At 70.5% G+C, this 41,782-nt stretch carries 37 protein-coding genes (1 of these 37 running past the window's edge); 11 read left to right on the top strand and 26 right to left on the bottom strand.

The window, feature by feature from the left end:
• Positions 1-310: 310 nt before the first annotated feature.
• Positions 311-1,354: a hypothetical protein gene (locus E1288_RS10080; RefSeq protein ID WP_132483583.1), complete on the top strand. Its 1,044-nt coding sequence runs from the start codon at positions 311-313 to the stop codon at positions 1,352-1,354.
• Positions 1,355-1,579: 225 nt separating this feature from the next.
• Here the strand turns inward: E1288_RS10080 and E1288_RS10075 are convergent, their stop codons facing one another.
• Positions 1,580-2,656 carry an Rv2578c family radical SAM protein gene (locus E1288_RS10075; protein WP_132483581.1) on the bottom strand — a complete coding sequence of 359 codons (1,077 nt, stop codon included), beginning with the start codon at positions 2,654-2,656 and terminating at the stop codon, positions 1,580-1,582.
• A gap of 135 nt (positions 2,657-2,791) precedes the next feature.
• On the opposite strand from E1288_RS10075, the gene E1288_RS10070 reads away from it, so the two are divergent.
• Positions 2,792-4,255 carry a YibE/F family protein gene (locus E1288_RS10070; RefSeq protein ID WP_235883457.1) on the top strand — a complete coding sequence of 488 codons (1,464 nt, stop codon included), beginning with the start codon at positions 2,792-2,794 and terminating at the stop codon, positions 4,253-4,255.
• 366 nt (positions 4,256-4,621) lie between these two features.
• Here E1288_RS10070 and E1288_RS10065 read toward each other — a convergent pair whose 3' ends face one another.
• The 3 genes from E1288_RS10065 to E1288_RS10055 are packed head-to-tail and all read right to left on the bottom strand — an operon-like array spanning position 4,622 to position 7,226.
• On the bottom strand, positions 4,622-5,257 hold the full coding sequence (locus E1288_RS10065; RefSeq protein ID WP_132483579.1) for a hypothetical protein: 636 nt from the start codon (positions 5,255-5,257) through the stop codon (positions 4,622-4,624).
• On the bottom strand, positions 5,254-6,522 hold the full coding sequence (gene hisS, locus E1288_RS10060; protein WP_132483577.1) for a histidine--tRNA ligase: 1,269 nt from the start codon (positions 6,520-6,522) through the stop codon (positions 5,254-5,256). The genes E1288_RS10065 and hisS overlap by 4 nt, the downstream gene beginning before the upstream one ends.
• 20 nt (positions 6,523-6,542) lie before the next feature.
• Positions 6,543-7,226: an MBL fold metallo-hydrolase gene (locus E1288_RS10055; protein ID WP_132483575.1), complete on the bottom strand. Its 684-nt coding sequence runs from the start codon at positions 7,224-7,226 to the stop codon at positions 6,543-6,545.
• A 184-nt stretch (positions 7,227-7,410) separates the two neighbouring features.
• On the opposite strand from E1288_RS10055, the gene E1288_RS10050 reads away from it, so the two are divergent.
• Positions 7,411-8,247 (top strand): peptidylprolyl isomerase, encoded by an 837-nt coding sequence (locus E1288_RS10050; protein WP_132483573.1) that lies wholly within the window; start codon positions 7,411-7,413, stop codon positions 8,245-8,247.
• A gap of 162 nt (positions 8,248-8,409) precedes the next feature.
• Here the strand turns inward: E1288_RS10050 and E1288_RS10045 are convergent, their stop codons facing one another.
• From E1288_RS10045 to E1288_RS09985, 13 genes are all read right to left on the bottom strand, one after another.
• Positions 8,410-10,725, bottom strand: a complete 2,316-nt coding sequence (locus E1288_RS10045; protein WP_132483571.1) for a RelA/SpoT family protein — start codon at positions 10,723-10,725, stop codon at positions 8,410-8,412.
• A gap of 222 nt (positions 10,726-10,947) precedes the next feature.
• Positions 10,948-11,505 carry an adenine phosphoribosyltransferase gene (locus E1288_RS10040; RefSeq protein WP_132483613.1) on the bottom strand — a complete coding sequence of 186 codons (558 nt, stop codon included), beginning with the start codon at positions 11,503-11,505 and terminating at the stop codon, positions 10,948-10,950.
• 5 nt (positions 11,506-11,510) lie between these two features.
• Positions 11,511-12,674 (bottom strand): protein translocase subunit SecF, encoded by a 1,164-nt coding sequence (gene secF / locus E1288_RS10035; protein WP_132483569.1) that lies wholly within the window; start codon positions 12,672-12,674, stop codon positions 11,511-11,513.
• Positions 12,671-14,227, bottom strand: coding sequence for a protein translocase subunit SecD (gene secD / locus E1288_RS10030; RefSeq protein ID WP_132483567.1), 1,557 nt, complete (start codon positions 14,225-14,227; stop codon positions 12,671-12,673). Before secD ends, secF begins: the two co-directional genes overlap by 4 nt.
• 375 nt (positions 14,228-14,602) lie before the next feature.
• Positions 14,603-15,004, bottom strand: coding sequence for a preprotein translocase subunit YajC (yajC, locus tag E1288_RS10025; RefSeq protein WP_132483565.1), 402 nt, complete (start codon positions 15,002-15,004; stop codon positions 14,603-14,605).
• Positions 15,005-15,331: 327 nt separating this feature from the next.
• A complete protein-coding gene (gene ruvB, locus E1288_RS10020) occupies positions 15,332-16,402 on the bottom strand; it encodes a Holliday junction branch migration DNA helicase RuvB (RefSeq protein ID WP_132483563.1) in 1,071 nt (356 codons plus the stop codon).
• Positions 16,403-16,412: 10 nt separating this feature from the next.
• The gene (gene ruvA, locus E1288_RS10015; protein WP_132483561.1) at positions 16,413-17,012 is read right to left on the bottom strand and encodes a Holliday junction branch migration protein RuvA; all 600 of its coding nucleotides are present in this window, start codon (positions 17,010-17,012) and stop codon (positions 16,413-16,415) included.
• A 128-nt stretch (positions 17,013-17,140) separates the two neighbouring features.
• Complete coding sequence (gene ruvC / locus E1288_RS10010) at positions 17,141-17,713, bottom strand: crossover junction endodeoxyribonuclease RuvC (RefSeq protein WP_132483559.1); 573 nt, start codon at positions 17,711-17,713, stop codon at positions 17,141-17,143.
• A gap of 122 nt (positions 17,714-17,835) precedes the next feature.
• The gene (locus E1288_RS10005; protein WP_235883461.1) at positions 17,836-18,303 is read right to left on the bottom strand and encodes a DUF4262 domain-containing protein; all 468 of its coding nucleotides are present in this window, start codon (positions 18,301-18,303) and stop codon (positions 17,836-17,838) included.
• Between the two features lie 418 nt (positions 18,304-18,721).
• Entirely contained in the window at positions 18,722-19,474 is a 753-nt protein-coding gene (locus tag E1288_RS10000) for a YebC/PmpR family DNA-binding transcriptional regulator (RefSeq protein WP_132483557.1), read from the bottom strand.
• Positions 19,475-19,489: 15 nt separating this feature from the next.
• Positions 19,490-20,182: a pyridoxal 5'-phosphate synthase glutaminase subunit PdxT gene (gene pdxT, locus E1288_RS09995; protein WP_132483555.1), complete on the bottom strand. Its 693-nt coding sequence runs from the start codon at positions 20,180-20,182 to the stop codon at positions 19,490-19,492.
• 118 nt (positions 20,183-20,300) lie between these two features.
• On the bottom strand, positions 20,301-20,612 hold the full coding sequence (locus tag E1288_RS09990; protein ID WP_132483553.1) for an AzlD domain-containing protein: 312 nt from the start codon (positions 20,610-20,612) through the stop codon (positions 20,301-20,303).
• Positions 20,609-21,316 carry an AzlC family ABC transporter permease gene (locus tag E1288_RS09985; RefSeq protein ID WP_165968055.1) on the bottom strand — a complete coding sequence of 236 codons (708 nt, stop codon included), beginning with the start codon at positions 21,314-21,316 and terminating at the stop codon, positions 20,609-20,611. Before E1288_RS09985 ends, E1288_RS09990 begins: the two co-directional genes overlap by 4 nt.
• Before the next feature lie 69 nt (positions 21,317-21,385).
• Between E1288_RS09985 and E1288_RS09980 the strand changes: the two genes are divergently transcribed.
• Positions 21,386-21,958 (top strand): helix-turn-helix domain-containing protein, encoded by a 573-nt coding sequence (locus E1288_RS09980; RefSeq protein WP_132483551.1) that lies wholly within the window; start codon positions 21,386-21,388, stop codon positions 21,956-21,958.
• Positions 21,959-22,003: 45 nt separating this feature from the next.
• Here E1288_RS09980 and pdxS read toward each other — a convergent pair whose 3' ends face one another.
• Entirely contained in the window at positions 22,004-22,921 is a 918-nt protein-coding gene (pdxS, locus tag E1288_RS09975; protein ID WP_132483549.1) for a pyridoxal 5'-phosphate synthase lyase subunit PdxS, read from the bottom strand.
• 210 nt (positions 22,922-23,131) lie between these two features.
• Here pdxS and E1288_RS09970 point away from each other — a divergent pair, with 210 nt between their 5' ends.
• The gene (locus E1288_RS09970; protein ID WP_132483547.1) at positions 23,132-25,246 is read left to right on the top strand and encodes an elongation factor G-like protein EF-G2; all 2,115 of its coding nucleotides are present in this window, start codon (positions 23,132-23,134) and stop codon (positions 25,244-25,246) included.
• An 86-nt stretch (positions 25,247-25,332) separates the two neighbouring features.
• Here the strand turns inward: E1288_RS09970 and pgsA are convergent, their stop codons facing one another.
• A complete protein-coding gene (gene pgsA / locus E1288_RS09965) occupies positions 25,333-25,938 on the bottom strand; it encodes a phosphatidylinositol phosphate synthase (RefSeq protein ID WP_132483545.1) in 606 nt (201 codons plus the stop codon).
• 183 nt (positions 25,939-26,121) lie between these two features.
• Between pgsA and E1288_RS09960 the strand changes: the two genes are divergently transcribed.
• On the top strand, positions 26,122-26,649 hold the full coding sequence (locus E1288_RS09960; protein ID WP_132483538.1) for a YceI family protein: 528 nt from the start codon (positions 26,122-26,124) through the stop codon (positions 26,647-26,649).
• 143 nt (positions 26,650-26,792) lie between these two features.
• Here E1288_RS09960 and E1288_RS09955 read toward each other — a convergent pair whose 3' ends face one another.
• The 4 genes from E1288_RS09955 to E1288_RS09940 form a co-directional block, all read right to left on the bottom strand.
• Positions 26,793-27,368, bottom strand: coding sequence for an HIT family protein (locus tag E1288_RS09955; RefSeq protein WP_132483536.1), 576 nt, complete (start codon positions 27,366-27,368; stop codon positions 26,793-26,795).
• The gene (gene thrS / locus E1288_RS09950; protein ID WP_132483607.1) at positions 27,365-29,380 is read right to left on the bottom strand and encodes a threonine--tRNA ligase; all 2,016 of its coding nucleotides are present in this window, start codon (positions 29,378-29,380) and stop codon (positions 27,365-27,367) included. The genes E1288_RS09955 and thrS overlap by 4 nt, the downstream gene beginning before the upstream one ends.
• Positions 29,381-29,646: 266 nt before the next feature.
• Positions 29,647-31,761 (bottom strand): putative bifunctional diguanylate cyclase/phosphodiesterase, encoded by a 2,115-nt coding sequence (locus E1288_RS09945; protein WP_132483534.1) that lies wholly within the window; start codon positions 31,759-31,761, stop codon positions 29,647-29,649.
• Positions 31,762-31,766: 5 nt separating this feature from the next.
• Entirely contained in the window at positions 31,767-32,573 is an 807-nt protein-coding gene (locus E1288_RS09940) for an SAM-dependent methyltransferase (protein ID WP_132483532.1), read from the bottom strand.
• 343 nt (positions 32,574-32,916) lie between these two features.
• Between E1288_RS09940 and E1288_RS09935 the strand changes: the two genes are divergently transcribed.
• A complete protein-coding gene (locus tag E1288_RS09935) occupies positions 32,917-34,266 on the top strand; it encodes an FAD-dependent oxidoreductase (RefSeq protein ID WP_132483530.1) in 1,350 nt (449 codons plus the stop codon).
• A gap of 153 nt (positions 34,267-34,419) precedes the next feature.
• Complete coding sequence (locus E1288_RS09930) at positions 34,420-35,880, top strand: aldehyde dehydrogenase (NADP(+)) (RefSeq protein WP_132483528.1); 1,461 nt, start codon at positions 34,420-34,422, stop codon at positions 35,878-35,880.
• Positions 35,881-35,960: 80 nt separating this feature from the next.
• Here E1288_RS09930 and E1288_RS09925 read toward each other — a convergent pair whose 3' ends face one another.
• On the bottom strand, positions 35,961-36,275 hold the full coding sequence (locus E1288_RS09925; protein ID WP_132483526.1) for a hypothetical protein: 315 nt from the start codon (positions 36,273-36,275) through the stop codon (positions 35,961-35,963).
• A 144-nt stretch (positions 36,276-36,419) separates the two neighbouring features.
• On the opposite strand from E1288_RS09925, the gene E1288_RS09920 reads away from it, so the two are divergent.
• The gene (locus tag E1288_RS09920; protein WP_207954277.1) at positions 36,420-37,298 is read left to right on the top strand and encodes a helix-turn-helix domain-containing protein; all 879 of its coding nucleotides are present in this window, start codon (positions 36,420-36,422) and stop codon (positions 37,296-37,298) included.
• A complete protein-coding gene (locus tag E1288_RS09915; protein ID WP_328592447.1) occupies positions 37,295-37,579 on the top strand; it encodes a DUF397 domain-containing protein in 285 nt (94 codons plus the stop codon). Before E1288_RS09920 ends, E1288_RS09915 begins: the two co-directional genes overlap by 4 nt.
• A gap of 95 nt (positions 37,580-37,674) precedes the next feature.
• On the opposite strand, the gene E1288_RS09910 is transcribed toward E1288_RS09915, so the two are convergent.
• Entirely contained in the window at positions 37,675-38,499 is an 825-nt protein-coding gene (locus E1288_RS09910) for a putative RNA methyltransferase (protein WP_132483524.1), read from the bottom strand.
• Between the two features lie 64 nt (positions 38,500-38,563).
• On the opposite strand from E1288_RS09910, the gene E1288_RS09905 reads away from it, so the two are divergent.
• Positions 38,564-39,976, top strand: coding sequence for a lipase maturation factor family protein (locus E1288_RS09905; RefSeq protein WP_132483522.1), 1,413 nt, complete (start codon positions 38,564-38,566; stop codon positions 39,974-39,976).
• Here E1288_RS09905 and E1288_RS09900 read toward each other — a convergent pair whose 3' ends face one another.
• Positions 39,977-41,782: the 3' end of a tetratricopeptide repeat protein gene (locus tag E1288_RS09900; RefSeq protein ID WP_132483520.1), read on the bottom strand. 2,082 nt of this gene lie beyond the right edge of the window; 1,806 of the gene's 3,888 nt are visible here — the last part of the coding sequence; its start codon lies off the right edge, out of view; the stop codon is at positions 39,977-39,979.

Here is a 41,782-nt window from a genome sequence, read left to right as displayed (position 1 = left end):
GGTGCGGTCACGCTCCGCGGCGGCGGCCGCCCGCGCACGCCCCTTGGCTCGCCCGTTCGCCGGAGCAACACCAAATGGTCGATACCAATTTTGCCACAGCTGGTCCACAATTCAACTGATTCGAGGCACGACCGACGATCGCGCAGCGGCATTGCCAGGCGTCCACGAAGCGATGAAGGAGTTGTTTCCCGCCTTAAGCACACCCTAGTTCCTCCTTTAGTCGTAGACGCCTACCGGAACTCGGTCGTTGCGCAACGTAGACCCCACTGATTAGCGTAAGTTCGGAATTCGGCGGACACGAGGAGTAACGATGACCGGCCCGAAAACCGAGGCTCGCCCGGCCACCCACCCGGCCGTCCGCGGCACGCAGCAAGGAGCGAACGCTTTGTCTGCCGAACTCTCCGAACTGCTCCGAACCGGTCCGTTCGAGGCCGCCCTGCGCACCGCGATCCGGGCCAGCCGGCTGAGCCTGGAACGCATCCAGCACCGGCTGCGCGCCCGCGGCACCCCGGTCAGCATCACCGCGCTGAGTTACTGGCAGTCCGGCCGCCGGCGCCCCGAGCGTCCCGACTCGCTGCTCGCCCTGCAGCAGCTGGAGCAGGTGCTCGGCGTGCCGGAGAGCTCGCTGTCGGCCCTGCTCGGCCCGCCGCGCCCGCGCGGCCGCACCCGGCAGGCCCCCGCCGAGGCGCCGCCGCTGAGCGCGCTCTGGTCGGAGAACGAGTCCGCGGCCGAGCTCCTCACCAAGATCGACACCAGCCACGACAGCAAGCTCGCCCGGCTGAGCCACCACGACGTCGTGCACGTCGACCAGCGCGGCGAGCTGCGCAAGATCCGCACCCGCAAGCTGGTCCGGGCGGAGACCAACGGCGTCGACCGCTGGGTGATCATGTTCGACGGCGCCTCCTCCGGCGAAACGCCCCCGATCATCCGGCCGATCCGGTCCTGCCGGTTAGGTCAGGTCCTCACCGACCACGCCCGCGATCTGGTGGTGGCGGAGCTGCTGTTCGACCGGGCCTTGGCGCGCGGCGAGACGCTGCTGCTGGAGTACGAGATCATCGACCCGCCGACCGGCCCGAACGAGGCCGAGCACAGCTTCTGCCGGCTGTTCCGGCTGCCCGTGCGCCAGTACGTGGTGGAGCTGCAGTTCGATCCGGCGCACCCGCCGACCCGGTGCGAGAGCTACGTCGGCGACTCCACCACGCAGGAGGTGGAGCCCCCGAAGCCGTTGACCGTCGACCGGTTCGGCCGCACGCACGCGGTGGCGCTGGACTTCGGCATGGGCGTCTTCGGCGTTCGATGGCAGCCCGAGGAGCAGCTGGGCTCCAGCACCTCTTCGCGCACCACGACACGTTGACCCGATCCGGGGAAGCGCCGATCGCAGTCCAGCACGGTAGGTAACCATGAATCGGTGGCGCGCCGAGGCGCGAGCGAATTATCAACATCATCGGCGCTTTTACAACCCCGAAACGAACGGCGAAGTTTCCGGACTAGTCAGAAATCGTTTTCCTTAACATTGTCCTATCCCAATCGAAAATGATGTGCATTTCCCAGAACCACTCCCGATCGTCGCCGACCGGGCTCACAACAGGCTGAGCTGACGCACTCCCTCCTCCTCGGCGGCGGACCGGGCGGCACCGGCCCCGACGTCGCGGAACGCCGGCTGCCGCGACGAGCCGATGCCGTGGCGGCGCTTCGCATCGGCCACCAGGGCGAGGACCTCGCGCTGGTAGGACTGCGGCAGGTACGAACCCTCCCGGTAGAGCCGGGCGTAGCTCGGCACCAGCTTCGGGTGCTCACGCTGCAGCCAGGCCCGGAACCACTCGCGCGCCCCCGGCCGCAGGTGCAGCAGCAACGGCGTCACATTCGCAGCACCCGCCTCGGCCAGGGCCCGCACCGTCGCGTCGATCTGCTCCGGCGCGTCGCTGAGCCCCGGCAGGATCGGCGCCATCAGCACCGAGCAGCCAATCCCCGTGTCGGCGAACCGGCGCACCACATCCAGCCGCCGCTGCGGCGACGGGGCGCCCGGCTCGACGGCCCGCCAGAGCCGTTCGTCGACCGAGCCCACCGAGACCGCCACCGACACCGGCGCCACCTCGGCGGCCTGCACGATCAGGTCGACGTCCCGCAGGATCAGCGTCCCCTTGGTGAGGATCGAGAACGGGTTGGCCCGATCGCGCAGCTCGGCGATGATCTCCCGCATCAGCCGGTAGCGCCCCTCGGCGCGCTGGTACGGGTCGGTGTTGGTGCCCATCGCGATCGGCTCGCCCGCCCAGCGAGAGCCGGCCAACTCCTTGCGCAGCAAGGTTCCGGCGTTGACCTTGACGACGATCTTGCTGTCGAAGTCGTGCCCCGCGTCCAGGTCCAAGTACGTGTGAGTGCGCCTCGCGAAGCAGTACCGGCACGCGTGGCCGCAGCCCCGGTACGGGTTGACGGTCCACCGGAACGGCACCTGGGACTCCCCCGGCACCCGGTTGATGATCGATTTCGCGTGGATCTCGATCGCGTACGCCTCGGCCGTGCCCGCCTCGATCGGCACCGGCTCCGGCAACCGCAGCCCCGCGCGCCCGCCGGACCGCGGCGGCGGCTCCGGCAGCTCGAGCGGGAGCTCCGGCGCACCCCCGACCGGTGGCTTGACCCGTTGCTGTTCCCATCGCATGTTTCAATTCGAACATAGTTTCGACACCATGTCGAGCGCCGTTTCCGCATGTCCGCCAATCGAGTGGCGGGGGTGCTCAAGGCCCGGCCAAACGCCCCGCTTCGGGCCGCGACGAGCGGTCCGCATAATTGCCCGGTGACCGACCGCCGCCCCACCGGAGAGCCTCCCGAGCCCGGAGGCGGCCATCGTGCTCGCCACCGCCGCGCCGCCGACCAGGCCCAACCGCCCGTCCAACCGGCTGCGGACCCGCCGCAGGGCGGTCGCCGCACGAACCCCGACCCTCGGCGGGACGACGGCCCCGCCACCGGGCACGGTCACGGCCATGGGCACGGCCACGGCCCCGCCGAACCGGCGTCCAGGCAGGTCAAGCGGGTGCTCGCGATCGCCTTGGCGCCCTTCGCGCTGGCCGCCGTCGTCGGCTTCCTGCTGCTCTACCCGTTCGACCACCAGCAGCGCACCGGCGCCGACCTCGGCTTCGGCCAGTACCCGGTCAACGCCGTCATCGTCTCGGCCGCCGCAGGCTCGTGCACCCAAGGCTCGCCCGACGAGAGCGGCTGCGTGGTGCTCGGAGTCCAGATGCAGGACGGGCCGCGCCCCGACCGGACGATCGAGCAGACGGTGCCGACGGACCCCGGCACGCCGCGATTCGCCGTCGGCGACCACGTGGTGCTCAGCTACGCCGGGGCCAACCCCGACGACCCGACGTCGTACCAGGTCGTCGACTTCCAGCGCGGCATGCCGCTGCTGGTCCTGGCCCTCGTGTTCGCGGCCGCGGTGATCGTGCTCGGCCGCTGGCAGGGCGTCGCAGCGCTGGTCGCGCTCGGGCTGAGCTTCGTCGTGCTGATCGGCTTCGTGCTGCCCGCCATCCTCGCCGGCGAGGACCCGCTGCTGGTGGCGGTCGTCGGGGCCGGGCTGATCATGTTCGTGGTGCTCTACCTGACGCACGGCTTTTCCGCGCGGACCTCGACCGCGGTGCTCGGCACCCTGCTGAGCCTCGCCCTGATCGGCCTGCTCAGCGTGGTCTTCTCGGCTGCCACCAGCCTGACCGGGCTGGACGAGGACACGGCGAGCCTGATGGGAGTGCTCGGCACGCCGATCGATGCGCGCGGCCTGCTGCTGGCCGGGATCGTCATCGGCGCGCTCGGCGTGCTCGACGACGTGACCGTCACCCAGACCAGCGCGGTGTGGGAGCTGCGCAAGGCCAACCCGTCGTTGTCCTGGCGGCAGCTCTACAAGGCGGGCCAGCGGATCGGCCGCGATCACGTGTCGTCGGCGGTGAACACGCTGGTCCTGGCCTATGCGGGCGCGGCGCTGCCGCTGCTGCTGGCGTACACGCTCTCCGGCCGGACCTTCGGCGAGGTGGTGAGTTCGCAGGCGGTGGCGCAGGAGGTCGTGCGCACGCTGGTCGGCAGCATCGGCCTGGTCGCCGCGGTGCCGATCACCACGGCGATCGCCGCCGCGGTGGCGATCCGGGAGCCCGCGAAGAGCTCCGGCCGCAGCGGGGGCTCGGTCGCGGACCGCGTGGGGCGAGCGGCCGCCACCAGCGCGGAAACCCCGACGGTGCGCCGACGGCCGCCGCACCTCAGGCCCGGCCGCTGATCCGCCCGCCCTCGGCCCCGGTGGCCCGCAATTTCAATGGAAATCGAAGGTCCAATTTCCATTGAGCGTTTTTCATCCTGGTCGGCCCGCAGCCGCGGGTCGCAAAGCTGCACGTCGATGGGGTGCCGCATGCGCCGCAGGCGCATAACCCACCTACGACACCTGCACCGCCGCGGGTTCACTGTGCCCGTGCCCCTGGGGCACTCCTGGGCGGGACGGCCCTGACGCCGTGTATTGGACATACATAAATCAGGGCACCCACAGACCAGGGAGCCTCTGAGGTTCCGCCACCCGCACCGCCACGCAAAACGAGGTTGGAAAAACCTCCTTGAAATTGCGGACTTGAGCAGTCGGTGAGGCGCGCTCCTACCCCAGTGCGGCGACGAACCTCGCGACCGCGTCGGGATGCAGCCGCTGCGCCATCCGGCCCACCGGCGCGACCGATGCCAGCCGGTACAGCGGGCGGTCCGGGGCCGCGTCGCCGCGCGCCTCGGCCCGCAGCTGGGCCACGATCAGCTGTGACAGCACCAGCGCCCGGGTGTCGGCCGAGCCGGCCAGCGTGTCCGCCAGCCTGCGCAGCGCGTAGATCCCGAGCTCCCGGCCGCCGGTGCCCGCGTAGAGCGCCAGCGACACGCTGATCGCCTTGCCCTTGGGCGGGCCGCCGACCAGCAGGTTGACCGTCCGCGCGCCGCGCAGGTCGGTGACGAACAGGTCGAACCGATCCGCGTTCTTCACCTCGACCACGCGGGTGCCCATCGCGCGGGCCACCAGCTCGCCGCCGCGCAGCTCGATGGTCTTGCGGGACTCCGCGAAAGCCAGCAGCAGCAACGGGATTCCCACGATCGCCGCAGTGATCGCGAAGCCCGTGGGCCCCGCGAACAGGCTCACGATGCCACCCATCGCGGCGGCGACGATCAGCGCGGCGATCGCGACGTTGCGAGCCCGCGCCCGGACCGTCTTGCGGTCCAGCAGATCTAGCGGAACCGCCTCTGCTTCGGTCATCTCGGCTCCGCGACCGCGTCCCGGACCTCGGCCTCCAGCGAATCCAGCGACACCGCGCGCTGTTCGCCGCTGGCCAGCTCCTTCAGCTGCGCGGTGCCGGCTTCGAGGTCCCGCTCGCCGAGGACCAGCGCGAACCGCGCGCCCGAGCGGTCGGCGGCCTTCATCGCGCCCTTGAGGCCCTTGCCGCCGTAGGCCACGTCGACGCGGACCCCGGCCGCCCGCAGCCCGCCCGCGGCCGCCACCAGGCGGCGCTTGGCCGTCTCGCCCATCGGCACGCAGTACACGTCGCAGCGCGCCTGGTCGCCGACCTGCAGCCCCTCGGCCTGGCAGGCCAGCAGGGTCCGGTCGACGCCGAGCCCGAAGCCGACGCCGGAGTACTCCTGGCCGCCGAGTTCGGCCATCAGGCCGTCGTAGCGGCCGCCGCCGCCGATGCCGGACTGCGCGCCGAGTCCGTCGTGGACGAACTCGAAGGTGGTCTTGGTGTAGTAGTCGAGGCCGCGCACCAGGCGGGGGTTCTCCACGAACGCCACGCCGAGGTCGAGCAGGTGCGCCTTGACCTGCTCGTAGTGCTCCTTCGACTCCGCCGAGAGGTGGTCGACCATCAGCGGCGCGTCGGCGACGAGTTCCCGCACCTCCGGCCGCTTGTCGTCGAGCACCCGCAGCGGGTTGAGCTCGGCACGGCGCCGGGTCTCCTCGTCCAGCGGCAGCCCGCGCAGGAACTCCTGCAGCTTCGCCCGGTAGGCGGGGCGGCAGGTGTTGTCGCCGAGCGAGGTGATCTCGATGCGGTGCCCGCTGAGCCCCAGCCGCCGGTAGCCCTCGTCGGCGATCGCGATGACCTCGGCGTCCAGCGCCGGGTCGTCGACCCCGATCGCCTCCACGCCGACCTGCTGCAGCTGCCGGTACCGCCCGGCCTGCGGCCGCTCGTAGCGGAAGAACGCGCCGCTGTAGTAGAGCTTCACCGGCAGCTGGCCGCGGTCCAGGCCGTTCTCGATGACCGAGCGCATCACGCCCGCCGTGCCCTCCGGGCGCAGCGTCACGGACCGGCCGCCGCGGTCGGCGAAGGTGTACATCTCCTTGCTTACGACGTCGGTGGACTCCCCGACGCCGCGGGCGAACAGCGTGGTGTCCTCGAACACCGGCAGCTCGATGTAGCCGTAGCCGGCGCGGCGCGCGGCGTCGGACAGGGTGTCGCGGACCGCCAGGAAGCCCGCCGACTCCGGCGGGTAGTACTCGGGGATGCCCTTGGGTGCGGTGAACGTGCTCATGAGTGGTGGTTCAGTCCTCGTCAGGAAATGGCGTCGGAAGCCGGCAGGCCCTGCAGGAACGGGTTGCCCGCGCGCTCGCGCCCGATGGTGGTGGTCGGTCCGTGGCCCGGCAGCACGACGATCTCGTCGTCCAGCGGCAGCACCTTGGTGCTCAGCGACTCGAGCATCCGGCCGTGGTCGCCGCCGGGCAGATCGGTGCGCCCGATGGCGCCGGCGAAGAGGGTGTCGCCGGACAGCAGCAGCCGCCCACCCTCGTCGGTCCCGACGCCGAACAGCACCGATCCGCCGGTATGGCCCGGGGTGTGCGTGACGTCGAAGCGCAGTTCGGCGAGCTCCAGCACGTCGCCGTCGGCGAGGTCGCGGACGTCGGCGGGCGCGTCCATCACCGGGCCGTCGCCGAAGAGCTGCCGCCCTGCCGGGCCGAGCGCGGCGCCCGGGTCGGCGAGCATGAAGCGGTCGGCCGGGTGGACGTAGGCGGGCACGTCATGCGCGGCGCAGACCTCACCGGCGGAGAAGACGTGGTCGAAGTGCCCGTGGGTGAGCAGCACGGCGGCGGGCGCGAGGCGGTGCTTGCGCAGCTGTTCGTCCAGCGGCGCCACTGCGTCCTGGCCGGGATCCACGACGACGCAGGGCTCGCCTTCCCCGCGCGCGAGCACGTAGCAGTTCGCCTGCAGCGGTCCTACCGGGAACCCGAGGACAAGCACGAAGCGCGACCTTTCGTTGCGGCGACACCCGATGGGGCGGGTCGGTCCCCCAAGGTTATCGTCCCGCCCACGTGCGCCTTCGCGCGCGGCAGGCACGATGCGCAGGCTCTCAGGAACGGTCCGCGACCGACCCCATAAACTCCCCGGAACAACATCAGGTTCACCGAATCCGGGGAGGGAGCAGGTGCCCAGCAACGAGCAACGTCGCCAGGCGGCCAAGCGGAAGCTCGAACGCCAACTGCAGCGCCGGGCGGAGCAGGCCAAGCGACGCCGGATGATCACCATCGGCGCGACGATCGTCGTGGTCATCGCGGTCGTGGTGGGCGTCTTCTACTTCACCCGCACCGGCGACGACACCGCCCAGCAGCAGCCGCCGCAGGCGCAGCCGGAGGTCCAGATCCCCACCGAGCTCGCGCCGCCGCCGGCCCGGCCGACGCCGCTGGCGGATCCGGTGTCCTGCCAGTACCCGCCGGACAGCAAGGGACCGAGCAAGCAGGTGCAGCCGCCGGCCAACGGCGAGGTGTCCTCCAAGGGCACCGTGCAGGCCACCATCAACACCAGCCAGGGTGCGATCCCGCTGACGCTCGACCGCGCGCTGGCGCCGTGCACCGTGAACAGCTTCGTCAGCCTGTCCAAGCAGGGCTACTACAACGGGACCGCGTGCCACCGGATCGGCACCGAGGGCCTGCAGATGCTGCAGTGCGGTGACCCGACCGGCAAGGGTTCCGGCGGCCCGGGCTACAGCTTCGACGACGAGACGTTCCCGGAGCTGCAGTACGGGCGCGGCTACCTCGCGATGGCCAACGCGGGCCCGAACACCAACGGGAGCCAGTTCTTCATGGTCTTCGGCGAGGCTCCGCTGTCGCCGGACTACACCGTGTTCGGCACGATCTCGGAGGAAGGCCTGAAGGTCATCGACGGCATTGCCCGCGCGGGCCACGACGGCGCGTTCGAGCCGTCGCCGGGCGGCGGCCACCCGAAGCAGGAGGTCAAGTTCGAGTCGGTCGACGTCCAGGCCTGACGCGAACGCCGGAAGGGGCGCGGCCAGCGTGAACTGGTCATGCGGGCCGCGCCCCTTTTCGCTGCGCAATTGGTGTCGTTCGGCCTGGCCAGCACCCGTGAGTACTTTCCGCTGCTATTACGACCAAAAGTACTCACGGGTCCTGAGCAGCGGAAACGCGGGCTATGCCGCGGAAGTCACGCGGTAGACGTCGTAGACGCCCTCGATGTTGCGGACCGCCTTGAGGACGTGGCCCAGGTGCTTCGGGTCGCCCATCTCGAAGGAGAAGCGGCTCACCGCCACCCGGTCCTTCGACGTGGTCACCGACGCCGACAGGATGTTCACCCGCTCGTCCGCCAGCACCTTGGTCACGTCGGAGAGCAGCCGGTGCCGGTCCAGCGCCTCCACCTGGATCGCGACCAGGAACACCGACGACGCCGACGGCGCCCAGTGCACCTCGACCAGCCGTTCGGGCGTGCGGCGCAGGTCGTCGGCGTTGGTGCAGTCCGTGCGGTGCACGCTGACCCACCCGCCGCGGGTCACGAAGCCGAGGATCTCGTCGCCCGGGACCGGCGTGCAGCAGCGCGCCAGCTTCGCCCACACGTCCCCGGCGTCCTTGACCACGACGCCGGAGTCGCCGCTGCTGCGGCGCTTGCCGCGCAACGTCGACGGCGTCGACCGCTCCGCGATCTCGTCGGCCGCCTGCTCCGGGCCGCCGATGAACGCCACGAGGCGCTGCACCAGGTGCTGCGCCGAGAGCTGCTTCTCCCCCACCGCCGCGTACAGGCCGGTGACGTCCACGTAGTGCAGCTCGCGGGCCACCGCGCCGAGCGTTTCCGCCGACACGAAGCGCTGCACCGGCAGGCCCAGCCGCCGGATCTCCTTGGCGATCAGCTCCTTGCCGGACTCGATCGCCTCCTCGCGGCGCTCCTTGGCGAACCACTGCTTGATCTTCGCCTTGGCCCGCGGCGAGGCCACGAACGACAGCCAGTCGCGGCTCGGGCCGGATCCCTCCGCCTTGGAGGTGAAGATCTCGACGACCTCGCCGTTCTCCAGCTTGCGCTCCAGCGCCACCAGCCGGCCGTTGACGCGGGCGCCGATGCAGCGGTGGCCCACCTCGGTGTGCACCGCGTAGGCGAAGTCCACCGGGGTCGAGCCCGACGGCAGCGTGATCACGTCGCCCTTCGGCGTGAAGACGAAGATCTCCCTGGTCGCCAGGTCGTAGCGCAGCGACTCCAGGAACTCGCCGGGGTCCGCGGCCTCCCGCTGCCAGTCGAGCAGCTGCCGCATCCACGCCATCTCGTCGACCTCGACGGCCGACTGCGCGTGGCCGTTGCGCCCCTTGGTCTCCTTGTACCGCCAGTGCGCCGCGATGCCGTACTCGGCGGTGCGGTGCATCTCGTGGGTGCGGATCTGCACCTCCAGCGGCTTGCCCTCCGGGCCGATCACCGTGGTGTGCAGCGACTGGTAGACCCCGAACCGGGGCTGCGCGATGTAGTCCTTGAAGCGGCCGGGCATCGGCTGCCACAGCGCGTGCACCACGCCCATCGCGGCGTAGCAGTCGCGGACCTCGTCGACGAGGATCCGCACGCCCACCAGGTCGTGGATGTCGTCGAAGTCGCGGCCCCGCACGATCATCTTCTGGTGGATGGAGTAGTAGTGCTTGGGGCGGCCCTGCACCTTCGCGGCCAGCCGGGCGGTGTCGAGCTGGTGCGACAGCTCGTCGATGACGGTGCGCAGGTAGGTGTCGCGGGACGGCGCGCGGTTGGCCACCAGGCGCACGATCTCGTCGTACTTCTTGGGCTGCAGGATGGCGAACGCCAGGTCCTCCAGCTCCCACTTGATGGTGGCCATGCCCAGCCGGTGCGCCAGCGGCGCCAGGACCTCGAGGGTCTCCCGCGCCTTGCGCGCCTGCTTCTCCGGCGGCAGGAAGCGCATGGTGCGCATGTTGTGCAGCCGGTCGGCGAGCTTGATCACCAGCACCCGCGGATCGCGGGCCATCGCGATGATCATCTTGCGGATGGTCTCGGCCTCGGCGGCGGCGCCCAGCTTTACCTTGTCCAGCTTGGTGACCCCGTCGACCAGGTGCGCCACCTCGTCGCCGAACTCGCCGCCGAGCTTCTCCAGCGAGTAGTCGGTGTCCTCGACGGTGTCGTGCAACAGGCCGGCGACCAGGGTGGTGGTGTCCATGCCGAGCTCGGCGAGGATCGTCGCGACCGCCAGCGGATGCGTGATGTACGGGTCGCCGGACTTTCGCCGCTGACTGCGGTGCTTCTCCTCGGCGACGTCGTAGGCGCGCTGCAGCAGCGCGAGGTCGGCCTGCGGGTGCAGCTCCCGGTGCACCGTCGCCAGCGGCTCCAGCACCTGTTTTACCGCGGCGGCCCGCTGCGCCGTGATCCTCCTGGCCAGCCGGGCTCGGACGCGACGCGTCGCAGAAGCCGCCCGCGGCTCGGCAGCCGGGTCGGCTGCCGATGCAGGAGATTCGACGTGTTGGCTCACCGCACGCTCCCGGGCTCGTGTTGCTCTCGTCCCAGGTCCGGGGGACCCGGACACTGAGAATAACGCCATCCGAGCGACGGACCTTCCCAGGTGTGGGTGTGATACGCCCAGCGGTCACTCGGCGCAGGTGAAAGACGACCGAACTTCAGCCGCACCGATCAGCGACGAAAGCGCCGCCCGCGTCCCGGTGACCGGGTCGCGGGCGGCGCTCACCTCGTCTGATCAGGCCTGCAGCAAGGCCCGGACGGATTCGCCCATGATCTTGTCGCGGCCTTCGAGGGCTGTGAGTTCGAGCACGACAGCCGCCGCCGCGACCTCCGCACCGGCCTGGCGGACCAGGCGGCAAGCCGCGCCCAGGGTTCCGCCGGTGGCCAGGACGTCGTCCACGATCAGCACCCGCTGACCGGCACGAAGCGTGTCCGCCGGGAGTTCGAGCGTGGCCTGGCCGTACTCCAGCGTGTAGTCGACCCGGTCCGCCACCACCGGCAGCTTGCCGGGCTTGCGGAGCCCGATCACGCCCGTGCCGAACTCCTGCGCGACCGCCGCGCCGACCAGGAAGCCGCGCGCCTCCACACCGGCCACCACGTCGAACTCGATGTCCCGGCCCAGCGCCGACACCACGGCGTTGAGCCCGGAGCCGTCGGCGAGCAGCGGGCTGATGTCGCGGAACAGGACCCCCGGCTCGGGGAAGTCCGGCACCTCGCGGATCAGCCCGACCGCCTGCCGGAGCGCATGATCGGTCGCATCGGTCACCTGCACGGAAATGGCCGTCTCCTCCATCGCGGTCAACGCCGCCGCTTCCCGGACGGGCGGCCGGCCTTGGTGCCGGGACGCCCACCGCGCGGGCCCGTGCCCGCCGCGACCGCGTGCCTCGGCTCGGCCGGGACGTCCTCGCCCGCTGCCTTGGCGGCGGCGCGCTCACGGCGCTGCCGCACCTTCGCCGCGTGCTCGCGGTACTTCGGATCGCGCATCTTGAAGTCCACCAGCAGCGGCGTGGCCAGGAAGATCGACGACACCACGCCGGCGATCATGCCGACCATCTGCACCAGCGCCAGGTCCTGCAGCACGCCGACGCCGAGCAGGCCGGCGCCCACCACGAGCAGACCGATCACCGGCAGCAGCGCGATCACCGAGGTGTTGATCGAGCGCATCAGGGTCTGGTTGACCGCCAGGTTCGCCGCCTCGCCGTAGGTGCGGCGGGTCAGCCCGAGCAGGCCGCGGGTGTTCTCCTTGACCTTGTCGAAGACCACCACCGTGTCGTACAGCGAGAACCCGAGGATGGTCAGCAGGCCGATGACCGTGCTCGGCGTGACCTCGAAGCCGATCAGCGAGTAGATGCCCGCGGTGACCACGACGTCGTGCAGCAGCGCGACCAGCGCCGCCACCGCCATCCACTTCTCGAAGTAGAACGCCAGGAAGATCGTGACCAGCACCAGGAACACGCCCAGTGCGATCAGCGCCTGCTGCGTGATCTCACCGCCCCAGGTGCCGCTGACCGCGCTGTCGCTGATGACCTGCTCGCTCGGCTTGCCCTGCACGTCCAGCGGCTGCACCTCGTTGAACAGCGACTGCTTGACGGCTGCCACCTGCTGCGGCGTCAGCGCCGAGGAGCGGATCTGGATGCTCTGGTTGGCCCCGGCGCCGACGATCTGCACCGTCTCGGCCGGGTGGCCCAGCGCGTCCTGGAACGCGTTCTGCACCTGGTCGGTCTGGATCGGCCCCTGGGCGCCGACGGCGGGCAGCTGGAGCTTGGTGCCGCCCTCGAAGTCGATGCCGAGGTTGAAGCCCTTGAACCCGATGGCGCCGAGGCACACGAGCACGAGCAGGCCCAGCGAGATGTACCACCGGGCGCGCTTGCCGATGATGTCGAAGGCCCCGGTGCCGGTGTAGAGGCGGTGGAAGACGCTTTCGCGCCGTGCGCCTTCGGTTCCTGGAGTCGTCACCTTCACGCCTCCTTGGCGGTGGTCGCGGCCTTGCGGGCGGCCCGGGTCTGGTCACCGAGCCGTTGCACCGCCCCCAGGCCGGAGACCGAGGGCTTGGACAGGAACTTGTTCTTCGAGGCCATCGCCACCAGCGGGTGCGTGACGAGGAAGACCACGACCAGGTCCAGCACCGTCGACATGCCCAGCGTGAAGGCGAAGCCCTTCACCTGGCCGACGGCGAGCACGTACAGCACGGCGGCGGCCAGGAAGCTGACCGCGTCGGCGGACAGGATCGTGCGCCGGGCCCGCGTCCAGGCGCGCGGCACGGCCGAGCGGAACGTCCGGCCCTCGCGGATCTCGTCCTTGAGCCTTTCGAAGAACACGATGAAGGAGTCGGCGGTGATGCCGATCGCGACGATGAAACCGGCGATGCCGGCCAGGTCGAGGGTGAAGCCGACCCAGCGGCCGAGCAGCACCAGCACGCCGTAGACCACGCCGCCGGAGAGCACCAGCGACAGGACGGTCAGGATGCCCAGCAGCCGGTAGTAGAGCAGGCAGTACACCGCGACCAGGATCAGGCCGATGCCACCGGCGATCAGGCCGGCCTCCAGCGAGGCCACGCCGAGGGTCGCGGAAACCGTCTCGGCCTCGGACTGGTCGAAGGCCAGCGGCAACGACCCGTATTTGAGGATGTTGGCCAGGTCGGTGGCGCTCTCCTGGTTGAACTGCCCGTTGATGCTGGCGTTGCCGCCCAGCAGCGCCTGCTGGATCTGCGGCGCCGACACCACCTCGGTGTCCAGCACGAACGCGGCCTGCTGGCCGACGTTGGCGGAGGTGAAGTCGGCCCAGACCTTGGCGCCTTCGCTCTTGAAGTCCAGCGACACCGTCCAGCCCGGAGTCCCGGCCTGCGGGTTCGGCGGCTGGGCCTGCGAGTTCGCGATCTCCTTGCCGGGCAGGAACACCGGCTCCAGCAGGTACTTCTGCTGGCCCTCGCGGTCGCAGGTCACCAGCGGCAGCGTCGGGTCGTCGTTGCCGCGCAGCGGGTCGTCGGCGGTGCAGTTCAGCGACTGCAGCGCCTGCAGCTGGACGTTCGGGTCGGTGCTCTGCCGGAGCGCCTTCGCCTCGTCGATGGCCTTCTGCTGGTCGCCCGGGCCCTGCTGCTGCGCGACCTGCGGGGTGGTTCCCGCCGGCGGCTGCGCCGCGGGCACCGCGTTGACGACCTTGCGGAAGTTCAGCTCGGCGGTCTGCCCCAGCTGCTTGGCTTCCTCGCCGCCCTCGCCCGGCACGGTGATCACCAGGTTGTTGCCGTCCCGGGTCACCTCGGAACCGCTGATGCCCATGCCGTTGACGCGGGTCTCGATGATCTGCCGCGCCTGGTTCAGCGACTCGTTGGTGGGCGGCTGACCGTCCGGCGTGCGGGCCGTCAGCGTCACGCGGGTGCCGCCCTGCAGGTCGATCCCGAGCTTCGGCGTCGGCTTGCCATCACCGGTGAAGAACACCAGTGCGTACAGCCCCACGACGATCAGCGCGAAGATCGCCAGATAACGCCCTGGGCGAATCTGCCCGGCCGGAGGTGCCACGGTGCGTCAGTCTCCTGTCCACGGTCCGTATCGGGTGCGCGGTCGGTTCGCGTAGGCGTCGCCTGCCGAACTGCGCAAGCTGCGGCGAGCGGTTCCGCCCGCCGACGCCAACCTACAGCCGGGCTCGCCAGGTTCCCCGATCGGCGCGATCTGTTGGCGATCTTCGCCACCACCGGGCGGCGGATCGCCGAATTCCTTCGGTCCAGTCTGACAGGCCGGGCGCAGGCTCCGGCGATGCGGGTGGCGACCGTGCGTTGATCGACGACTACGCACGGACGCGGGCCCGGAAACCCGGTGCCCGCGTCACGACCTGGCTGCGGCGAACCCGCCCGCCGGGCGCCCTGCGGCGCCCGGGGGGAGGCGTTGCGCCTGCTGTCAGTTGGTCTTCTGCTTCTCGATCGGCTCGGCGATCTCGGCCTTCGACTCGGGGACCGCGGCCTCTGCCGGGGCCTCCTCGGTCTTCGCCGACTCGGTCGACTCAGCCGACTCGACCGCCTCGGCGGCCGGGGCGCTGTCGGTGGTGACCTTCTCGCGGACCGCGGCGCGCACCCAGGTTGTGGTCATGCCCGGGGCGAGCTCCAGGTCGATGGTGTCGTCGCTGGTGGCGACGACCTTGCCGAACACACCGGAGGTGGTCATCACCTTGTCGCCCGGCTCGATCGAGTTCTGCAGCTTCTGCTGCTCGGCCACGGCGCGCTTCTGCTTGCGGGCCTGCAGGAACAGCGGCACCGCCAGCAGGACGATCAGCAGCGGAAGAATCAGGGATTGGAGGTCCATCGTGCTCCGTTCAGCGGACGCTTCGGGGCCCAGCCCTCGCAGTACTGCGCCCGAATTGTTCGGATGTTCTGCCCCAGTGTGCCAGGTCAACTCGGGTCGACGTCCTCTCCCGCTGGGAACCAGGAGAGTCTCCCCGCTCTCGCGCGGGGCGCGGTTCGTGCCTGCCGCGCGGCTCACCACCCGTCCGGCGGTGCCGCCTCGCGCGGTTCACCACCACCGAGCGGGACGTGAGGAGGATAACGTCACGCCGCAAGCACGGACCAGCGCCCCGCCTGCGAGCCGATGGCTGGGCGACGCACACAGTATCGGCGATTTGTCACTATTGGATCACTCGGCGAAGAAGTCGGTCTGTGCTTCGCCGGGCGCGTGCTGCGGCGGCGTGAGGCCCACGTGCTGCCACGCGGCGACCGTCGCGACCCGGCCGCGCGGGGTGCGGGCGATCATGCCCGCGCGCACCAGGTAGGGCTCGCAGACCTCCTCGACCGTGCTCGGCTCCTCGCCGACCGCGACCGCCAGCGTCGAAACCCCCACCGGGCCGCCGTGGAACGACTTGACCAGCGCGGCGAGCACCGCCCGGTCCAGCCGGTCCAGGCCCATCTCGTCGACGTCGTAGACGGCCAGCGCGGCGCGCGCGACCTCGCGGTCGACCACGCCGTCGGCGCGCACCTCCGCGAAGTCCCGGACCCGCCGCAGCAGCCGGTTGGCGATCCGCGGCGTGCCCCGGGACCGGCGGGCGATCTCGGTCGCCCCGTCGTCGCGCAGGTCCACGCCCAGGATCCCGGCCGAGCGGCGCACCACCAGCTCCAGCTCCGTCGCGGAGTAGAACTCCATGTGCGCGGTGAAGCCGAACCGGTCGCGCAGCGGCCCGGTCAGCGCGCCGGACCGGGTGGTGGCCCCGACCAGCGTGAACGGGGCCAGCTCCAGCGGGATGCTGGTCGCCCCCGGGCCCTTGCCGACCACGATGTCCACCCGGTAGTCCTCCATCGCCAGGTAGAGCATCTCCTCGGCGGGCCGGGCGATCCGGTGGATCTCGTCGATGAACAGCACGTCGCCCTCGGCGAGGTTGGACAGCATCGCCGCGAGGTCGCCGGGGCGTTCCAGCGCCGGGCCGGAGGTGACCCGGATCGAGGCGCCCAGCTCCGTCGCCATGATCATCGACAGGCTGGTCTTGCCCAGCCCGGGCGGGCCGGAGAACAGCACGTGGTCGGGCTGTTCGCCGCGCTTGAGCGCGCCGTGCAGGACCAGCTCCAGCTGCTCGCGCACGCGGGCCTGGCCCACGAACTCGCTCAGCTTGCGCGGGCGCAGCGTCGTCTCGACGTCCTGATCGCCCAGGTCCTGCTGCGGGGTCAGGGCGACGCCGTCAGCGGACGGCGGCCATTCGTCGTTGTCCTCGTGCATCAGGCCGGCCTCACTTCGGGCCCAGCGTGGCCAGCGCCTTGCGCAGCACCGCCGAGGTGTCCAGGTTGCCGTTGCCGGCGGCCAGCACCGCCTCGACGCTCTGCTCGGCCTGCTTGGCCGAGAAGCCCAGCCCCACCAGCGCCTCGGAGACCTCGGAACGCACCCGGCCGCGATCCGGCGAGGCAGCCGGTCCGGCCGCGGTCCCGGCCACCACGCCGACCTTGTCGCGCAGCTCCAGGATCAGCCGCTCGGCGCTCTTCTTGCCGATGCCGGGCACCTGGGTGAGCACAGTCAGGTTGCCGTCGGCCAGCGCGTGGCAGAGCTGGTCGGGCGCGAGCACCGCGAGCGTGGCCAGCGCGAGCCGCGGGCCGACCCCGGAGGCCGTCTGCAGCAGCACGAAGAGGTCGCGGGCCTCGGCGTCGGCGAAGCCGTAGAGCGTCAGCGAGTCCTCGCGCACGATCAGCGACGTCCACAGCCGCGCTTCCTCGCCGCGGCGCAGGGCGGCCAGCGTCACCGGAGTGGCGTGCACCGCCATGCCCACGCCGCCGACTTCGATCACGGCGTGGTCCAGCCCGATGGACAGCACCGGACCCCGGACCGTGGAGATCATCGGGAAATCCCTCCAAACCTGTTCATGGGCTAGTTCTGCGCAGGTGGTCGCTCAGCGGAACCTCGGAACCCGCCGGTGGTCACCTTGCGCACGTGGGCTGAGCGGCTTCGCCGCTTCGAAGACGAACATCACGATCTTCGGTTGGCTTGCGCGGCGGCCTTCAGCCTGGCGCGGTGGTTCCGGGCGAGCTCGGCCGCCCTGGCCTCCGCCTCGGCGAGCCGGGCCGCCATCGGGGCGCGCCAGATGTGGCAGACCGCGAGCGCCAGCGCGTCGGCGGCGTCGGCCGGCTTGGGCGCTTCGGCCAGCCCGAGGATCTTGGTGATCATCATGGTGACCTGGCGCTTGTCGGCGCGGCCGGAACCGCTGATGGCGGCCTTGACCTCGCTGGGTGTGTGGAAGGCGACCGGCAGCTTGCGGCGGGCGGCCGCCAGCGCCACGATGCCCGAGACCTGCGCGGTGCCCATCACGGTGCGCACGTTGTGCTGGCTGAAGACCCGCTCGATCGCCACCACCTCGGGCCGGTGCGCGTCGATCCACTGCTCCACCACTTCGGACACCGCCAGCAGCCGGCTGGACAGCTCGTCCTCCGGCGGGGTGCGCGCCACGCCGACCGCGACGCAGGCGACCTCGCGGCCGCGGCCGCCGTCGACCACGCCGAGGCCGCAGCGGGTCAGCCCGGGGTCGACTCCCAGCACGCGCACGACGCCACCTGCTCCCGCCTGATGAACACTCGTTCGAACCCTATCGAACCGCCGGAGCCCGCGACCACACCGACACGCACGCGCCTCACCCGACCGGGTCAGATCGCGCGGTTCCTCGCCGGTCAGGGACCGTCGGTCCCGGGCGTCCAGGATTCCGGGAGGCCGCTGTCGGTCAGGACCGGCTGGTACTCGCGGAAACCGCCCGGCGCGTCGGGCTGCCACGGGAACTTGCCGTCGTCCGGGCTGGAGGCGATCAGCTGCACCGCCGGGAAGTCCGGCCCGTTGTAGACCAGGAACGCGCTGCCCAGGTACTCCGGGTAGTGCTGCAGCGCGACCTTCTCGAAGGTGACCGGGCAGCCCTGCAGGAAGCCGTCGTAGAGCTGCCCCGGCTGGAACCGCTCGCCGCCACCGACCCGCTGCACGTAGGTGTTGACCACCGCGTGCGCGACCTCCTTGGGCAGACCGATCACGACGACCTCGGGCTTGCCGAAGCGCCGCCACGCGCCGACCGAGAACGCGTACGCCGCGCCGCTGTCGTCGCCCGCCACGTGCATCACCGCGGCCCCGTGCTTGTCCGCGGTGTTCACCATCCACTTGCGCAGAGCCTCATCCGTGTCGACCACGGCGCCATTCTGCCTGCGGAGCAGATCCGCTCCCGCCGGCACCCGGGCGTCGGCCACTGTGGACACCGGCGGGAGCGGGCCGAGCACGCCACGTGTCCGCCATGACCTCGGCGACACGCGGAACCCGGCGAGGCTCCACTTCGCGACTCCCCGTCGGCGGGGTAGTGGTGCAGTTGGGCGTGGTAGGGCGGGCTTTTTCTTTGAAGCGGCGCAGCCGCTTGGCCCACCCTCGCAACCGGCACCGCCGCGGGTTCTCAGACGTCGTCTGGCGAGGACAGCCCCGAAGCCGCGTATTGGACATACACAAATCGGGGATCCCACAGCCAGACGGCGTCTGAGGTTCCGCTACCCGCACCGCCACGCAAAACGAGCCTGGAAACAGGCTCTACGCGTTGACCTCTTCGAGCACCGCGTCCGACACGTCGAAGTTGGCGAAGACGTTCTGCACGTCGTCGCAGTCCTCGAGGGCGTCGATCAGCTTGAAGATCTTGCGGGCCGCGTCGGCGTCGAGCTCGACGTTAACCGAGGCCAGGAAGTTCGACTCCGCCGAGTCGTACTCGATGCCCGCCGCCTGCAGCGCCTTGCGCACCTCGACCAGGTCTGCCGGGTCGGCCAGGATCTCGTAGCTCTCGCCGAGGTCGTTGATCTCCTCGGCACCTGCCTCCAGCACCGCGGAGAGCACGTCGTCCTCGCTGAGCCCGTTCTTCGGCAGCAGCACGACGCCCTTGCGGGTGAACATGTAGGACACCGAGCCCGCGTCGGCCATCGAGCCACCGTTGCGGGTCATCGCGGTGCGCACCTCGCCCGCGGCGCGGTTGCGGTTGTCGGTCAGGCACTCCACCAGCACTGCGACGCCGTTGGGGCCGTAGCCCTCGTACATGATCGTCTGCCAGTCGGCGCCGCCGGCCTCTTCACCCGCGCCGCGCTTGCGGGCGCGCTCGATGTTGTCCATCGGGACCGAGTTCTTGCGCGCCTTCTGGATGGCGTCGTACAGGGTCGGGTTGCCCTCGGGATCGCCCCCACCGGTACGAGCGGCAACCTCGATGTTCTTGATCAGCTTCGCGAAGAGCTTGCCGCGCTTGGCGTCGAGGGCGGCCTTCTTGTGCTTGGTGGTGGCCCACTTGGAGTGGCCGCTCATCTCTCCTCCGTCTTTCTACGCCTGCGCCGTGGAACCAAGCCGCGCGCGGACGATCTGTACGAAATAGCGGTGCACGCGCTCGTCCCCGCCGACCAGCTCCGGGTGGAAAGCGGTGGCGAGCACCGGTCCCTGCTGAACCGCGACGATCCTACCGGCGGCCGCATCCCGCCCGGTGGTGTCCGGGTCATCGGGCCCCGAGTCAGGTCCCGAGTCAGACACCTCGGCCAGCACCTCGACGTCCGCACCGACCTTCTCGACCCATGGTGCGCGGATGAACACCGCGTGCACCGGGCCGTCCGGAATGCCGGCGAATTCCAGGTCCGTTTCGAAGGAATCGACCTGCCTGCCGAAGGCGTTGCGCCGCACGACGACGTCCAGCGCGCCCAGCGGGCGGACCGCCGGCAGTTCCCGGTCCCCTCGAATGTCACTGTCGAGCACCTCGCGGGACAACATGATCATCCCGGCGCACGAGCCGTACGCGGGCAGACCCGCCGCGAGGCGTTCGCGCAGCGGCTCGTAGAGCTCGAAGGTGTCGAGCAGGCGGGTCATGGTGGTCGACTCGCCGCCCGGCAGCACGATGCCCTGCACCGCCGCCAGCTCCTCCGCTCGGCGAACCGGCCGGGCATCGGCCCCGCTGCGCTCCAGCGCGGCCAGGTGCTCGGCGACGCCGCCTTGCAGAGCGAGGACTCCGATCACGGGTTTCGTCACGGTTCCGATTCTCCTGCACTTCCGTCCACAACCGAAGGCCGGGATGCGCGGCCCGCAGGCCCCCGGCAGTCCGACTGCTGCAATTCCGATGGAAATCGAAGGCCCGATTTCCGGCGACCTACCCCGCCAGGCCGGTGAGGCGCAGCAGGGCCGTGGTGGCCGCCGCGGCTGCCACCACCAACACGAACGGCGCCCGCCGCCAGGCCAGCACCCCGCCGACCGCGACGCCCGCGAAGCGGGCCCAGCCGGCGAAGCTGCCGGACTCGAACGCGGTGCTGGTGGCGACGAAGGCGCCGAGCAGCACGATCGCGGCGATCGACAGCAGCTGCTCCAACCGCTCGGAGATCTGGATCCGGCCGCGCAGCAGCGGGCCGGCCAGCCGCATGGCGTAGGTGCCGGCGGCCAGCGCGAAGATCACGCCGAGAGTCATCGGGCCTCCTCCCCCGCCAGTCGCTTCGGCAGCGGCAGCGCGGCGGCGAGCCCGACCAGCGCGGCCATCACCGGCAGACCCTCGGGCAGCACCGGGGTGGTCAGCAAGGCCACGAACGCGCCCACCGCGACCGCCCGCAGGGTCCGGAACTCCCGCAGCGACGGCATGATCAGGGCAAGCAGGGCCGCGGGCATCGCCGCATCCAGGCCGAAGGCCCCCGGATCGCCGACGCTCTGGCCGAGCAGGCCGCCGAGGAACACCGAGGGGGCCCAGGCGCAGTACAGCGCGATGCCGGTCAGCCAGTACGCGCGCTTCTTCTGCGCCGTGGTGCCCTGCGCCAGCGCGAACGCCACGGATTCGTCCACCATCAGGTGACTGCCGATCAGCCGGCTCGGCCAGCCGCGGTCCAGCAGGCCGCCGACCGCCATGCCGAACGGGAGGTGGCGGGCGTTGAGCATCAGGCCGCCGAGCACCGCGGTGACCGGGGCGGCGCCCGCGGTGACCAGGCCGACCACCATGAACTCCGAGCCGCCGGCGAACACGACGGCGCCCATCAGCGTGATCATCCACAGCGGCACGCCCTTGCTCACCGCGATGGCGCCGAGCGACGCGCCGACGATGGCCATCGCCAGGGCCATCGACAGCACGTCGCGCACCAGCGCGTCCCGCCAGAATCCCGCTCGCGTTCGCTCTAACGTACTCACGTTCGTTATCCTGAACACCAAGGGCGTTGTTCGTCAAACCGAATTCAAGGACCGACAGAGCGAACAGGCATGAGTGAGACCGAGAACACGGCGGCCGCGCCGCCGCTGGAGACCATCGCCGCCTCCCTGCGCCGCGAACGCGACCGCGCCGGGCTGACCCTCACCGAACTCGCCCGGCGCGCCGGGATCGCGAAATCCACCCTGTCGCAGCTCGAATCCGGCACCGGCAACCCCAGCGTGGAAACGCTCTGGGCACTGGGCGTGGCGCTGGGCGTGCCCTTCAGCCGCCTCGTCGACCCGCCGACGCCGCAGGTGCGGGTCGTCCGGGCCGGGCAGGTCCCGCTCGTGCGCTCGGAGCAGTCGACCTACGCCGCGGCGCTGCTGTCCTCCGGCCGCTCCGGGGCCCGTCGCGACCTCTACGTCCTCGAACTGGAGCCGGGCGGAGTCCGCCACGCGGACGCCCACATCCCAGGGTCGGTGGAACACGTCGTCCTCACTTCCGGACGCCTGCTGGCGGGCCCGGAGGAGAACCCGGTGGAACTCGAGGTCGGCGACTACATCTCGTTCTCCGGCGACGTGCCCCACGTGTACGAAGCCCTCGAACCGGCCACCCGAGCGGTCCTCGTCATGGAGCACGCCTGACGCGCGGCCGGGGCGTCGCCCGGAGGCACCCCGGCCGCGTCGGGGTCACCAGCCGCGCTGGGCGTAGCGCTGCTGCTCGGTGAGGTCGTCGAGGTTGATGCCGACCATCGCCTCGCCGAGGCCGCGGGAGACCTTCGCGATCACGTCCGGGTCGTCGTAGAACGTCGTCGCCTTGACGATCGCCTCGGCGCGCTTCGCCGGGTCGCCGGACTTGAAGATGCCCGAGCCGACGAAAACGCCCTCCGCGCCCAGCTGGCGCATCATCGCCGCGTCCGCCGGGGTCGCGATGCCGCCCGCGGTGAACAGCACGACCGGCAGCTTCCCGGTCCTGGCGATCTCCTGGACCAGCTGCACCGGGGCGCGCAGCTCCTTCGCCGCGACGTAGAGCTCGTCCTCGCCGAGCACCGAAAGCCGCCGGATGTCGGCGCGGATCTGCCGCATGTGGCGGGTCGCCTCCACGACGTTGCCGGTGCCGGCCTCGCCCTTGGAGCGGATCATCGCCGCGCCCTCGGAGATCCGCCGCAGCGCCTCGCCGAGGTTGGTCGCGCCGCACACGAACGGCACGGTGTAGGCCCACTTGTCGATGTGGTTGACCTCGTCGGCCGGGGTGAGCACCTCGGATTCGTCGATGTAGTCCACGCCCAGCGACTGCAGGACCTGCGCCTCGACGAAGTGGCCGATGCGCGCCTTGGCCATCACCGGGATGGAGACGGCGTCGATGATGCCCTCGATCATGTCCGGGTCGGACATCCGGGCCACGCCGCCCTGGACGCGGATGTCGGCGGGCACCCGCTCCAGCGCCATGACCGCGACCGCACCGGCGGCCTCGGCGATCTTGGCCTGCTCGGGCGTCACCACGTCCATGATCACGCCGCCCTTGAGCATTTCTGCCATGCCGCGCTTGACCCCGTCAGTGCCGGTCCGGGCGTTGTTGGCGGTGTCCTTGGCGTCGACGGTAGTCACCTTCGGCCTTCCTGTCGTCCTGCTCTGCCGCGACCAGGCTATTCCCGAACTGGACCATTTCCACGGTCCACTAACCGCGATTTCCGGTAGTCCACTTGCCCGGCGGCGACATCACTCCCACGTCAGGTGACCACCGGCCTTGCACGACCCGAACACGGGGTGTGTGATCGGAGACACAGTCGGTCGCCGGGAAGCTCGCAGGGAGTACTCATGGGCACGAAGCAAAGCGGCACAGTAGGAGGGCCGGCGATACCGGCCCCCTCAGATCCCGCGAAGATCCGCAACGTAGTGCTGGTCGGCCCGTCGGCCGCCGGCAAGACCACGCTCGCCGAGACTATGCTGGCCGCCACCTCGACGATTCCCAGATCGGGCACGGTCACCGAGGGCACCACGGTGTGCGACCACGAGCCCGCCTCGATCGAGCAGCAGCGGTCCATCGGCCTGGCCATCGCGCCGATGAACCACGGCGACATCAAGATCAACCTGATCGACACGCCCGGCTACGCGGACTTCGTCGGCGAACTGCGCGCCGGGCTGCGCGCGGCGGACGCCGCCCTGTTCGTCGTCTCGGCGACCGAAGGCGTCGATGCCGCGACCCGCGCAATCTGGCAGGAGTGCGCCGCGGTCGGCATGCCGCGAGCCGTGCTCATCGCCCGGCTGGACCAGCCGCGCGCCGACTTCGACACCGCGCTGCTGAGCTGCCAGGACGCGTTCGGCTCCGGCGTGCTGCCGCTGTACCTGCCGCACTTCGACTCCGACGGCGAGTTCTTCGGCCTGATCGGCCTGCTCACCGAGCAGATCTACGAGCTCGGCGGCACCGTCTCGGCCGACGAGCGGCTGCGCGAGCAGATCGACCGGCCGCGCGGCGAGCTCATCGAGGCGATCATCGCCGAGAGCGAGGACGAGTCGCTGATGGACCGGTACCTCAACGGCGAGCAGATCGACGAGGACACGCTGATCGCCGACCTGGAGAAGGCCGTGGCGAAGGGCGGCCTGCACCCGGTGCTGCCGGTGTGCGCACTGACCGGGGTCGGCATCCACGAGGTGCTCGAAGGCATCCGGCGCGGCTTCCCGTCGCCGCTGGAGCACCCGCTGCCGGAGTTCACCGACCCGCAGGGCCGCGATCCGCACACGCTCACCCCGGACCCGGCGGGGCCGCTGGCGGCCGAAGTGGTGCACACCTCGGTGGACTCGTACGTGGGCCGCGTGTCGCTGGCTCGGGTGTTCTCCGGCACGATGCGCCCGGAGCGCCCGGTGCACGTCTCCGGGCACGGGATGGCGGCGCGCGGGCACCCGGACCACGACGAGGACGAACGGGTGGCGCACCTCTACTCGCCGCTGGGCGTGAACCTGCGCGAGGTGTCGCACTGCATCGCGGGCGACCTGTGCGCGCTGACCAAGATCGGCTCGGCCGAGACCGGCGACACGCTGTCCGATCCGTCCGACCCGCTGCTGCTCAAGCCGTGGCCGATGCCGGAACCGCTGCTGCCGATCGCGGTCACCGCGCACACCCGCAGCGACGAGGACGCGCTGGCGCGCAACCTCAACCGGCTGATCGCCGCCGACCCGAGCCTGCGGCTGGAACGCGACAGCGAGACGCACCAGCTGGTGCTGTGGTGCATGGGCGAGGCGCACGCGGAGGTAGTGCTGCAACGCCTGCGCGAGGGCGGCGCCGAGGTCGACACGGTGCCGGTGCGGGTGCCCTTGCGGCAGACCTTCGCCCAGCCCGCCAAGGGCCACGGGCGGCACGTCAAGCAGTCCGGCGGGCACGGCCAGTACGCGGTGTGCGACATCGAGGTGGAGCCGCTGCCGCGCGGTTCCGGCATCGAGTTCACCGAGCGCGTGGTCGGCGGCGCGGTGCCGCGGCAGTTCATCCCGAGCGTGGAGAAGGGCGTGCGGGCGCAGATCGAGAAGGGCATCAACGAGGGTGCCCCGCTGGTGGACGTGCGGGTCACGCTGGTGGACGGCAAGGCGCACAGCGTCGACTCCTCCGACGCGGCGTTCCAGGCGGCGGGCGCGCTGGCGCTCAAGGCCGCCGCCGAGCAGGCGGGGCTGGTCACGCTGGAGCCGGTCGACGAGGTCGCGGTCCGCATTCCCGACGAGCACCTCGGCGCAGTGCTGGGCGACCTGTCCAGCCGGCGCGGCAAGGTCGTCGGCACGGAGCCGGAGGACAGCGGGTGGACCGTGGTGCGCGCGCACGTGCCCGCGAGCGAGCTCGTGCGCTACACGGTGAACGTGCGGTCGCTGAGCTCCGGCAGCGCGACCTTCACGCGGCAGTTCGAGAGCTACGAGCCGATGCCGGAGTCCCTCGTCCCGCAGAAGTGACCAGGGCGCCCGGTCCCGCGATTTCAGTGGAAATCGGACCTTCGACTTCCATTGGAATCGCGGGGTGAGCCGACGTCGGGGCCGCGTCAGCGGTCGCGGTAGGAGGTGTGCACCGCGATCAGCCGTTGGCCGATCGTGACCAGCGACAGGGCCACGAGCAGCCAGACGGCGACGTCCAGCACGTACGGCACGCCCAGGCCGTGCAGGCCGGTGCCGACCAGGACGACGAGGAACCGCTCGGCCCGCTCCGCGAGGCCGCCGTCGGCGCTGAGGCCGTTGGCCTCCGCGCGCGCCTTCACGTAGGAGATCACCTGGGCGCTCACCAGGCAGATCAGCAGCGCCAGGCCGCGCAGGTGGTTCACGTCGACGACCAGCGCCCACCACACCAGCGCGCCGAACAACGCGCCGTCGACCAGCCGGTCGCAGCTCGCGTCCAGCACGCCGCCGAACCGCGTCGCCTTGCCGCCGGCCCGCGCCATCGCGCCGTCGAGGATGTCGAAGAGCAGGAACACCGCGACCACCACGGTGCCCACGAACAGCTGGCCGCGCGGGAAGAACCACATCGCCGCCCCGGCGCTGGCGACCGTGCCGGTCACCGTGACCGCGTTCGGCGACAGCCCGAGGCGGACCAACCCCGCGCCGATCGGGTCGGTCAGTCGCGAAATGGAAGCCCGCGCGAAGATGTTGAGCATTGCGTGAAGTGTCAGCCGCCTGTGCACCGAGTGTCGTCTCCTGCAGATTAGCCGCAGCTGATCAATCGCACGGAAGATGTGCGCGAACAGCCGGGTGCCGTGACTGCGAACACAGGCGGAATAATTGAACTTTCAATCTTGTTCTTCGGGCGAGATTTCCACTTCGTTCCCCCTGGAGGCAGCATGACCGCAACCGCGCAGATCCCCGGCTACGTCGCGGGCACCTGGGACATCGACACCGTGCACTCGGACATCCAGTTCACCGTGCGGCACATGGGCGTCGGCAAGTCCCGTGGCCGGTTCGGCGCGTTCCAGGGCGAGATCGTCACCGCGGCCGACCCGCTGAAGTCGACCGTCACCGCCACCATCGACGCCGCGTCGATCGACACCGGCAACGCCGACCGCGACGCGCACGTGCGCAACGCCGACTTCCTCGACGTGGAGCAGTTCCCCACCGCGACCTTCCGCTCCACCGGCGTCCGCCAGGACGGCGAGGACTTCGTTATCGACGGCGAGTTCACCCTGCACGGGGTCACCAAGCCCGTGTCGCTGGAGACCGAGCTGGGCGGCTTCACCGAGGACGGCCTGCTGGGCCTGTCGGCCAAGGTGGTCCTCAACCGCACCGACTTCGGCGTCGGCCCGGCCGGCGGCGCGATGGTCGGCGAGAAGATCACCATCACGCTCGACATCGAGGCCAAGCTCCGCGGCTGAGCCGGCCCGCAAGACCACGACGAGGGCCCGGGGAACACGTCCCCGGGCCCTCGTTCTCGTCCGATTTTAGGCAAAATCGGGAGCACTTCTCCCGGCACCCGCGTGCGCGAAGCACCCGATTTTAGGCAAAATCGGGAACCGGCTCAGTTCACTTCGGACCAAGCGGTGGCCAGCAGCCCGCGGGTCTCGCCGAGCAGCTGCGGCAGCACCTTCGTGTGGCCGATGACCGGCATGAAGTTCGAGTCGCCGCCCCAGCGGGGCACCACGTGCTGGTGCAGGTGCCCCGCGATGCCCGCCCCCGCCACCGGCCCCTGGTTGAGCCCGATGTTGAACCCGTGCGGCGCGGAAACCCGCCGGATCACCCGCATCGCCCGCTGCGTGTACTCCGCGACCGCCACCGTCTCCGCCGCGCTGAGCTCGGTGTAGTCGGCCACGTGCCGGTACGGCAGCACCATCAGGTGCCCCGGGTTGTACGGGTACAGGTTGAGGATCGCGAAGACCAGCTCGTCGCGCGCGACGATCAGCGTCTCGTCGTCCGGCTGCCCCGAGTCGAGCAGCCGGCAGAACGGGCAGCCGTCGCTGTCGTCGCCTTCCGGCTTGTTCTCGCCCTGGATGTAGGCCATCCGGTGCGGGGTCCACAGCCGCTGCAACGCGTCCGGCACCCCGACTCCCGACTGCTCGGTCAGCTCCACGCCCTCCGGGCCGCGAACTCCGCTCACGCCCGCTCCGCCTGGAAGTTCTCCGCGGTCGGCGAGGCGTTCTCGCGGCGCCCGATCCAGTCCTCCAGCGCGGCCACCGCGGCGTCCACCGGCACGCCGTTGATCTGGCTGCCGTCGCGGAACCGGAACGACACCGCGTCGGCCTCCACGTCCTTGCCGCCGGCCAGCAGCAGGAACGGCACCTTCTGCGTGGTGTGGGTGCGGATCTTCTTCTGCATGCGGTCGTCGCTGGTGTCGACGTCGATGCGGATTCCCTTGGCGCGCAATGTCTTCGCCACCCGCTGCAGGTGCTCGACGTGCTCGTCGGCGATCGGGATGCCGACCACCTGCTGCGGCGCCAGCCAGGCCGGGAAGGCGCCCGCGTAGTGCTCGGTCAGCACGCCGAAGAACCGCTCGATCGAGCCGAACAGCGCCCGGTGGATCTTGACCGGCCGCTGCTTGCTGCCGTCCGGCGCGGTGTACTCCAGGTTGAACAGCTCCGGCAGGTGGTAGTCGACCTGGATGGTCGACATCTGCCAGCTGCGGCCCAGCGCGTCCTTGGTCTGCACGGAGATCTTCGGGCCGTAGAAGGCCGCGCCGCCCGGGTCGGGCACCAGTTCCAGCCCGGAGTCCTCAGCGGCCGTGCGCAGCGCCTCGGTGGCCACCGCCCAGCTCTCGTCGCTGCCGACGTACTTCTCCTCGTTACGGGTCGACAGCTCGAGGTAGAAGTCCTCCAGGCCGTAGTCGCGCAGCAGGTCCAGCACGAAGTTCAGCAGCGACTTCAGCTCGTCCTGCAGCTGGTCCGGGGTGCAGTAGATGTGCGCGTCGTCCTGCGTCATGCCGCGCACCCGGGTCAGCCCGTGCACCACGCCGGACTTCTCGTACCGGTAGACCGAGCCGAACTCGAACAGCCGCAGCGGCAGCTCCCGGTAGGAACGCCCGCGCGAGCGGTAGATCAGGTTGTGGAACGGGCAGTTCATCGGCTTGAGGTAGTAGTCGACGCCGGGCTTGCGCAGCTCGCCGTCGGCGTCCCGCTCCTCGTCGAGGTGCATCGCCGGGAACATGCCGTCCCGGTACCACTCCAGGTGCCGGGAGGTCTTGAACAGCGTGTCCTTGGTGATGTGCGGGCTGTAGACGAACTCGTAGTCGGCCTGCTCGTGGCGCTTCCGCGAGTAGTCCTCCAGCTCGCGCCGGATGATGCCGCCCTTGGGGTGGAACACCGGCAGCCCGGAGCCGATCTCGTCCGGGAAGGAGAACAGGTCCAGCTCCGCGCCGAGCCGCCGGTGGTCGCGGCGCTCGGCCTCGGCCAGCCACTCCAGGTGCTCGTCGAGCTTCTCCTTGGACTCCCAGGCGGTGCCGTAGATCCGCTGCAGCTGCGGGTTGTTCTGGTCGCCCCGCCAGTACGCGGCAGCCACCCGCATCAGCTTGAACGCCGGGATGAACCGGGTGTGCGGCACGTGCGGGCCGCGGCACAGGTCGCCCCAGACGACCTCGCCGTGCCGGTCGATGTTGTCGTAGACGGTCAGCTCGCCGCCGCCGACCTCCATCACCTCGCTGGTGTCCACATCGGACTTGATGTCCACCAGCTCCAGCTTGTACGGCTCGCTCGCCAGCTCCTCCTTGGCGGCCTCGACCGACTCCAGGCGGCGGCGGGAGAACTTCTGCCCGGACTTGATGATCTGCTTCATGCGCTTCTCCAGCGCCTGCAGGTCTTCCGGGGTGAACGGACGGTCGACGTCGAAGTCGTAGTAGAAGCCGTCCCGGACCGGCGGGCCGATGCCCAGCTTCGCGTCGGAGAAGAGGTTCTGCACCGCCTGGGCCAGCACGTGCGCCGCGGAGTGCCGGATGACGCTGCGGCCGTCCTCGGTGTCGGCGGCGACCGCCTCCACCTCGACGTCGGCGTCCGGCGCCCACGCGAGGTCGCGCAGGTCGCCCTCGGCGTCGCGGACCACCACGATCGCGTCCGGCCCCTTCGACGGCAGCCCTGCCTCGGCGACCGCCGCGCCCGCAGTAGTGCCCGCCGGAACCTTCACCCGGAGAGCTTGTTGAGCTTGGGAAGGCTGTACGGACACGATCACTCCTAGGCTGGGCCGGCCTTGGACCGGCGCGGATACTCTTCGGATACCGATGCTATCGGCCAGTCGCGACCCGTTTTCGGCCGCTCCCCGCAGCGGCGCAGGTAGCGGTGGGATCCCCGGCACACGTCTGCCCGCGCAGACGACTTCTGAGAACCGCGGCGGTGCGAGTTGCGCGCGTGGCGGAGGAAGGAACGGAGCGCCGGGCAGGCTGCCCGCGACGTTCAGCCCCTCGCCGCGACGAACTGCTCGATCTCCAGGGCCGAGGCGCGGTCCCCCGCGTAGGGGCCCTGGACCTTGCTGACGCCGAGCTCGCGCAGCCGGTCGGCCTGCAGCTCGGTGCGCACGCCGGTGGCGAGCGCCGGCAGCCCCAGCAGCTGTGCGCCGCCGACCGCGGCGAGGACCAGGTGCCGGTCCAGCGGGTCCGGGCCGTCCGGATCGGCCAGGCTCGCCAGGTGCGGCCCGTCGATGCGCACCCCGGCCAGCGGCAGGCCGCGCAGCCGGCCCAGCTGCGCGTAGTCGTCGCCGAACTCGTAGACCACCAGCTTGATGCCCATGTCGGCGAAGATCTCCAGCGTGTCGACCGGGTCGTCCTGGTGGTCGAACAGGGCCGACTCCGGCAGCCCCAGCGCCAGCGCGCCCGGCGGCAGCCCGGTGCGCCCCAGGATTTCCTGCACGTCGGCGACGAGCTCGGGGTCGCGGCAGTGCCGCAGCGACAGGTTCACCGTGGGCACCGGCGCGTCCGCGCCGAGCTGCCGCACCCAGCGCGCCGCGTGCTCGCACACCTGCTCCAGCGCCCAGCTGCCGAGCCGGACGATCAGCCCGGTCTCCTCGGCCAGCCCGAGGAACTGCTCTTCGCCCAGCTCGCCGAACTCCGCGTGGTCCCAGCGCACGGCCGCGGCGGCGCCCGCCAGCGCGCCGCCGGCCAGGTCCGCGATCGGCTCGTACTCGACGAACAGCTCGTTCTGGTCCACGGCCGCGGGCAGCTCCGCCGAGAGCCTGAACCGGTCGCGCGCCTCGGCGTTGCGCTCGGGGTCGAACAGCACCCACTGCGCGCGGCCGTCGCTCTTGGCCCGGTAGAGGGTGATGTCGGCGTCCCGCAGCAGCGCCTCGGCGTCGGTGCCGGCCACCTCGCGCTCCACGACGCCGACGCTGGCCGAAGCGCGGAGCTCGTGCGCGCCGATCAGCACCGGCCGGGTGATCTCCCGCAGCAGGCGTTCCACCAGGTCGATCACCGGCCCGGCGCCGGACGAGTCGGGCACCAGCACCACGAACTCGTCGCCGCCCATCCGCACCGCTTCGGCACCGGCCTCGGCTGCCAGCGCTTCGAGGCGCTGCGCGACCTGCCGCAGCAGCCGGTCGCCTATCGGGTGGCCGAGGCTGTCGTTGACCGCCTTGAACCCGTCCAGGTCGAAGTAGCACAGCCCGACCCGGCGGCCCGGGCGGTTCGGTTCCAGCGCGGCGGCCAGGCTCGACTCCAGCTTGGTGCGGTTGCCCAGGCCGGTCAGCGGGTCCCGGACGGCCTGCTGGCGGAAGTGCTCCTGGAGCATGTGCCGGTCGGTGATGTCCTCGTAGAGCAGCACGAGGTAGTCCGGTTCGCCGCGGGCGTCGCGGACCAGCGACCCGGACAGCTGGGTCCACACGTGCGAGCCGTTGGGCTCGGTGAAGCGGATGTCCAGGAAGTCCTGGTCGGTGTCGCCCGTGGCCAGCGCGGCGACGGTGTCGGCGAGCTTGATCAGCCAGCCCTCGTCGGCCAGCTCGTACACCGAGCCGCCGACGAGCTCACCCGCCGGCCGCCGGAAGATCCGCGTCAGCGCCGGGTTCGTCTCCTCGATCACCCCGTCCAGCGTGACGATCGCGATGCCCAGCGCCGACGCCGTGAACACCGCCCGCCAGCGCGCCTCGCTGGCGCGCAGCGCCTCCTCCGCCGCGTCGCGGGCGTCGGAGACGGCGCGCTGGATCACCTCCTGCTCACACAGCGTCTGCTCCCGCAGCGCGCCGGCGTACCCGGCGGCCAGCTCGCCGAGCACCGCGGTCAGCCTCTCCTGCTCGGCCTCGCGGAACTGCGGGAGCTCCGCGGCGAGGTGCCGCAGCGTGCGCGCCAGGGCCATCGAGTTGGTGAGGTGCGCGCCGACGAGCCGCTCGCCGACGTCGCGTGCGGCCTCCACTCCGCCGCCGTCGAGCGCGCCCAGCAGTTCCTCGAAGCACTTGCCCAGGAAGGCTTCGAGATCGCGGCGGCCCATCGGGACGTAGCTGGTGTTGATGATCTTGGCGGCCCACTGCCGGACCACCTCGTCCGCTCGCGGCTGCCCGTGCGCCGGTCCCCCCATACCTGGCATCCGGGTCACACCTTGCGCCCCACGGCCCCGTAGACGATCGACCTCTCCGGGTTCTCCCACACGTCGTCCTCGGTGTCGGGGCGCCAGTCGGGCACGTAGACCACGCCCGGCTCGACGAGCTCGAAGTCGTCGAGCATCCCGGCCACCTCGTCGCGGGTGCGCAGGGTGACGGGGTTGGTGCTGCTCTTGTACAGCTCGACCAGTCCCTGGACGCCTTCCGGGTAGTGATCGCCGGTGACGTGGGAGAAGCCGAGGTAGCTGCCGGCCGGCAACCGGTCGTAGTAGTGGCGAATGACCTCCCGGGGCTTGTTGCTGTCCGGGACGAAGTGCACGAGCGCGACCATCATGACCGCGATGGGCTGCGAGAAGTCGAGCAGCCGCTGGGTCTCCGGCGCGTCCAGGACGTCCTCGACGTCGACCAGATCGGCTTGCACGATCGTGGCGTTCTTGTTGTCGCCGAGGATCGACCGGCTGTGCGCGACGGCGACCGGCTCGTTGTCGACGTAGACCACGCGGGTGCCCGGGTCGACGGCCTGGGCGATCTCGTGCACGTTGCCCGCGGTGGGGATGCCGGAGCCGATGTCCAGGAACTGCCGCACGCCCTGGTCCAGGCAGTACCGGACCGCGCGGCGCAGGAACGCGCGGTTGTTCACCGCGACCTCCTGCACGTTGGGCACGACCTCCATCACCTTGCGGCCGAGCTCGCGGTCGACGGCGAAGTTGTGCGCCCCGCCTAAGTAGAAGTCGTAGCACCTCGCGGCGCTGGGCTTCTCCAGGTCGACGCCTTCGGGTATCCAGTCCGGCCGCTGCATCCGCGGGACCTCCAGGGCTCGGTCTTCCGGCGCCCCGAGGCACTGCCGTGATCAGGATCATCTGGAACGTTCGAGTTCGGCGTCGCCATGACCGGAGCGTTGATCAACGCGGCGATCTTACTGTCACCCAGGGCGTCTAGTCACGTACTCAGCGTCGCCGCTCCAGGGCCCGCGGAACCGATATGACCATTGTCACCGTCCGCATCGCGGGATCCGGGGTAAGGGATACCTAAGCTGGTGGGGTCTTGGTGGACGGCCACCGGGCCCAGTCGTGGGCCAGCAAGCAAGCGCCGCCATCCGGCCGACCCCCGTTCGGCCCGGAGCGGGCGTAGGAGGAGATTGAATGACTCGCCCACTGCGGGTAGCGATCGTCGGGGCCGGGCCGGCCGGCGTGTACGCCGCCGACATCCTGACCAAGTCCGAGACGCCGGTCGAGATCGACCTGCTGGACCGGATGCCCGCGCCCTACGGCCTGATCCGCTACGGCGTGGCCCCCGACCACCCGCGCATCAAGGGCATCGTCAGCGCCCTGCACCGGGTGCTGGAGAAGCCCGAGATCCGGTTCGTCGGGCACGTCGACTACGGCGTGGACGTCAAGCTGGACGACCTGCGCCACCACTACGACGCGATCATCTTCGCCACCGGCGCGGACAAGGACCGGGCGCTGGGCATCCCGGGCATCGACCTGCCGCACAGCTATGGCGCCGCCGACTTCGTCTACTGGTACGACGGCTACCCGGAGGCCCCGCGCGACTGGACGCTGGACGGCGAGAAGGTCGCCGTGATCGGCGCCGGCAACGTGGCGCTGGACGTGGCCCGGGTGCTGGCGAAGCAGGCCGACGACCTGCTGAGCACCGAGATCCCGGAGAACGTGCACGCGGGCCTGAAGGACTCCCGGGTCACCGACGTGCACCTGTTCGCCCGCCGCGGCCCGGCGCAGGCGAAGTTCACCCCGCTGGAACTGCGCGAGCTCGACCACCAGGCCGACGTGGAGATCATCGTGCACCCCGAGGGCTTCGAGCTCGATGAGGCCAGCGAGGAGGCGATCCGCACCAACAACCAGGTGAAGACGATCGTCAAGACGCTGCAGGACTGGGCGCTGCGGGACCCGAAGCACGACACCGCGCGGCGGCTGCACCTGCACTTCCTGCGGTCGCCGGTCGAGGTGCAGGGCACCGACCGGGTCGAGGGCTTCAAGGTCGAGGTCATGGAGCTCACGGGTGACGGCAACGTGCGCGGCACCGGCGAGTACGAGACCTACCCGGTGCAGCAGGTCTACCGCGCGGTCGGCTACCTGAGCTCGCCGCTGGCGGACATCCCGTTCGACCACGGCACCGGCACGGTGCCCAACGCCGGCGGCCGGGTGCTGGACCTGGACGGCGAGCACATCCCGGGCGTCTACGCGACCGGCTGGATCAAGCGCGGACCGGTGGGCCTGATCGGCCACACCAAGGGCGACGCGCTGGAGACGATCAACAACCTGCTCGCCGACCTGCCGACGATGCCGCAGGCGGAGGAGCCGGCGAACGACAGCATCCTGCGGCTGCTCGAAGAGCGCGGCGTGGAGTACACGACGTGGGAGGGCTGGGGCCGCCTGGACGCGCACGAGAAGGCGCTGGGCGAGGCCCAGGGCCGCGAGCGCGTCAAGGTCGTGCCGCGCGAGGAGATGGTGCGGATCTCCCGCGCCGAGTGATCTTTTCGGCCTGAAGGGCGCCTCCGAGCAACCGCTCGGGGGCGCCCTTCGCGTTTCCACCGGCCGTGATTTCGAACGGCGTGCGACCTGCCGGTTGTGTGGCGTACTACGGTGTCGGAAGACGCCACTCGCAACGCGCAAAGGATGGGCACGTTGACCGCGACCGAGATCCCGGACACCCCCCGAGCCGAACTCGACACCGTCCTGCAGCGAGCCGCTGACGCCGCCGACGCCTTCGGCGCGCAGCCGCCCGCTGCCCGCGCCCGGCAGCTCCGCGCCGTCGCGGACGCGCTCGACGCCGCAGCCGGCGAACTGGTGCCGCTGGCGATGGCCGAGTCCAACCTGTCCGAGGGGCGGTTGACCGGGGAGCTCAAGCGCACCACGTTCCAGCTGCGGCTGTTCGCCGAGGTCCTGGACGAGGGCCGCTACCTGCAGGCCACCCTGGACCGCGCGGACGCCGGATTCCCGTTGGGCGCCAAGCCGGACCTGCGCCGGATCCTGCATCCCGTCGGCCCGGTTCTGGTGTTCGCGGCGAGCAACTTCCCGTTCGCGTTCTCCGTCGCCGGCGGCGACACGGCGTCGGCGCTCGCGGCGGGCTGTCCGGTGCTGCTCAAGGGCCACCCCGGGCATCCGCAGTTGTCCGTGCGCACCGGCGAGATCATCGTCGATGCCTTGCGCTCCGCCGGGGCGCCGGATGGTGCGTTCGCCGTCGTGCTGGGCTTCGAGGTCGGCACCGCGGCGCTGCAGGACCCGCGGATCAAGGCCGCGGCGTTCACCGGCTCGGTCCCGGCGGGTCGCGCGCTGTTCGACATCGCCAACTCGCGGCCGACGCCGATCCCGTTCTTCGGCGAGCTCGGCAGCCTGAACCCGGTGTTCGTCACGCCCGGCGCGGTGCGCGCCCGCGGCGAGGAGGTCGCCAAGGGCTACGTGACGTCGTACTCGGGCAACGCCGGGCAGCTGTGCACCAAGCCGGGCCTGCTGTTCCTGCCCGCCGGCCACGGCCTGGACGAGACGCTGGCGGCGGAGTCGAAGGCCGTCGCGGCGCACAAGCTGCTCAACGAGCGACTGCACGAGGGCTACTGCGGGCGGCGGGCAGCCGTCACCGAGGTGCCGGGCGTGCGGGTGCTGGCCGAAGGCAGCGTGGACGACGGCGCGGTGCCGACGCTGCTGGCCACCGACGTCGAGACGCTCCTGGCGAATCGCGAGGCGCTGCTCGAGGAAGTCTTCGGCCCGCTGTCCATTGTGGTCACCTACGCCTCGGAGGACGACGCGCGGCGCGCGGCCGAGGCGTTCGAGGGCAACCTCACGGCGACGCTGCACTCCGAATCCGACGACACGGAGTTCGCGGCAACCCTGGTGAGCCGCTTGCGTGATCGCGCGGGTCGAGTGCTGTTCAACGGCTGGCCGACCGGTGTCGCGGTGTCGCCTGCGATGCAGCACGGCGGCCCGTACCCGGCGACGACGGACGCCCGCTTCACCTCGGTGGGAACGGCGTCGATCGACCGCTTCCTGCGCCCGGTGACGTACCAGAACGTCCCGCAGAACCTCCTCCCGGAAGCCCTCCGCGACGAAAACCCCTGGAACATCCCCCAAACCATCCACGAACCGAAGTAACCCGCGCCTTTGGCGACGAGTGACGGGCGCCTTTGACCGGCATAGTCGGCCAGAGGCGCCCGTCACTCATTTCGCGGCACTCACGGAGCATCGACGAGTTCGCCGAAGCCCGACCAGCAGACGTGGGTTTCTATCGGCGCCAAGTCCTGCTCGACGAGGTCGTGCAGCTTGTCTTCGTCCGGTTGTCCTTGGTCGTCGACCGGCACGACGGCGGCGAGGTACATCCCGAAGCGGTGATCACCTCGGCCGAGCTTCGCCAGCGCCCAGTCGTGCAGGCATCCCTGCCACACGTCCGGCGATTCATCCCCGGGCAGCGGCTCGACGAGCAACAGCCTGTCGTAGGAGCCGATCGATTCGGAGTTAACGACCTGGTACAGGGCAATCGCACAGCGCATGGAGCCTCCCCGAGACAGTAGTGACAGTTGCTAAAAGTAGTGTTATCTGCGCCGAGAGTGACAGTAGTCAATTTGACGCAGTAAACTTGACACGACAAGGCCTCGTTTGGGTGGTGGCGACCGCTCAGACCCGAAGGGGTGACCGTGAACGACTCCGAGGCACTGGGCCCGCACACGATCAGCCCGACCGTGGGTCGCCGATGGTTGGCGCAGGAAATCAAGCGGCTGCGCGAGGCCGCCGGGCTCAAGCAGTCCGATGTTGCGAAGCGCCTTCGGTGCAACCCCGCGAAGATCGCGCACATCGAGAGCATGCGGAACGCCGTCAGCGGCCCGGACTTGGAAGTGATGCTCCCGTTCCTCGGCGTGCCGCCGGAACGCGTCGACTGGCACCTGCAGCTGGCCGACCTTGCGAAGGGAAAGGGCTGGTGGGACGGCAACCGTGCGATCCCCGACTGGTTCTCCCTCTACATCGGACTCGAATGGGGAGCCAGCGAAATCCACGAGTGGGATCTGGGCTTCGTACCTGGCTTGCTCCAAACCCGTGCATACACCGAAGCGCTGATCAACGCGGGGAGCCGCGTCTCCGACGTGCAGCAGCGACAGCAAGTCGAAGCGCGACTACAACGGCAGGGCGCCCTGCACCGAGACACGGATGCCTTGAAGCTGCATGCCATCGTTGATGAGTCGGTCCTGCACCGGACGATGGGCGACGACCTGATTCTCAGGGATCAGATCGCACATCTAGCCGCGATGTCCGAGCATCCGCAGGTCACGCTTCAGATCATGCCGTTTCACGCCGGCCCGCATCGAGGGCACCTGGGTTCATTTCACTGGCTTGGCTTCCCCAGGGCCGATGATCCTGGTGTCGTGTACGTGGAGAACCAGAAGGGCGGGTTGTACCTGGAGGAACCCGAAGAGATCACGGACTTCAGGGCAGACTTTGATCGCTTGGCTCAGACTGCGTTGCCCGCCGAAGACTCCCGCAACTTGTTGGAGAAGCTAGTGAAGGGCAAAGCACAGTGATCAAACCTCATGTCGATGACGCGACCAAGTTACTAGACGTGACCTGGCGCCGGAGCACAAGAAGCGGACCGAACGGCGGGGCGTGCGTCGAGGTCGGCGTGGTTTGGCGGAAGAGCAGCTACAGCGGCCCGAACGGCGGCGAGTGTGTCGAGGTCGGGCTTGGGGCGTCGGTGACTGGGGTTCGGGATTCGAAGGATCCGAGTGGTCCGGCGCTTTTGTTCGGGGCCGGTGCTTGGGGTGGGTTTCTCAGCAGCGTCAAGGCGAACCGCTTCGAGCGGTGAGCCGAGGTCGATCGGGTACCTCTAGGGCTGGCGTTTGCCCTGGTCAGGGCTCGTGAGTGTTTTGGGGTGCCATAGCACTCCAAAACACTCACGAGTCACCCTCGGCGCCGGTACGTCGCCACCATGACCGAAGCCATCGGCGTGACCGGATTCGGCAGGGCCGCGATGCGGGCGCGGAGGTTTTCGGGGTCGGCGTGCCAGGCGCTGGGGCCCATTGCCACCACCGACTCTGCTTCCTCCGGACTCAGAGATAGGCGGAACTCGCTGGTCTCCTGCGAGACCAGGTCGAAGTGGTCGGCTAGCTGCTCGGTCAGCCGCTCTTGCTTGCGCTCGTCCACGGTGAGCAGGCCGAGCGCCGAGACGAGGTCCGCGAGGTGGCCCGGGTTCGGGACGACCACCACCAGCTTGCCGCCGGGGCGCAGCACCCGGTGCATCTCCGCCGCGTTGCGCGGCGCGAAGACGTTCAGCACCGCCGACGCCGCGCCGCTGCGCACCGGCAGCGTTCGCCACGCGTCGGCCACCGCTGCACCCATGCGCGGGTGGGCCTTCGCCGCGCGGCGGCAGGCGTACTTGGAGACGTCCAGCGCGATCCCGACGCGGTCCGAATCCGCCAGGGCCCGGGCGAGGTAGTAGCCCGTACCGGCGCCGATGTCCACGACGCAGCCGTCGAGCGGGGCCACCGCCGATGCCACCGCGTCGGCGATCGGGGCGTAGTGACCCGCTTCGAGGAACTCCGCTCGCGCCGCGACCATCGCCGCCGTGTCACCGACGACCTTCGTGCCGCCCGGCAGCAGGCTCACGTAGCCCTGGCGCGCGATGTCGAACACGTGGTTCGCCGCGCAGCACAGGCTGTTCCCGGCCCTGTTCAGGTCCGCACCGCAGTGCGGACAGGCCAGCACCGCCACCACGTCGTCCAGCAAGCTCGCCTCCACACCGTCGGTACGAGATTCTAGGAGCCGTCCACCGGCAGGGATGGTGGGGAGGATGTGGGACTGGTTCTCGGCTCCCGACTACTGGGCCGCGCGGTTCGCGGTGCAACACCTCCTCGCGGTCGGATACCTGGTGGCCTTCGCCTGCGCGCTGCGCCAGTTCCGCGGCCTGCTGGGCGAACGCGGCCTCACACCGATCCCCCGGTACTTGGCGCGCGTCCCGTTCCGCGGCTCGCCGAGCCTGTTCCACCTGCACTACTCCGACCGGCTCTTCGCGGGCGTCTGCTGGGTCGGGATCGCCGGCAGCGTGCTGGCGCTGGTCGTCGACTTCGCGCCGCTGTGGGCGTGGATCGTACTGTGGCTGGTGTTGTGGCTGCTGTACCTGTCGATCGTCAACGTCGGGCAGGTCTGGTACTCCTTCGGCTGGGAATCGCTGCTGCTGGAGGCCGGATTCCTGGCGATCTTCCTCGGGCCCGGTTCCCTCGCGCCGCCCGCGCCGGTGCTGTGGCTGCTCACCTGGCTGCTGTTCCGCGTGGAGTTCGGCGCCGGGCTGATCAAGCTGCGCGGCGACTCCTGCTGGCGCGACTTCACCGCGCTGTACTACCACCACGAGACGCAGCCGATGCCCGGCCCGCTCAGCCGCTGGTTCCACTGGCTGCCGCGCCCGCTGCACAAGGTCGAGGTCGCGGCCAACCACGGCACGCAGCTGGTGGTGCCGTTCGTGCTGTTCGCGCCGCAGCCGGCCGCCACCCTGGGCGCGCTGGTCGTCGTGGTCACGCAGGGCTGGCTGATGCTCAGCGGCAACTTCGCGTGGCTGAACTGGCTGACCATCACGCTGGCCTTCTCGGCGATGGGCTCGTGGCTGCTGCGCTGGGTGACGCCGGAACCGCCGCCGCTGGCCGAGCCGCCGCCGTGGTTCGTGGCCGCGGTGCTCGTCGTGACGGTGGTGTTCGTGGTGCTCAGCTACTGGCCGGTGCGGAACATGCTGGGGAGGCGGCAGGTGATGAACCGCAGCTTCAACAGGCTGCACCTGGGCAACACCTACGGCGCCTTCGGCAGCGTCACGCGCACCCGCTACGAGGTGATCATCGAGGGCGCGGCCGACGCGGGCGGCGAGTGGCTGGCGTACGAGTTCAAGGGCAAGCCCGGCGACCCGCACCGGCGGCCGCCGCAGGTGGCGCCGTACCACCTCCGCCTGGACTGGCTGATGTGGTTCCTGGCGATCTCCCCCAGCTACGGCCGGTCCTGGCTGCCGAACCTGGTGAGAGCGTTGCTGCGCAACGAAGAGCACGTGCTTCGGCTGCTGCGGCACAACCCGTTCCCGGAGTCGCCGCCGCGGCTGGTCCGGGCGCAGTTCTACCGCTACCGCTGGGCGACCCGCGCCGAGCACCGCGAAACGGGCGCGTTCTGGATCCGCAGCCGCATCGGCGACTTCGTCCCGCCCCTGACCCTGGAGGACCTGGAGTAGTCAGCTGCGGCCGGAGAGCTCGCCGCGCGGGCCTTCGCTCAGCGATGCCGGGCGGGACCGCGCCTGCTCGTTGGGCCGGCTCCCGTAGCGCCCGGAACCAAGGGTGACCTCGCCGGTCGGGCCGGAGGAAACCTGGTGCAGGCTCGCGGAAAGATCGGCCTCCAGACCGCCGGGCAGCTTCAGCCGGACCAGCAGCGGCAGCAGGAAACCGATCGCCACCATCGCGACGAGTACCGGCGTCAAGGTGCCGAGCAGCACGGTCGGCACCTGGTATCGCAGGAAGAACGCGCTCCAGAGCATGGCCAGCATCACCAGCGACACGGTGATCAGCGCGGTGCTGCCGACCACGCTGGAGCGGGCCCGCCGGATGCGCTGCTGCGCGAGCACCCGGACCCGGTGCGCCTCGGAGTTCCGGCTGTCGAACTTCTCCACCCGGCGCAGGTAGCGCATCGCCCGGCGGAAGTGCAGCGACGAGAGCTGCACATCTCCGCTCTCCCCGATCTTGTACGCCGCAACACCCGCCACGAAGTGCGGTTCGGCCTGGTCCGAGGCCGAACCGATCGCCTCGCGGGCGACCGCCAGCGCCTCCAGGTACAGGTCCTCGCCGCCGGTCGCGTCGCCGCGCTGCACCAGCAACCGGGCCAGCTCCACCTGCAGGCGCCATTTCGGCAGGTCGCAGTCCGACCGGTCGAGTGCGTAGCGCAGCGGCTCCTCCGCGCTCACCAGGTCGCCGGAGGACCGCACCACCGAGCGGGCCAGCCCTATCGCAGCGGTTCCGTTGCCCGGCGCCAGGACCGTCGCCTGGCGGAACTGCTGCGCCGCCTGCCCGGCCCACTCGCCCGGCTCTCCCCCGTCGACGTCTCGCTGGAGGTAGACGTTGCCCAGCTCGACGTGCGCCTGCACGTCGTACCAGTCCCGCTCCACGGCCTGGTCCAGCAGCTTCTCCGCCTCGTCGAAGCGCCCGAGCTGGCTGTACAGCGCGGCGAGGTCGACGATCGGGCCTCCACCGGGGACGAGTTCGACGGCGGTGCGCAGGTGGTGCTCGGCGGCGGCGTGGTTGCCGCGCCGGAAGTTCAGCACGCCCAGCAGCGCATGCGCCTCGTCGTCGCACGGGTCGTCTTCCAGAACACCGAGGCACAACCGCTCCACCTCGTCGTGCTGTGCTGTTCCCACATCGCGCAGCAGGGCGGCGGCCAGCGAAAGCCTGATCTCGTCGTCGCGCGGATCGATCTCCAGCGCCGCCCGGAAGTGCCGTTGCGCCTTCTGGGTGTCGTTGCCGTGCAACGACACCCAGCCCAAGCCCAGGAGCGGGTTGATCCGCTCGCCTGGCCTGAACACGTCGTCGAGCAGCCCGGAGAAATGCTTCTCCGCCTCGGTGAACCGCCGTTGCGCGAGCTGGATCCAGCCCAGCTCGACCAACAACGACCGGTCACGGGGATATCGCCGCAGGTAACCGAGCACGACGCGCTCCGCTTCGCGATACCTGCGCTGCTTGCGCAGTACACCGGCCTTCAGCACGACGAAATCCGAGCTGTACGGGCTGACCGGCAGAAGCTTGTCCAAACAGGACAGCGCCTGGTCCGGACGGTTGGTGTCGGCGTAGATCTCGCTCAGCAGCCGCGGGAAGTCCAGGTCGTGGGGGAATCGCTCGATCGCGGCCAGCGTGGCCGCTTCGGCCTCCGCAGCCAGGCGCATCCGCTGCAGGGCGATGATCTCGTCCCACACCGCGACCCGGGAGTGCGGCTCCACCCGCTGCGCCCGGCGTGCCAGCCGAAGGGCGTCCTCGAACCGGCCGGCCTGGCGGAA

Origin of the sequence: Saccharopolyspora elongata (genome assembly GCF_004348985.1) — a bacterium.
Classification (GTDB): Bacteria; Actinomycetota; Actinomycetes; order Mycobacteriales; family Pseudonocardiaceae; genus Saccharopolyspora; species Saccharopolyspora elongata.
This window is presented reverse-complemented; position numbering and strand designations above follow the sequence as displayed.

Excerpts from the sequence above, each read along its gene's own strand:
- E1288_RS10080 (WP_132483583.1), top strand. The coding sequence starts at position 311 with ATGACCGGCCCGAAAACCGAGGCTCGCCCGGCCACCCACCCGGCCGTC.
- E1288_RS10075 (WP_132483581.1), bottom strand. The coding sequence starts at position 2,656 with ATGCGATGGGAACAGCAACGGGTCAAGCCACCGGTCGGGGGTGCGCCG.
- E1288_RS10065 (WP_132483579.1), bottom strand. The coding sequence starts at position 5,257 with ATGACCGAAGCAGAGGCGGTTCCGCTAGATCTGCTGGACCGCAAGACG.
- hisS (WP_132483577.1), bottom strand. The coding sequence starts at position 6,522 with ATGAGCACGTTCACCGCACCCAAGGGCATCCCCGAGTACTACCCGCCG.
- E1288_RS10040 (WP_132483613.1), bottom strand. The coding sequence starts at position 11,505 with ATGGAGGAGACGGCCATTTCCGTGCAGGTGACCGATGCGACCGATCAT.
- yajC (WP_132483565.1), bottom strand. The coding sequence starts at position 15,004 with ATGGACCTCCAATCCCTGATTCTTCCGCTGCTGATCGTCCTGCTGGCG.
- ruvB (WP_132483563.1), bottom strand. The coding sequence starts at position 16,402 with ATGCACGAGGACAACGACGAATGGCCGCCGTCCGCTGACGGCGTCGCC.
- ruvA (WP_132483561.1), bottom strand. The coding sequence starts at position 17,012 with ATGATCTCCACGGTCCGGGGTCCGGTGCTGTCCATCGGGCTGGACCAC.
- E1288_RS10005 (WP_235883461.1), bottom strand. The coding sequence starts at position 18,303 with ATGGTGAACACCGCGGACAAGCACGGGGCCGCGGTGATGCACGTGGCG.
- E1288_RS10000 (WP_132483557.1), bottom strand. The coding sequence starts at position 19,474 with ATGAGCGGCCACTCCAAGTGGGCCACCACCAAGCACAAGAAGGCCGCC.
- E1288_RS09990 (WP_132483553.1), bottom strand. The coding sequence starts at position 20,612 with ATGACTCTCGGCGTGATCTTCGCGCTGGCCGCCGGCACCTACGCCATG.
- E1288_RS09980 (WP_132483551.1), top strand. The coding sequence starts at position 21,386 with ATGAGTGAGACCGAGAACACGGCGGCCGCGCCGCCGCTGGAGACCATC.
- E1288_RS09970 (WP_132483547.1), top strand. The coding sequence starts at position 23,132 with ATGGGCACGAAGCAAAGCGGCACAGTAGGAGGGCCGGCGATACCGGCC.
- pgsA (WP_132483545.1), bottom strand. The coding sequence starts at position 25,938 with ATGCTCAACATCTTCGCGCGGGCTTCCATTTCGCGACTGACCGACCCG.
- E1288_RS09960 (WP_132483538.1), top strand. The coding sequence starts at position 26,122 with ATGACCGCAACCGCGCAGATCCCCGGCTACGTCGCGGGCACCTGGGAC.
- E1288_RS09945 (WP_132483534.1), bottom strand. The coding sequence starts at position 31,761 with ATGCCAGGTATGGGGGGACCGGCGCACGGGCAGCCGCGAGCGGACGAG.
- E1288_RS09940 (WP_132483532.1), bottom strand. The coding sequence starts at position 32,573 with ATGCAGCGGCCGGACTGGATACCCGAAGGCGTCGACCTGGAGAAGCCC.
- E1288_RS09935 (WP_132483530.1), top strand. The coding sequence starts at position 32,917 with ATGACTCGCCCACTGCGGGTAGCGATCGTCGGGGCCGGGCCGGCCGGC.
- E1288_RS09925 (WP_132483526.1), bottom strand. The coding sequence starts at position 36,275 with ATGCGCTGTGCGATTGCCCTGTACCAGGTCGTTAACTCCGAATCGATC.
- E1288_RS09905 (WP_132483522.1), top strand. The coding sequence starts at position 38,564 with ATGTGGGACTGGTTCTCGGCTCCCGACTACTGGGCCGCGCGGTTCGCG.